General features: G+C 42.8%; 34 protein-coding genes and 1 pseudogene (1 of these 35 running past the window's edge). 24 read left to right on the top strand and 11 right to left on the bottom strand.

What is annotated here, in order from left to right:
- The 10 genes from BLW31_RS00170 to BLW31_RS00125 all read left to right on the top strand — a co-directional run.
- On the top strand, nt 1–367 hold the final stretch of the coding sequence (locus BLW31_RS00170; protein WP_010536760.1) for a fasciclin domain-containing protein. The gene continues 1,886 nt to the left of window position 1, outside the view; the window shows 367 of its 2,253 coding nt (coding positions 1,887–2,253); the start codon falls outside the window, past its left edge; its stop codon occupies nt 365–367.
- 18 nt (nt 368–385) lie between these two features.
- Nucleotides 386–3,652, top strand: a complete 3,267-nt coding sequence (locus BLW31_RS00165; RefSeq protein ID WP_010536761.1) for a SusC/RagA family TonB-linked outer membrane protein — start codon at nt 386–388, stop codon at nt 3,650–3,652.
- 12 nt (nt 3,653–3,664) lie between these two features.
- Entirely contained in the window at nt 3,665–5,251 is a 1,587-nt protein-coding gene (locus tag BLW31_RS00160; RefSeq protein WP_010536762.1) for a RagB/SusD family nutrient uptake outer membrane protein, read from the top strand.
- An 8-nt stretch (nt 5,252–5,259) separates the two neighbouring features.
- Nucleotides 5,260–7,005 (top strand): DUF5108 domain-containing protein, encoded by a 1,746-nt coding sequence (locus BLW31_RS00155; protein WP_074759411.1) that lies wholly within the window; start codon nt 5,260–5,262, stop codon nt 7,003–7,005.
- Nucleotides 7,006–7,010: 5 nt separating this feature from the next.
- Complete coding sequence (locus tag BLW31_RS00150; RefSeq protein WP_010536764.1) at nt 7,011–8,756, top strand: hypothetical protein; 1,746 nt, start codon at nt 7,011–7,013, stop codon at nt 8,754–8,756.
- Between the two features lie 16 nt (nt 8,757–8,772).
- Nucleotides 8,773–11,925: a SusC/RagA family TonB-linked outer membrane protein gene (locus tag BLW31_RS00145; RefSeq protein ID WP_010536765.1), complete on the top strand. Its 3,153-nt coding sequence runs from the start codon at nt 8,773–8,775 to the stop codon at nt 11,923–11,925.
- Between the two features lie 5 nt (nt 11,926–11,930).
- The gene (locus BLW31_RS00140; protein ID WP_029425330.1) at nt 11,931–13,682 is read left to right on the top strand and encodes a hypothetical protein; all 1,752 of its coding nucleotides are present in this window, start codon (nt 11,931–11,933) and stop codon (nt 13,680–13,682) included.
- A 31-nt stretch (nt 13,683–13,713) separates the two neighbouring features.
- The gene (locus BLW31_RS00135) at nt 13,714–15,321 is read left to right on the top strand and encodes a rhamnogalacturonan lyase (protein WP_010536767.1); all 1,608 of its coding nucleotides are present in this window, start codon (nt 13,714–13,716) and stop codon (nt 15,319–15,321) included.
- Nucleotides 15,322–15,342: 21 nt separating this feature from the next.
- Entirely contained in the window at nt 15,343–15,996 is a 654-nt protein-coding gene (locus tag BLW31_RS00130) for a hypothetical protein (protein WP_010536768.1), read from the top strand.
- A gap of 251 nt (nt 15,997–16,247) precedes the next feature.
- Nucleotides 16,248–19,568 (top strand): exo-rhamnogalacturonan lyase family protein, encoded by a 3,321-nt coding sequence (locus BLW31_RS00125; RefSeq protein WP_029425331.1) that lies wholly within the window; start codon nt 16,248–16,250, stop codon nt 19,566–19,568.
- A 129-nt stretch (nt 19,569–19,697) separates the two neighbouring features.
- Here BLW31_RS00125 and BLW31_RS00120 read toward each other — a convergent pair whose 3' ends face one another.
- Both BLW31_RS00120 and BLW31_RS00115 read right to left on the bottom strand, forming a co-directional pair.
- Nucleotides 19,698–21,332, bottom strand: coding sequence for a rhamnogalacturonan acetylesterase (locus tag BLW31_RS00120; protein WP_010536770.1), 1,635 nt, complete (start codon nt 21,330–21,332; stop codon nt 19,698–19,700).
- 20 nt (nt 21,333–21,352) lie between these two features.
- On the bottom strand, nt 21,353–22,492 hold the full coding sequence (locus tag BLW31_RS00115; RefSeq protein ID WP_010536771.1) for a glycoside hydrolase family 88/105 protein: 1,140 nt from the start codon (nt 22,490–22,492) through the stop codon (nt 21,353–21,355).
- 266 nt (nt 22,493–22,758) lie between these two features.
- On the opposite strand from BLW31_RS00115, the gene BLW31_RS00110 reads away from it, so the two are divergent.
- From BLW31_RS00110 to BLW31_RS00085, 7 genes and pseudogenes are all read left to right on the top strand, one after another.
- On the top strand, nt 22,759–24,600 hold the full coding sequence (locus BLW31_RS00110; RefSeq protein ID WP_029425332.1) for a rhamnogalacturonan lyase: 1,842 nt from the start codon (nt 22,759–22,761) through the stop codon (nt 24,598–24,600).
- 3 nt (nt 24,601–24,603) lie between these two features.
- Nucleotides 24,604–26,013 (top strand): glycoside hydrolase family 88/105 protein, encoded by a 1,410-nt coding sequence (locus BLW31_RS00105; RefSeq protein WP_029425334.1) that lies wholly within the window; start codon nt 24,604–24,606, stop codon nt 26,011–26,013.
- 18 nt (nt 26,014–26,031) lie between these two features.
- The gene (gene rhaM / locus BLW31_RS00100) at nt 26,032–26,346 is read left to right on the top strand and encodes an L-rhamnose mutarotase (protein ID WP_010536774.1); all 315 of its coding nucleotides are present in this window, start codon (nt 26,032–26,034) and stop codon (nt 26,344–26,346) included.
- 143 nt (nt 26,347–26,489) lie between these two features.
- Nucleotides 26,490–30,794, top strand: coding sequence for a hybrid sensor histidine kinase/response regulator transcription factor (locus BLW31_RS00095; RefSeq protein WP_029425335.1), 4,305 nt, complete (start codon nt 26,490–26,492; stop codon nt 30,792–30,794).
- 206 nt (nt 30,795–31,000) lie between these two features.
- Nucleotides 31,001–31,672 (top strand): annotated as a pseudogene (locus tag BLW31_RS25020) (rhamnogalacturonan acetylesterase); the annotation flags it as partial.
- A gap of 213 nt (nt 31,673–31,885) precedes the next feature.
- The gene (locus BLW31_RS25015) at nt 31,886–32,671 is read left to right on the top strand and encodes a sialate O-acetylesterase (protein ID WP_029425341.1); all 786 of its coding nucleotides are present in this window, start codon (nt 31,886–31,888) and stop codon (nt 32,669–32,671) included.
- A gap of 10 nt (nt 32,672–32,681) precedes the next feature.
- Nucleotides 32,682–33,962: a GDSL-type esterase/lipase family protein gene (locus BLW31_RS00085; protein ID WP_010536777.1), complete on the top strand. Its 1,281-nt coding sequence runs from the start codon at nt 32,682–32,684 to the stop codon at nt 33,960–33,962.
- Nucleotides 33,963–34,104: 142 nt separating this feature from the next.
- Here the strand turns inward: BLW31_RS00085 and BLW31_RS00080 are convergent, their stop codons facing one another.
- The gene (locus BLW31_RS00080; protein ID WP_010536778.1) at nt 34,105–37,074 is read right to left on the bottom strand and encodes a glycoside hydrolase family 2 protein; all 2,970 of its coding nucleotides are present in this window, start codon (nt 37,072–37,074) and stop codon (nt 34,105–34,107) included.
- An 87-nt stretch (nt 37,075–37,161) separates the two neighbouring features.
- The gene (locus tag BLW31_RS00075; RefSeq protein WP_010536779.1) at nt 37,162–41,460 is read right to left on the bottom strand and encodes a hybrid sensor histidine kinase/response regulator transcription factor; all 4,299 of its coding nucleotides are present in this window, start codon (nt 41,458–41,460) and stop codon (nt 37,162–37,164) included.
- 343 nt (nt 41,461–41,803) lie between these two features.
- Here BLW31_RS00075 and BLW31_RS00070 point away from each other — a divergent pair, with 343 nt between their 5' ends.
- Nucleotides 41,804–41,980 (top strand): hypothetical protein, encoded by a 177-nt coding sequence (locus tag BLW31_RS00070; RefSeq protein ID WP_010536780.1) that lies wholly within the window; start codon nt 41,804–41,806, stop codon nt 41,978–41,980.
- A 63-nt stretch (nt 41,981–42,043) separates the two neighbouring features.
- Here BLW31_RS00070 and BLW31_RS00065 read toward each other — a convergent pair whose 3' ends face one another.
- From BLW31_RS00065 to BLW31_RS00050, 4 genes are all read right to left on the bottom strand, one after another.
- On the bottom strand, nt 42,044–42,694 hold the full coding sequence (locus BLW31_RS00065) for an HAD family hydrolase (protein WP_010536781.1): 651 nt from the start codon (nt 42,692–42,694) through the stop codon (nt 42,044–42,046).
- Between the two features lie 245 nt (nt 42,695–42,939).
- Nucleotides 42,940–44,616 carry a glycoside hydrolase family 43 protein gene (locus BLW31_RS00060; RefSeq protein WP_010536782.1) on the bottom strand — a complete coding sequence of 559 codons (1,677 nt, stop codon included), beginning with the start codon at nt 44,614–44,616 and terminating at the stop codon, nt 42,940–42,942.
- A 165-nt stretch (nt 44,617–44,781) separates the two neighbouring features.
- Entirely contained in the window at nt 44,782–46,014 is a 1,233-nt protein-coding gene (locus BLW31_RS00055; protein WP_010536783.1) for a DUF4861 domain-containing protein, read from the bottom strand.
- A 298-nt stretch (nt 46,015–46,312) separates the two neighbouring features.
- Nucleotides 46,313–47,929, bottom strand: coding sequence for a glycoside hydrolase family 28 protein (locus tag BLW31_RS00050; RefSeq protein ID WP_029425336.1), 1,617 nt, complete (start codon nt 47,927–47,929; stop codon nt 46,313–46,315).
- Between the two features lie 353 nt (nt 47,930–48,282).
- On the opposite strand from BLW31_RS00050, the gene BLW31_RS00045 reads away from it, so the two are divergent.
- The 3 genes from BLW31_RS00045 to BLW31_RS00035 are packed head-to-tail and all read left to right on the top strand — an operon-like array spanning nt 48,283 to nt 50,911.
- Complete coding sequence (locus tag BLW31_RS00045; RefSeq protein WP_010536785.1) at nt 48,283–49,140, top strand: enoyl-ACP reductase FabI; 858 nt, start codon at nt 48,283–48,285, stop codon at nt 49,138–49,140.
- Nucleotides 49,141–49,146: 6 nt separating this feature from the next.
- Nucleotides 49,147–50,154 (top strand): gliding motility protein GldB-related protein, encoded by a 1,008-nt coding sequence (locus BLW31_RS00040; protein ID WP_010536786.1) that lies wholly within the window; start codon nt 49,147–49,149, stop codon nt 50,152–50,154.
- Between the two features lie 52 nt (nt 50,155–50,206).
- Nucleotides 50,207–50,911, top strand: coding sequence for an SAM-dependent methyltransferase (locus tag BLW31_RS00035; protein ID WP_010536787.1), 705 nt, complete (start codon nt 50,207–50,209; stop codon nt 50,909–50,911).
- On the opposite strand, the gene BLW31_RS00030 is transcribed toward BLW31_RS00035, so the two are convergent.
- The 3 genes from BLW31_RS00030 to BLW31_RS00020 are packed head-to-tail and all read right to left on the bottom strand — an operon-like array spanning nt 50,877 to nt 55,114.
- The gene (locus BLW31_RS00030) at nt 50,877–51,998 is read right to left on the bottom strand and encodes a hypothetical protein (protein ID WP_010536788.1); all 1,122 of its coding nucleotides are present in this window, start codon (nt 51,996–51,998) and stop codon (nt 50,877–50,879) included. The genes BLW31_RS00035 and BLW31_RS00030 overlap by 35 nt on opposite strands.
- 57 nt (nt 51,999–52,055) lie before the next feature.
- Entirely contained in the window at nt 52,056–52,904 is an 849-nt protein-coding gene (gene lipA, locus BLW31_RS00025) for a lipoyl synthase (RefSeq protein WP_010536789.1), read from the bottom strand.
- The gene (locus BLW31_RS00020; protein WP_010536790.1) at nt 52,904–55,114 is read right to left on the bottom strand and encodes a S9 family peptidase; all 2,211 of its coding nucleotides are present in this window, start codon (nt 55,112–55,114) and stop codon (nt 52,904–52,906) included. Before BLW31_RS00020 ends, lipA begins: the two co-directional genes overlap by 1 nt.
- A gap of 268 nt (nt 55,115–55,382) precedes the next feature.
- Here BLW31_RS00020 and BLW31_RS00015 point away from each other — a divergent pair, with 268 nt between their 5' ends.
- The 3 genes from BLW31_RS00015 (at nt 55,383) to BLW31_RS00005 (ending at nt 56,951) form a co-directional block, all read left to right on the top strand.
- Nucleotides 55,383–56,330: an SPFH domain-containing protein gene (locus BLW31_RS00015; RefSeq protein WP_010536791.1), complete on the top strand. Its 948-nt coding sequence runs from the start codon at nt 55,383–55,385 to the stop codon at nt 56,328–56,330.
- Between the two features lie 27 nt (nt 56,331–56,357).
- On the top strand, nt 56,358–56,570 hold the full coding sequence (locus BLW31_RS00010; RefSeq protein ID WP_010536792.1) for a type II toxin-antitoxin system antitoxin: 213 nt from the start codon (nt 56,358–56,360) through the stop codon (nt 56,568–56,570).
- Between the two features lie 78 nt (nt 56,571–56,648).
- Entirely contained in the window at nt 56,649–56,951 is a 303-nt protein-coding gene (locus BLW31_RS00005; protein WP_022302283.1) for a hypothetical protein, read from the top strand.
- Nucleotides 56,952–57,671 lie beyond the last annotated feature (720 nt).

Here is a 57,671-nt window from a genome sequence, read left to right as displayed (position 1 = left end):
TAATGACCGGATTCCGGGAGTGAAAGGTACGATTGATTTGAGTTTACCTTCGCCCACTCTTCAAGGTGAGGTTACAAACAAACGCTTGTTGGGAGAATATTTACTTAATTATTTCTTTACGCCTACCAATGCTCCGGTTGCATCAGGCTGTCCGTATCTTGGATCACCCGATTGGTTATCGGGAGAGTATCGTAACAGCAATAATATTCCTGTGAAGTATACTGATAATGGTGCTTCTATTACCTTGCAGTTGCAGAATCAAACCACCGGTCGGTATGGAAATGCGTGTAAGGTAGTATCATACGAGAATTTCCCATTTGCTTTTATGGACGGTGCTTTCCACCTGATAGACGCTGTTTTTAATTAACTGAATATCTAATTAATCATGAATCAGACAAATAAAGTCTTTTATACATTGGTAGCCATTTTTCTGTCCTGTTCTATAGAAATGGCAGGGCAGGTACAGAAGGTTATATCCGGTACGGTTACCGAATTGTTTGGAAAAACTGCCGAGCCACTGGTTGGTGTAAATGTCAATCTAGTAAACAACCAGAACCGTTCGTTGGGTGGTGGTATCACAAACCTGAACGGGCAGTATAATGTGAAAGTCCCTGGAGGAGAGAAAGATCTGACGATTGTTTATTCCTACATCGGAATGAAAACAAAGCGTATAAAGTATACGGGGCAAACTCTTTTGAATGTGACTTTGGAGTCAGAATCGATGGCTGTGGATGAAGTTGTCGTTTCAGCCCGTAGGTTAAATAGAAATGATTTGGGTATTTCGGACAAAGAAATGGTTTCGGCTACTCAGAAAGTCGATATGGAAAAGCTGATTGCTGCTGCGCCTGTTGTATCCATAGAGGAAGCTCTACAAGGACAGTTGGGTGGTGTGGATATTGTTTTGGGAGGAGACCCCGGTAGCCGTAGTGCTATCAGAATCCGTGGTACAAGTACGTTGAATGCATCTTCTGATCCGTTGATTGTTATCGATGGTGTGCCTTATCCGACAGAAATCAGTGATGACTTCAATTTTAGCACAGCTACGGAAGAAGACTTAGGTGCCCTTTTAAATATCTCACCTAATGATATAGCCTCAGTTGAAGTATTGAAAGATGCGTCGGCTACTGCTATTTGGGGTACTCAGGGTGCTAACGGTGTATTGGTTATTAAGACAAAACAAGGTACGGTTGGTAAAACTCGTTTTTCATTCTCCTCTAAATGGACGATGAAGGAGGATCCGAGTACTATTCCGATGCTGAACGGTAAGGAATATACTTCTCTTATGCAGGAATCTATCTGGAATTCTGCCAAATACATCGGTCTGAATAATCCGGGAAATAAATATCTGAATATGTTATCTGATGCACCGGCAATCGGTGACAATCCGGACTGGAGATACTATGATGAATATAACCAAAATACCAATTGGTTGGATTATGTACGCCAAAAGGCATTGGTTTCTGATAACAGTTTTTCAATGAACGGTGGTGGTGAAAAAGCGACTTATCGTTTTTCGTTAGGATATATGAGTGATATCGGTACTACTATCGGTACGTCTATGAACCGTTTGAATACTTCAATGGTCATTAACTATCAGTTTTCTAATAAGTTAAAGTTCGGTGCAGATTTTTCTTATTCACAGACCAATACGGATGCGAACTGGGTTAATACTATCCGTTCGGAGGCATTGAGTAAAATGCCGAACAAATCACCTTTTACAGTAAACGACCTGACAGGTGCATTGACCGATGAATACTTTACTTATCATGATCCGAATTTTGAAGGATCCTTTAATGGAAAGAGTAACTATAATCCTGTTGCCATGGCACATGAAGCTATCAACAGAACTGTACAGCGCGAAGGTAAGATTACATTCCGTGCCGATTATGAGATAATGCCGGGATTCTTTTATAAAGGTTGGGCTTCTATCAATATGCGTGCCATTAAAACACGTCGTTTCCTCCCACAAGTAGTGACAGGAGTAGAACAAGTTAACAAATATGCTAATCAGAGTGCAGACGCTTATTCCGACCAGTTGGCTTTACAGACAGAGAACAAGTTGATGTATATCAAGAACTGGAATAACAAACATAATATCATTGCGAATGTATTAGTTCGTACTGGTCAGTATGTCAATTCAGGCTATAATAGCGAAGTATATGGTAATGCCTCTTCTGATCTTTCCGATCCGGTAGTGGGAACTACTATCAGCGACATGAATTCAAGCGAATCGGAAACACGTAATGTCTCTTTTGTAGGAGTATTGAACTATACTTTGTTTGATCGTTATGTGGTACACGGATCTCTCAATGCCGAAGGTAACTCTGCTATGGGACGTAATGAAAGAATGGGTTACTTCCCTGCTGTGGGTCTTGCATGGAACTTCCAGAATGAGCCTTTTATGAAAACGGCAAGAGATAAATGGTTGGACGAAGCGAAATTCCGTTTCAGTATCGGACAGAGTGGACGTGCTCCCAGCGGTGCTTCTGTTTATCTGGGTGCTTATGTGAAGGGAACAGACTATATGAATATGTCGGCCACCAAGCAAGCTCGTATGCAGTTGGATAATTTGAAATGGGAGACTTCTACCGAATATAACTATGGTTTGGATGCTTCTGTATTAAAAGGTCGTTTGAGATTTACATTCGATTATTATTATAAGACGGTGGAAGACTTGTTGCAAAAGAACTACAAACTACCTTCAACGACTAGTTTCGGATCGATTAGTTATTTCAATTCGGGTAAAATGGAGAACAAAGGTTGGGAGTTCCGTACAGATGTTGTTTTATTTGAGAACAAAGACTGGCGCATCAACGGTTATGTGAACTTTAGCCGTAATGAGAATAAGATTACTGAACTGCCTGCCAATATGGTACAGGAGAATTACTCGCCAAAGAATGGAGAATACGCTGCCCGTGCAGAGGTTGGACGTCCTATCGGTTCGTTCTATGGATACCGTTACAAGGGAGTATATCAGAACACGGATGCCACATACGCACGTGATGCGGAAGGAAAAGTAATGAATGATGCCAAAGGTAGACCAATCGTGATGAAGAACTTGACAGCAACCTGTCAACCGGGAGATGCGATGTATGAAGACATCAATCATGACGGTGTGATTAACCAGTATGATATCGTCTATCTGGGAAATGCCAACCCGACATTGACCGGTGGTGCCGGATTGACTATTAAGTACAAACAATTCTCTGTCAACACCTTCTTCCACGGACGTTTCGGACAGTCAGTCGTGAATACGGCCCGTATGAATAATGAGTCTATGAACGGTAATGCCAATCAGAGTACGGCTGTGTTGAGAAGATGGAAAAACGAAGGTGATATTACAGATATACCGCGTGCATTGTATGGCGAAGGATTCAACTTTTTAGGTTCTGACCGTTTTGTGGAAGATACTTCCTTCCTTCGTCTGAAACAGTTGACACTGAATTATGCATTCCCAAAAAGCATTTGCAACAAGATGGGTATCACTTCACTGACATGTTTCGTTACAGGATACAATCTGTTTACCTGGTCTTCTTATACTGGTCAGGACCCGGAAGTAAACCTTCCGTCAAGACCGACAGATCTTGCAATTGATGGTGCAACGACGCCTGTATCCAGACGATATACTTTTGGTTTTAACTTAAGTTTCTAATACGATATCAACATGAAGAAATTATTAATATACATAGTAATAGCCGGAACAACTTTACTGACTTCCAGTTGTAATGATTGGCTGGACGTGTTGCCGAAGAACGAACAGGTATCTCCGGAATACTGGAAAACAAAGGAACAGGTGGAAGAGGTGCTTGCACAAGGATACCACAATATGCGTCTGACAGTTCCTACGTTAATTTATTGGGGCGAACTTCGCGGGGCATCCATTTATGCATATTCGGGTAAGTCAAAACAGGAATTACAGAATTTCCAGTTGACCTCTTCATCAAACGAATGTAAATGGGCGAGTTTCTATTCCATACTGAATGTGGCGAACTCCATTATTAAATATGCACCGGAAGTAAAGAGGCAGGATGAGACCTATCATGAATCAGTAATGAACTCAAACATGGCTGAAGCCTACTTTATGCGGGCTTGGACATATTTTACGCTAGTGCGCAACTTTAAAGAAGTTCCCCTGATTGTGGAACCCTACATGACGGACGAATATGCGGTCGATGTGCCCAAATCTTCGGAAGAAGCGATTATTGCGCAGATCAAACTGGACATTGAGGATGCACTTTCTACAGGAGCCGCTAAAGAAATGTATGACGATGAAGACTGGACCGGCATGAGTAAAGGACGTGTCACTGTGTGGGCATTGTATGCATTGATGGCAGACGTGTGTTTGTGGAGCGAAGATTATGATGGCTGTGTGAGATATGCCGATATGCTGATTAATTCGACCTCCCCTTTCCGTCCGGCATTTGTAGAAGACCCGGAACAATGGTACAGCATCTTCTTCCCGGGCAACAGCAACGGTTCTATATTTGAACTGAATTTTGATCAGTCGCGCAATCAATCTCCTGATGATGATGCTACAGCGAGTACATATCCATCTCCATCGAATATTTACTCTTGGACACAATCTACTGTCGCCGCTCTTCAGTTCTCGAATGCAATGTGTAAACGTTTGTTTGATGAACAAACCGATACATGGGTGACTTCCAATACCGTTCGTGGTTATGGCAATACATTTATTCTTTCTTCGGGAACTGTTATTGGTAACTCCAATACGGAAGGTTATCTTCCCTTCAAGTTCAGAATCGGCGGTAAGGACGGATTGTCTACAACACGTTCTTATAAAGATGCCAACTGGATACTCTACCGCATGGCAGATGTATTGTTGATGAAAGCTGAAGCATTGATCTGGAAAGGTGGAGAAGCGAATTTTGCACAGGCTTTAGAACTTATCAATAAGATACGTACCCGTGCCAACGTTACCACGCTAAGTGTTCAGACGAATGCCGTATCACAAGAAAATATGCTTGGATACTTGTTGCAGGAGCGTGATCTTGAATTTGCTGCGGAAGGCAAACGCTGGTATGACCTTTTACGCTTCGGCAGATCGCAGAATTTTAAATATAAAGATCAGTTTATCAATATGATCATTGAGAATAACTCTACGGTGAGTGCCAGTTGGATACGTTCGGTTCTGAAGAATACCGATGCATGGTATTTGCCTATTAATCAGGGTGAGATTGACACTAACCCGATGTTAATACAGAATCCTTATTATGATGTAACTGCAAATTAATATATACTATGAAGAATATTGTAAGATTTTGCTTAATGATTTTGTGCATCACTTGTTATTCCTGTGATGATCCGTACAAGGATACGGTATTTAAGGTATATGATGTACAACCTGCTGCAACCTATCTCCAGAGTCGTCCGGACGATTTCTCCGAATGGGTGAAAGTTTTGAAATATGGAGATTTGTTCAATGCTGTGAACCGCGCAGAGGATGCTTTCACAGTATTGGCACCTACTAATGATGCAGTTCTTCGCTTTTACGAAAAGAAGGGAGTCACTTCTATCGAAGATTTGGGATATGAATATGCCCGTACTCTTGCTACATATCATGTTATTAACGACTCTATTGACAGGGAGGATTTTGTAAAAAGCGGTGAACTGCCGGGTAGAACACTCTCGGGAGATGCGTTGAAAGTTTCTTTTGGTAGTGAAGGTGGTGATAAATCTATCTATATTAATAAGGAAGCTCATGTCAGCGAGTTAGCTATTCGTACAGCCAATGGTCGTGTATATGTACTCGATGATGTATTGAGTCCTGCCGTAGAAACTATCTATGCAAAACTTGTAGAGAAAGGGAATTATAAAATTTTCTGTGAAGCGCTGGAGAAAACAACATGGAGCGATTCGTTAAGTGTAGTCAATTCTGTACTCGAAGGTCCGTTGGGAATGAGAGTTGAACTGCGGAAATACTTCACCGTATTTGCCGTATCCGATGCTATATTTGCTAAGGAAGGAATCAACAGTTTTAGTGATTTGACTGCTAAGGTGGGGGCTTTGACCAACGATTACGAGCTTCCCAATAACGAACTGAACCGGTTTATGGCCTATCATATTATGAACGGTGAACGCACCCTTGAATCTCTTCGTACATTTCCCAAACCTTTCGACAGAGAAACGTGGGAATATAGAAAGATGCTGAACACCAAAGCTACAAACGATTTGATCCTGATTTCCGAAAGCGGACTGAACGACGGCGTTAAGTTTATTGAGGAACAAGCTGACGAGATCGTGAAGAACGGATATATCCAACCGATTGACGGATATCTGCCCGTGAAAACCGAATTTGAGCCGATACCTGTAATCTTCGATTTCTGCGATTACCCCGAAGTGTCTTCTTACATTGCGGCAAAGGGAAAAGGGCAGCTTTATCAGCAAGTTTCGCGAGATGACGCGGATACGTATACAGCACTCACCAAGTTCATTGGCCGACAAGAAATTGTTCCGCAAGTTTCGTCCTATAAGATCGAAATGGGACCTGGTGGCACGTTGGCAAGCGACTGGAGTTATCTGTCGTATTGCACAAAGGGAGCCAGCACTTCAGGCAACTGGACTAAGTTGATGAACAACGATGCCTTGGTAGTTAATATCGGCTACAACGGTACATTGGACCTGACTATTCCACCTATTTTAGCCGGAAAGTATAGAATTACTTTATACTATGCATACGATCCGTCAATGAAATTTATCGGTGCGAGAGAAGAGGGCAGCCAAGCCGGTTTGACCAATTTCAGATTAGATTCGAAACGACTTAAAGGTGGCGATAACAAACGTATTTATGATGGAAAGACAGGGGATGTGCAAGATTGTTTCAATACACCGTTGACATCGGACCTGAGTGGAGTAGAAACATTGTTTGAATTTACAACGACGACTTCTCATACATTGAACGTAGTTGTGGTAGATCCCGCAGCCAGTTCGCACAATAAATTCCGTATGTATTTTGATTATATATTGTTTGAACCTGTAATAGAATAATAACCATGAAGAAAATTAGATATATCATAGCATCCGCTTTGGTTTCAATTGGACTCTGTGCCTGTACGGATACTTGGGATTCGCACTATTCCAAGTGGGATACGGTGATTGAAAATACAGAGATTGAAGCTGTAGATGAGCCGGCAGCTGATTTCCTGAAGACAGCTCAGGATTATAGTAACATGTATGCACTGTTCGACAAGACAGGTGTGATTAAAACATGGCAGGAGAAAAACCTGATGTACACCATCATGGTGGTAGGTAATGAATCTATTGCCAATACCGATCAATCGGTAACTACTAAAGCCGAAGGCAGTGAAGGACAGGCAACCGCTGAAGAAATATTTAAGGCGGAAGCACATATAACAGATGCTCTTCTTTCCCCCAGTAATCTGGAAGACGGACAACGCCTGTTGATGTGGAACGGCAAGTATGTGACCGTAAGAATCTACAATGAACCGATGGATGGTATGGAACCGGGAATTTATTTCAATGGTTCGAAAGTGAAGAAGGTGATTAAAACTAATAATGCCTACATTTATGACTTGGAAAATTATATTAATACTCCTAAAGCATTGATAGAGTATTTGAAGGATTTGCCGGACGAAGATTACTCTGTTTTTAAAGAAATGGTGTTGAGCCGTACGCAAAGAGTATTTGATAAAGCCGCAAGTACACCTATAGGAATTGATAAGACAGGAAATACGGTATATGACTCTGTATTCACAGAAAAGAGTCAGTATTTTGCAGATAAGAAGTTAGACCTTTATTCAGAGAACATTACTGCTACATTGCTGGTACCTTCTAATGACTTGATAGAGAATGCACTGAGAGAAGCGAAAGAGAAGTTGAAATCGTGGAATATGGAACGTGAAGATTCTATTCTGAACAACTGGATATTCCAGACTGCTTTTTTTAGTAAAAAGTATGTAAAACAAGATTTTATTTATAACGAGAGTGATCCGGCTTCAACGCAGGACTTTTATTCTGTTTTTGATCAACAATGGCGTACAACAGTAAATAAGGTAGATCTTGATAATCCGGTAGAGTTGAGTAACGGTGTTGCTTATAAGATAACTTCACTGAAAATACCGACCAACAAGATATTGATTTGGAGAATCAAGGAACGTTTTGAAACGTTTGACCAATTGACGGATGAAGATAAAAAGTACTATTATCCCGGATATAATTACATCAGTACTTATCTGAAAGATATTGGTGAGAATGTACAAATGAATCGTGTGAAACAATATGTGGGTGCAAATCAGCCAAAGCCATGGCTGCCGGCTATTTACTGTAGATCTATGATGCTGTGGGTCGTTGACACTGATCAACCTGGTATTTTTAAATTCAAATGCTATCGATTAGTAGAAGACAAAGCTTCGACTACCGGTTATACTGCAGTGCCTTACAAAATACCTGCAGGGTCATATAATTTCTATATGGGATTTAATGGTTCTCGTTCGCAAGTGAATGCAACATTCTACTTGAATGGGAAGAAGATTCCCAAATGTGAAAGTGGTCCTATTCCATCTTCTACAATGAAAGGCTCTAATCATGACCGTGGCGGTGGTGGATATAGTGAGCTTTATAGAGATAGCAGGTATGACCGTGATGGTTCTACGGATCTTGGAGTTGTCATATTTGATAAAACCGAAGAACTTGAAGTTACGATTGAATTTACGAAAGGGGCAAGAGGTGAAATGGAGCCGACTACATGGTGTTTCCGCCCAACAGTAGATTTGTATTAACCTTGATAAACAGGATATGAAAAAGATAAAAAAAATACTTAATATTTCTGTGCTACTCGTATGTGGAGTGGCAAATACATGGGGACAAGGAGGCCAGAAATTGACTGGTAAGATTTTGTCAGCGACGAATCAACCGGTAGAAGGTGCCATTGTCACAGTGTTAGACACGATGAATGTTACTACAAACAAAGAAGGTACATTCCAGTTTGAAGTGAAAGATCTTTCAAAAGCCAAGGAAATTTCCGTATGGGCTCCGGGGTATTTCTCAGTGAAGCAGCTTGTAAAAGAAAGACCGAATATTGTAATTACATTGATTCCGGAAAATCAATATAAATACAATGAAACGATGGTTCTTCCCTTCCGTCGGGAAGGGGAAATGCAGCTGGAAGATTATACAGCAGCTACCAATATCACAAAAAAAGATTTTATGTTGGGTACGACAAAGATCGATCGTGCATTGACAGGACAAATTGCTGGGTTGCAAATGAAACGCAGTAGTGGTATGCCGGGAGAAGGCAGTTATTATAACTTGCGCGGTATCCGCACATTGACTGGTGATAACGCTCCTTTGATTGTGATAAACGGAGTACCTCATATGCCTGATAAAACACCTTCGGAACTGATTGGCGGCTTTACCCGTGATATCTTTCAGTTCTATCATTTGCAGGATATACAGAATATCACTGTATTGAAAGGTGCGGAAGCAGCTATGTATGGTTCAATGGGCTCCAATGGTGTAATCTTGATTGAAACAGACGGTACCGCATCTAATGACTTGGAGACTAGGGTGAGTTACTATGGATCATACGGAATCAACTGGAACGATAAGCGGATGCCGGTGATGGGACTGGATGATTACAAGCAGTATCTGGCAGATATGGGTATGACGATTTCTAAGGATCCGCAGAACTTCTATACAAATTTCCCCTTCATGCAGAATCCTAACGATCCACGTTACAACTATTTGTATAACAATAATACAGACTGGCAGGATTTGATTTACAAGAACACAGCGTCCACCGATCATCTTTTCAGAGTAGAAGGTGGTGACAATATTGCTAAGTACGACCTGTCGTTAGGGTATTATCGCGAGAATGGTCTGATGGATAATACAAGTATGGAACGTTTTCATACATTACTGAATGCTAATGTATTGGTCAATAAACAACTGAACATTTTTGCAACGGTAGGTTTAGCTTATATGAACGGACATTATCAGACGCAGGGTATGGATATTACGACGAATCCTATATTGGCAGCTTACGCAAGATCTCCTTTCCTAAGTCCATACGAAAAAGACCGCGAGGGAAATACACTGAAAACTTACGCATCTCATTTCTACGGACGGAGCAAGAGCCGAGATTACAGCGTCAGCAATCCTTTAGCTATCATTAATACGTTGGATTCTCGTAATCGCCAATATGATCTGAATATGAAAGCCGGTATCGCATACAATCCTTTTCGAGAACTGACACTAACTGGAACAGTAGGTTTGTATTATAATTACGATAACGAACATCTCTTTATCCCTGGAGCAAGTGAAGCTACTATAGTACCGCTAAGTGATAAATACGGTGTGCGGAATAATGCAGTAAGCGACGGAGTAGCTGTAACGACTAATTTCTTTGCTAACTTGAATGCCAGTTATAAGAAAACGTTTAATTATGTTCACCAGTTGAACGCAATAGCCGGATGGCAGTTGATGACTACTAAGAATGAATATGATGCGGGAGAAGGACGTAACACCGGTAATGACTTCTACCAGACATTGGGTAGCACGACTGACGGAAGACGTTTCTTGGGTTATATCAATAGCTGGAACTGGACAAACTTCTACGGACATGCCAACTATACTTACAATAGTATGGTACAGGCATCTGTGAATATAGCTGTTGATGCAGCTTCTTCTACCGGTACGGATGTTGCCCGTTTCTATACATATCCGTCAGTAGGAGTAACCTTGCTAGGGAAAGGATGGAAACCGCTTCTCGATGCTACATGGCTCAATAAGCTGAATGTACGTGCCGAATACGGACTGACAGGTAACTCACGTTTCTCTTCACAGATGGGTGGATACTATTACTCCACAGTACCTTACATGCAGTTGTCAACCATCGTTCGCTCTAATATCCCGAACGTATCATTGAAACCGGAGAAGAATGCTTCCTTGAATCTCGGACTGGACTTGTCTGTACTGAACAATCGTTTGAACCTAACTTTTGATTATTACAATAATCAAATCAGCGATATGATATCTGCTATGCCTCTTTCATCTGTTTATGGATCGGTTCCTTATTATGCGAATGTCGGTAAGTTAGAGAATACAGGTATAGAGTTGTCAGTGCAGGCTTCATTGGTACGCACTCGTAACTTTGAGTGGGTCGTAGGTGGAAACATCACTCGCTCCAGAGATAAGATCAAGTCATTGGGTGGTGAGGAACAAATCGTGTTGAGTTACGATAATGGTGTGCAGATGGTCAACCGTGTGGGAGAATCTTCTTACCAATTTTACGGTTATCAGGCAAATGGAGTATACTCCACACAAGCTGAAGCTGACGCTGCAAATCTCAGCAACCGTACCGGACGTCGTTACAATGCCGGAGATGTACGTTTTGTAGATCAGAATGGCGATAACCGCATCGACGATAAAGACCGTGTTCTTCTTGGCAGTGCTGCTCCCTCTTATTTTGGAGGTTTCTATACACAACTGAAATACAAAGGATTCGCACTTTCTGCAGAGTTCTCATATTCAAAAGACAACATCGCATACAATGCTGTCAGACAACAACTGGAGGCTATGTCTACCACTAACAATCAGAGTATTGCAGCCGTAAACCGTTGGACAGTAGAAGGACAGAAGACCGATATGCCGAAGGCAACATGGAAAGATCCTGTGGGTAATAGCTATTTCTCTTCTCGCTGGATGGAAGATGCATCTTATCTGAGAATGAAGAATGTGACATTAAGCTACACTTTCTCTAAAACACTTTGGAATTTCTTCCGTTCGGGAACAATATATGTGACGGGCGAAAACCTGTTGACCTTTACAGATTATCTGGGAATGGACCCTGAATTCTCTTATTCTTATGCTGAGAATATGCAAGGTTTTGATAATGCAAAGCTAATGCAACCCAAAACAGTGAAAATGGGCGTTAATTTAAAATTCTAATGAAAATGAAAAAGTTTAAGATAGAAATAATACTTATGGGGGTGCTGGCGATGATGTTCGCTTCGTGTAGTGACTTCTTCGAGCCGAATAATGATACGACCTTGAATGGTGATAGATATATCAAGGAAGGCAGCGAGCTTTATTCCGGTTTTCTGGGTATTATCACAAAGATACAAGCTATTGGAGACAAAGCTATTTATCTGACCGATATGCGTGGAGAACTGTTGGAACCTACCGAAAATACACCGGCTGACCTTTACAGCATTTATAATTATGATGATGATTTGAGCGGTAACACATATGCCGACCCTGCCAAGTATTATGATGTAATCATTGCTTGCAATGATTATTTGCAGAAAGCAAAAGAATACCGAGATACACATGTCACTACCGTAGATGACGATGATTATAGAGGTCTGATTAGTAGCACGGTGAGGTTGAAAACATGGACTTATCTCATGTTGGCAAAGATATATGGACAAGCTATATGGTTCGATGATCCGATGCAAAGCATGAAAGATATCGTCAGCCGGACTCCTAAGAACTTGAGTGAGCTTGTCGATGAATGCGACAAACTGTTGAATACAGGCTTTGATGGAATAAACGGTACATACAATATGTCATGGAATGAGTGGCTCGATCCTGCTAACGGGGCTACTTCTACAAACGATGAATATAAAAGATGGAATATGATGGTTCCCGGATATTTCGTACTGCAAGCAGAAATCGCACTTTGGAAAGGAGATTATCAGAAGGCGGCTACAACAATTCTTGGAGAAATGAGCAGGACCTTTGCTTTGGCTGAGTATCAGGGAAATGTTGCTAATATCAAGTATATGCGTTCGGGAAGTTACGGGAGTAATTACGGTCAGCAATATGACTCCGAGATGCCGATGCTGACAGCAACCGAATCTGTTATTATGTATGATTATAAATATAATCAACAGAATTCGTTATTGAATCATTTCGACCGTAGCGGAAGCTATATGATGCGTGCTTCCGTGCCAGGATCAAAACGTTTTGAAGATACTACTTTCAATCCGTCTGCTGATGCAACGGCAATTAAAACATCTGATGCACGTTTCAGAGCTATTCAGGAAATCGAAAAGGATGTGGAATATGCGATACGCAAATACCGTGGCTTTAGAAAGAGCGGACATACTGTTGCTCATGACGATACATATATAATGATTTATCACACTTCTGATCTTTATTTTATGGCGATTGAAGCACTGAATAATATGGGACGTTTTGAGCCGGTATCCGTGCTGATGAATACTGGTGTCGACCCTTTCTACGGAGCCGGTGTAGTATTGGGCGAACAATGGCAGGGATTGAATTGCAACTGGGGATTGTGGACAACACTTTATGCGGGATTCCGCCGTACGTATGCTGATAATGGTGTTCGCGGTATTTTAGGACTGGGCAAGCGCGATATGTGGCAGACTCCGGAAGACATCAAAGAGGAGATTATAGCAGAACAAAGATTGGAAGGGTTGAGTGATGAAGACAAGATCAAAAAGCATAATGATATCGAATTGGTGAAAGAAGCCTTCTTGGAATTCCCTTGTGAAGGAAAGACTTATCCGCTTATGATTCGTGTGGCAAAGCGTTGGAATGACTATTCATTCATAGCAGATTTTGTCGGACAGAAGTATGAATCCGATCTTGCTAAGCAAGCGGAAGTAAAGGCCAAGATCATGGGTGGTGCTTACTTCGTACCTTGGGACTTGCAAGGTAAGTCTTCTTCTCATTAATAGCATGTTTTTCAATCAAAAAAAGAAAATTATGAAGGATATAACAAAAATAGCTTGTTTACTTTTGGGACTGATATTATCAGTCCCAATGAGTGCACAAAAGACATATTATATGGACCCCGAGGGAAGTGATTCTAATCCGGGAACGTCTGATAAACCTTTTGCAACTTTAGTAAAAGTGCAGGAAGTGGTAGCTGCGGGAGATGTGGTTTATATCAATCCGGGAACCTATGTGGTTCCTGCCGACCAACTACCGATGACTACTACTAATAGCGGACTTTATCATTGTGTGTTCCACTTGAATAAAAATGGTGAGGCAGGCAAGCCTATTTCTTATCTGGCCAATCCGAATAGACAGGGGAGACCTGTCTTCGATCTTTCGCAAGTAAAACCGAAAGATCAGCGTATTACAGTGTTTTATGTAACCGGTTCTAATCTTTATCTTAAAGGATTCGATGTTATTGGTACACAAGTCACTATTACCGGCCATACGCAATCAGAATGTTTCCGTATTGTTAAAGGAGCCAATAATAACAAGTTTGAAGATTTGAGAACGCATGACGGTATGGCAATCGGTTTCTACTTGCTTGGCGGAAGCAATAATCACATCTTAAACTGTGATGCTTACAACAATTATGATTCGGTTTCAGAAGGTGGCAAAGGTGGTAATGTCGATGGTTTCGGCGGTCACATTAACTCATCTTCTGCCGGCGAAGGTAAAGGTACGGGAAATGTATTCGAAGGATGTCGTGCATGGTACAATAGCGATGATGGTTTCGACCTCATCAATTGTTTTGAGGCAGTGAAGATAATCAATTGCTGGTCGTTCTTAAACGGATACAAGCCCGGCACAAAAGAGGCGGCCGGTGACGGTACCGGTTTTAAAGCCGGTGGTTACGGAATGTCTGCCGATAAACTTCCAGCCACACCTGGCATAATACCTCAACATGAGGTACGCAATAGTTTGGCTTATTACAATAGATTGAGAGGTTTTTATGCCAATCATCATCTGGGCGGAATCATATTCGAGAGCAATACGGCTGTCAATAGCGGAGAAAACTATAATATGACAAACCGTGAGTTGCCCTTGGCACTTCCTCCGACTGATGTGAGCGGATATGATCATATTATTAAGAACAACCTATCCTTTGTTTCAAGATCGGGAAGTAAGCATATCGTAACAGTGAACAGGGCGAAGAGTGAAGTATCCAACAACTCTTTTGATGGTAGTGAGGAAGTGGTGGAAGCTGACTTTATCAGTCTGGAAGAAGCGGAATTGATGAGAGATCGTAAGCCCAATGGAGATCTGCCTGATGTTAATTTTGGAAAACTGACTACTGATGCGGAATTACGTTTTTGGGGAATGGGATGCTTTGCTACAGGTGAACCTACTGATCTTGATTTTGGCTGGTTGAAAAAGCCGACAATTGTTGTAGTTGGCAGTAAAGCCAGTGTAGTGGGCCCCGAAGCGGCATTGTTCACGAAGATGTATGTGATTGTAGACGGTGAAGAAACGGTGGAGTTTGATAAGAACTCAATAGACTTGTCAGACTTTAGTGGTGTGCTTGAAGTGAAAGCAGTCATTGAAGATGCAAACGGAAACGTTACAAAATCCATTGCGTTTAAATTTAAAAGATAAAACAGATAAACTTAGAATAATATGAAACAGTTTATTAATATTTATATAATATCTTTTGTCTTGATATTATCTCAGCTCAGTCTCTTTTCGTCTTGTAAAGACGAAGATACGGTTGTTGAACTGAAACTTGATCGTACAGCCATTCAAATCAAAGAAGGAAGTGAAGGCATACTAAAGATTGAAGGCGGAAACGGTGGATATCAGTTTTCTTTTTCTGAAGAAGGCTATGCTACCGCCAAGTATCGTGAAAATTTAATATACATTCAAGGAGTGAAATACGGTAAAGTGGTCTTGACTGTAACCGACTTGGAAGGGCACAGTGTATCACTTGATGTAGTAGTGGTATCGAGTGTGCTGAGCACCGATAATCAGCGTTTTGTATGGGGAAACATGATTGAATTGAATAAAGCCAATAATTGGAGCTTGTTCATCGATACCAATAGTGTTGCTATTACCAACGTATTGGAAGGAAGGCAATATGTTTTATCCTGCGATGGTGATTTGTCCGTTGGTGTAAAGGCGAATGCCACGTTAGAGATCTTGAGTAGTAAAACAGGAGCTGAACCGGAGATCGTGCAACTGGCTGGAATGGAAGTGTTGCAAATAAAAGATGGCCTTTGCTCTATTGTTTTTAGTACGGCAGACCGTATGGGTGAGCTTGTGTTTCAGAAATAGATATACACTGAAGATAAATAAATCGATCTGATATCAAGTAAAGCTTGGCTATCAGGTCGATTTTGTTATATTGGGCACTTTCAATACAATCAATGATATCGCTGTTTGCTGGAAGAAGACCGTTTATTGAACAAATATCCATTTAAATGAATGATATTCTATTTATCATTCGGGTGGTATTTTCTAATTTTGTGATGTGAAACCAGTGATAACGTTCCTTATAATGGAACTCCTTATACTAAATTTGTCACATGAAAAACATATCTGTTCTTTTGTTCTTGCTCATTACTTTGGCATTGAACGCACAAAACAATAAAACTTCCGGACTCAACGCCCGCCAGTTTCATAAATACTGGAAAGTAGAATCTGAATCTCCGGATTATAAAGTAACTTTTTTAGGGGATACGGTTGAAATTCTTTCTCCTAAAGGGCTTACTCTTTGGAGGAAAGAGAAGATGAGTGGTAAAGTAACCATTGAGTATGACGCATGTGTGGTTGTTGAGGTTGAGGGCGATCGTTTGAGTGACTTGAATTGTTTTTGGATGGCTTCGGACCCTCAGTATCCCGATAATATATGGAAACGTGAGAAATGGCGTAGTGGGATTTTTCTAAACTGTTACTCTTTGCAACTCTACTATATGGGATATGGTGGAAATCATAATTCTACTACACGTTTTCGCCGTTATGACGGCAATGAGGCGGCTATTACAAATGCAAAAGCCCGTCCTGCAATCTTAAAAGAATATACGGATGCGGACCATTTGCTGGAAGCTAACAAGTGGTATCATATCAAGATAACGAATGAAAATAATAGGGTTAGTTATTATATAAATGGAGTGCGACTGGTGGATTTCCGCGATGCCGACCCCCTGACAGAGGGCTGGTTCGGTTTTCGCACCACCTTATCCCGGACTCGTATCGCTAATTTTCATTATGAATGTTCTCCACAGGAAATCTCAGAAATTCCATTGCACTGGATTGGTGATACTCCTCAGCAAGATAGAACGGTAAGTTTGGGTGTTCCTTTCAGTGAAGGGGAATTATATCCGGAAAATACTTTGCAGTTGATTACTGATAGAGGTGAGACTTTTCCGATAGATACTTGGGTATTGGCTTACTGGCCCGATGGCTCTGTGAAATGGAATGGGATAGCCGGAGTTATTCCGGGAAATACTGATAAACTATTACTCAAAAAGGTCGGGAAAAGATCAAAAGGAAGAGCTAATGCAAAGATTGGCGATGATGGTAGCGGTAAATCATCAATCGCGATTGTTGAAACGCCACAGAATATTCGTATTGAGACAGGTCTTATTTCCGCCTGCATCCCTCGTCAGGGAGAATTTCTGATAGATAGTATATTTCATAAAGGAGTGAAAGTAGGAGAAAATGCACGCCTTGTCTGTAATACTCAAAGTGAACCGATCTTGGAGAATACCTCACAAATAGCTTTTACCAACTATACCGGAAGATTAAAATCGGCTACAGTAGAACGTACCGGTAATGTACGGGCGCTTGTCAAACTGGAGGGTATTCACAGAAGTGATGCCGGACGGGAGTGGCTTCCGTTTGTAGTCCGTCTTTACTTTTATGCCGGAAGCGAGCAAATCAAGATAGTACATAGCTTTGTGTACGACGGAGATCAAAATAAGGATTTTATTCGTGCTTTGGGTATTCGTTTGGAAGCCCCTATGCGGGAAGAACTTTATAACCGGCATATTGCTTTCTCCTGTGCTGATGGAGGTGTTTGGAGTGAACCGGTGCAACCGCTGGTGGGACGGCGCAAACTGACACTTGACACGGATGATGAGCTTTCTCTTCAACAGCAACAGATGGAAGGCAGACGTATTCCACCGTATGAGACTTTTGACAAGAAGAATCGTGACTTAATAGATAACTGGGCTTCATGGAACGACTATCGTCTGTCTCAGCTCTCTGCAGATGCATTCTCTATCCGCAAACGTGCCAATGAGAATAATCCCTGGATAGGAACTTTTTCGGGAACCCGTAGTGAAGGATATGCTTTTGTCGGTGATATTACGGGTGGTTTAGGACTTTGCCTGCATGATTTTTGGCAGTCTTATCCTTCTTCTATAGAAATATCGGGTGCTAAAACTTCGTCTGCAACAATCACTGCATGGTTATGGAGCCCTGAAGGAGAACCGATGGACTTACGTCACTACGATAATGTAGCTCATGATTTAAATGCCAGTTACGAAGATGTTCAGGACGGAATGAGTACTCCCTATGGTATCGCCCGTACTACTACGCTGACACTTATTCCACAAGGAGGTTATGCTGGAAAAAAGGCTTTTGCCGATACTGCTAAATCGCTTTCTGAGCCCGGGATATTGTTGCCCACGCCGGATTATCTTCATGCGCAACAAGCTTTTGGTGTATGGAGTCTTCCAGATCGGAGTACTTCTTTCCGTTCCCGGGTAGAAGATCGTCTGGATGCATATATCAATTTTTATAGTACGGCCATAGAGCAGAACAAGTGGTATGGATTCTGGAATTATGGAGATGTAATGCATGCTTATGACCCCGTCCGTCATACGTGGCGTTATGACATCGGCGGATTTGCCTGGGATAATACGGAACTTGCTTCTAATATGTGGTTGTGGTATAACTTCTTGCGTACAGGTCGTGAAGATATCTGGCGTATGGCAGAAGCAATGACCCGTCATACAGCCGAAGTGGATGCTTACCATATCGGACCGAATGCAGGGTTAGGTAGCCGGCATAACGTCAGCCATTGGGGTTGTGGTGCCAAAGAAGCTCGAATCAGTCAGGCTGCGTGGAACCGTTTCTATTACTATCTCACCACCGATGATCGTTGTGGTGATCTGATGACTGAAGTAAAGGATGCCGATCAAAAACTATATGAACTAGATCCCATGCGTCTGGCACAACCTCGTAGTGAATATCCTTGTACAGCACCTGCCCGACTGCGTATCGGTCCGGATTGGCTGGCCTATGCCGGCAACTGGATGACGGAGTGGGAACGTACTGGTAATACAGCTTATCGGGATAAGATCGTAACCGGGATGAAAAGTATAGCGACTCTGCCCAATCGTATTTTTACCGGACCTAAAGCGTTGGGCTTTGATCCGTCAACGGGAATTATTACTACTGAATGCGATTCTAAGCTGGAATCCTCAAACCATTTAATGACCATTATGGGTGGTTTTGAAGTGATGAATGAAATGATACGTATGATCGACCTTCCTGAATGGAAAGATGCGTGGCTGGACCATGCAGCACGTTATAAGCAGAAGGCGTGGGAATTGAATCATAGCCGTTTCCGGATTTCCCGTCTGATGGCATACGCTGCTTATCACAAGCGGGATGCAATGATGGCTAGAGAGGCATGGGATGACTTATTTACCCGATTGGAACATACACCGGCACCTCCTTTCCAAATTACTACGCTATTTCCTCCCGAAGTTCCGGCCCCTTTGGATGAATGCGTCAGCATCAGTACAAATGACGCGGCGCTTTGGAGCCTTGATGCTATCTATATGCAAGAGGTTATTCCGATGGATGATTCTAGTGTTTTGTATATGGAGAACTAAATATTGGTAAGGAAAACTTAAGTTATCCTTATTGGGACTATAAGGTTGAGGCGTGACAAAAAGAAAGCGGTTAATGCACTGTCTGTGAAATGCATTAACCGCTTTATGAATCTCAGATGAGTCTGTCTCTTATTTCAAGTACTGTTTCAACGGACAATCAGTTCGTTTCAATCCATCTGCGATACTTTTGGCATTCATGTGTGCTCCTTTTAAGGAAGTATGTGTATGGTCGTTATTATAATAGTCTGCTGCTTTCTTGATACCTTTCTTTTCGAGCTTGTCAGCACTTATTTTATTCAGGTCGATAAAATAAGCTCCGGTAGCTTCGGCTGCTTCACGTGTCCATTTACCAAAGGATGCCGTGTTACGTTCTATCTTTCCGTCTTTCCACTTGTTACGTGGAGTATGGCTTAAAACGATAGGTATGGCGCCTTTTTCCTGAACATCCATGATAAATTTACGGAGATACCAGCCGAAAGTGTAAACGACTTGATATTTTCCTGTTTTCTCCATTAAAAAGACCTTGCTCTCTCCTCCGGAACCGGGCAATTCGGCACGGGCTTTTCCGGTATTTATCGCTCCTGTATCATTGTGCCCGAATTGGATCAGAACAAAGTCTCCAGGTTGGAGTGCATTGTATACCTTATCCCAACGACCTTCATCCAGAAAAGTGCGGGCGCTACGACCTGCCATGGCACAATTCTCTACGGATATCTTATTCAGATTGAATTCATCTGCTATTACGCTGCCCCATCCCCACATGCCGTTTTTATCGTTATCTTTATTTTTAACGGTACTGTCGCCAATGGTAAATAATACCGGACGTCCTTCTTTGCGGCTCGATCCGGTATCCTTATCCTTCTCAACCGGTTTCAGATAGTCGGCTAATTCCAGACCTTCATAAGCACGTATTCCGTCAGCAGCAGACTCTGCATTTATTTTAGCTCCGAAAGCGCTGGTATGAATGCGGTCGATATAGAACATATATTGCACTTTGTTCTTACCGAATTTTTCAAATTTGCGGGCACTGATATCGTTTAAATCAATAAAAGGAACATTCTGTTCTTCTGCTACCTGCTTTGCCCACAAACCGAATGTCTTATTGACACGAGTAATGATGGTACTGTCTTTATCTTCCCAGGCGTTACGGGGAGTCAGGGAGAATAAGATAGGATGTGCTCCTTTCGCCTTTACATCGTTGATAAAACGACGCATATATTCTCCGTAAGTATATACGGTCTCCTTTACTCCGGTTTCTTTGATAGTAACATTCAGGCTGTCCTTACCAATTCCCGGAATGGAGGCGCGGGCACGTCCGCTGTCATAAGGGCCATTATCGTTGTGTCCCAGTTCGATGATAACCCAGTCGCCGGGTTGTACACCTTTGATTACATCCGGCCAAAGGCGGTTGTAGAAGGTACGGCTGCTGGTTCCTCCCAAGGCATGATTTTCGACGGTGATCCGATTGGAATCGAAATAATCAGCTGCGTAATATCCCCAGCCCCATTGTCCGTTATTGCCATTCCCTAAGGTTCCGGTACGCATGGTAGAATTGCCGACCAGAAATAAAACCGGATGGTTGCCTTTACGGCTTGCTCCGGCAATGGGGCGTGCCGTACGTGCTTTGTTCAGGCTGTCCAATGTGTTGTCTGCCACCTGATTCACATCTTTCATAGGGGAAGCAACATTGTTTTGTGCCTGCATCTGCAGGCTGCATGTGATGGCTGTGAGCCAGCATAAACAGTGAAGTACTTTGTTTTTCATTTACTTGATAAATAATGCTCTTATTTTAATTTGTAAACCTCGGTACCTGCCAGTAGAAAACAACCTACACCATAATCTTCAAAGTCGGGAACACTTTTGTAAGTTACAGGTTGTCCGTCTTTCGGCTCTTTTCCTGTTCCTTGCACATAACCAAGGAAACCGTTCGGATGAACTGCTTCCTTTACCATTGCGTTCCATGCTTTCAGTACGATAGGCAGATATTCTTTACGGTCGAGTAATCCGTTGCGGATTCCCCAAGCCATTCCGTATACAAACAGTGCTGTGCCTGAAGTTTCTTTTCCTCCGAAATTGCTTTCGTCGTGGAGGCTTACATTCCAGAATCCATCTGTACGCTGGCATTGCTTTAAGGCTTTACTCATGGTCAGGAAATCATTGATATAATCTTGGCGATGTGTTTCATCGGCAGGGATTTCATCCAATACACGTACAAGGGCTGCATATACCCAACCATTGCCTCTGGACCAGTAGCAGTTTTTGCCGTTTGGTTCTTTATAAGGAGGATCGAAATCCTGATCACGCCACCATAATCCTTCTTTGGCATTGTACATACCGGCTTCTCCATGAGTATTACGGGTGTAAGTATACAGGTCCCACATCTTGTTATAGTACTTTTGGTCTCCGGTCATCTTTCCGAATTTGGCGTAAATCGGCATTGCCATTTGTATGGCGTCTATCCACCACCAGTCATTCACCTGCGGAGTGTTTACTACCATGTCGATACTGGCTTTTATATTCCGGATCATGTTCGGGTCGGAAGGACACATGTTGTATAAGTCAATATAAACTTGCCCGCAGCATTGATCATCCGCATTGCGGGTCGTGTTTCCGTTACGCATTCTCCATTTGTGGAAGTTAGCCCAGTCGTAAGTATAGCTATAATAATCTTCGCGCGGATAAATACTGTATAAAGCCATCAGTCCCTCATAATAAACTCCGCGAGTCCAGATATTACTGGGACGAACTCTTCCAAAAAACGAGGGTAAGGTATAATCGGCATACTTTTTCATAAAGTAGTCGTTTACCTTTACGATGGTTGCTAAAGTCTCCTTTTGTGCAGGCAACTCTTGTGCAATGACTGAACTGCAAGGTATGCTACTCAGAAGGGTTGCTGTAATGAATGAGAGGAGTAATTTCTTCATGGTATAAAAACTGTTTATAAATAAAATTAGCTACTATGATTAATTTCACAGGCAAAGATAGAGGATTCTTTTTTCCTCTTCAATGGAATATTGTCCACAAGTATTTAAATTTGTCCATAATGCCTTCAGAAAGCAGTTGTAGTGATTAAAAAGGCAATTTATACATAGATTTGTACGATATTCTATTTTATTCATAAACCATATCGCTTACTTTTGCATGATGTAATTCTAAAAATGACAAGAACACTTTGATTAATGATAAGACTATGAAATGTACAAGTATCTTTTTTAGTTTGTTGGTAATAGCGACTTCTATAGCAGCCCAGCCAAACTATGATTTCACAAAACTGAAACGCGAGCATTTAGGACGCGGCGTAATTGCCATTCGTGAGAATCCCTCAACTGTCGCTGTCTCTTGGCGTTATTTATCTTCAGATCCAATGGATGAATCATTTGATATATATCGGGATGGTAAAAAGGTGAATAAACATCCGCTGAAAAACGCCACTTTCTTTCAGGATTCTTATCAGGGGACAGCCCCCGCACTTTATACAGTAAAAGCTATAAAAGGTAAAACAGAAAGCAATTATCAGTTGCCGGCTGATGCTCCGGTAGGGTATCTGAATATTCCGTTGGTACGTCCCGAAGGAGGGACTACTCTGTCGGGACAGGCATATACTTATGCTCCGAATGATGCCAGCATTGGGGATGTGGATGGAGATGGTGAGTATGAGATTATTCTGAAATGGGACCCTTCCAATGCACATGATAATTCCCATGATGGTTATACCGGTCCTGTGATTTTCGACTGTTACAAGTTGAATGGACAGCAACTGTGGCGTATTAATCTGGGACGTAATGTACGTGCAGGCGCACATTATACTCAATTCATGGTATTTGATCTGGATGGTGACGGTCGTGCGGAAGTAGTGATGAAAACAGGTGATGGAGCTGTGGATGGCACAGGAAAAGTGGTCGGAGATGCAAATGCGGATTATCGGAACGAGCGGGGACGTATTCTGACCGGACCGGAATATCTGACCATTTTTAATGGACTGACCGGAGAAGCGATGCAGACAATTGATTATGTGCCCGAACGTGGCAATCTGATGGATTGGGGAGACGGGCGTGCCAATCGTAGTGATCGTTTTCTGGCTTGCATTGCCTATCTGGACGGAGTACATCCGAGTGTGGTGATGTGTCGCGGTTATTATACGCGTACGGTATTGGCCGCTTATGACTGGGATGGTAAAAATCTGAAGAACCGTTGGGTATTTGACAGTAATAATCCCGGGTGCGGAGATTACGCCGGACAAGGTAATCACAATCTTCGGGTAGCTGATGTAGATGGTGATGGCTGTGATGAAATTGTATATGGACAATGTACGATAAACAATGACGGGACAGGACTTTATTCTACTCGTATGGGACATGGTGATGCTATGCATCTGACTCACTTTGATCCGTCCCGTCCGGGATTGCAGGTCTGGAGTTGCCATGAGAACAGAAGGGATGGCTCTACTTTTCGGGATGCAGCTACAGGAGAAGTCATATTCCAGATAAAAAGTAATACGGATGTAGGTCGTTGTATGGCTGCCGATATTGATCCGACTCATCCCGGAGTTGAAATGTGGTCTTTGGATTCTAAAGGCATCAGAAATGTAAAAGGAGAAGTGGTTGCTTCCAGAGTCAGAGGATTATCAACTAATATGGCTGTCTGGTGGGATGGTGATTTGTTGCGTGAATTGTTGGATAGAAATGTAGTCAGCAAATATAATTGGGAAAAAGGGATTTGTGAACGTATCGCTGTTTTTGAAGGCGCACTTTCTAACAATGGTACGAAGTCAACCCCATGTCTGCAAGGAGATATTGTAGGAGACTGGCGTGAAGAAGTCTTATTGCGTACAGCCGATAATACAGCTCTGAGACTGTATGTTTCTACTATTCCCACTGATTACCGGTTTCATACTTTTCTGGAAGATCCTGTTTACCGTATCAGTATTGCGACTCAGAATGTTGCTTATAATCAGCCTACCCAGCCTGGATTCTACTTTGGTCCGGAACTGCGGGGAACTGTATTCAGAGGATGTAAAATACCTAAAAAGTAAATGATGAATTATCGTATTATTACCGTTGCCGTATTATTGGTAGCACTGCCTGCCGTTGCACAGAAAAAGAAAACAGTTGTCAATGATTCAAATACACCCTTGCATTTATTGCAACCTGCTTATCAGGGTACTTATGGAGATTTGTCGCCCGAGCAAGTTAAGAAGGACATAGATCGTGTATTTAATTATATAGATAAAGAAACACCCGCCCGTGTGGTTGATAAGAATACCGGTAAAGTGATTACGGATTATACAACAATGGGGGATGAGGCACAGCTGGAGCGGGGAGCTTTCCGTCTGGCAAGTTACGAATGGGGTGTCACTTACTCCGCTTTGATAGCAGCTGCCGAAACGACGGGAGATCAGCATTATGCTGATTATGTTCAAAACCGTTTTCGCTTTTTGGCGGAAGTTGCTCCACATTTCAAACGTGTCTATACAGAAAAAGGGAAGACAGATTCACAGCTGCTGCAAATTCTGACTCCTCATGCATTAGATGATGCGGGAGCCGTATGTGCTGCCATGATCAAACTACGGTTGAAAGACCAGACACTTCCTGTTGACGGATTAATTCAGAATTACTTTGATTTTATTATCAATAAAGAATATCGTCTGGCGGACGGGACATTTGCACGTAATCGTCCTCAGCGGAATACTCTTTGGCTGGATGACATGTTTATGGGGATTCCGGCAGTAGCACAGATGAGTTGTTATGATAAAGAGTCAAAGAACCGATATCTGGCTGAAGCGGTAAAGCAATTCCTGCAATTTGCCGATCGCATGTTTATTCCTGAAAAAGGATTGTACAGACATGGATGGGTAGAGAGCAGTACGGATCATCCGGCTTTTTGTTGGGCACGTGCGAATGGATGGGCGATGCTGACAGCTTGTGAATTGCTGGATGTATTACCGGAAGATTATCCTCAGCGTCCGAAAGTGATGGATTATTTCCGTGCCCATGTACGTGGAGTGACGGCTTTGCAAAGCGGAGAAGGGCTTTGGCACCAGTTGCTCGACCGGAATGATTCTTATTTGGAAACTTCTGCCACTGCGATTTATGTATATTGTCTGGCACATGCTATCAATAAAGGTTGGATTGACGCAATTGCTTATGGTCCTGTTGCCCAGTTGGGATGGCATGCCGTAGCCGGAAAGATAAACGAAGAAGGACAGGTAGAAGGTACTTGTGTGGGGACTGGCATGGCTTTTGATCCGGCTTTCTATTATTATCGTCCGGTCAATGTATATGCGGCGCACGGATATGGACCGGTACTTTGGGCCGGTGCGGAAATGATTCGTTTGCTGAACACTCAGCATCCTCAGATGAATGATAGTGCCGTGCAGTATTATCAGGAAAAGCAAAAGACAACAGCTCCTATTTTTGCCGTAGATAAGGAAGACACGAAAGAATAACTTTAAACTATAAGAACCATGAAACGAGAAGCTTTTAAAATGTATTTGAAACCGGGTTATGAAGCAGAATACGAAAAAAGACATGCCGCTATCTGGCCTGAACTAAAAGCCCTGCTTTCAAAAAATGGAGTATCAGATTATTCTATATATTGGGATAGAGAAACCAACATCCTTTTTGCTTTCCAGAAAACGGAAGGTGAGGGAGGCTCGCAGGACTTGGGAACTACAGAGATTGTACAGAAATGGTGGGACTATATGGCAGATATCATGGAAGTGAATCCGGATAATTCACCCGTTTCGATTCCTCTGCCGGAAGTATTTCATATGGATTAAAACTCTCTAAGCAGATTCAGACTTAGGAGGATGTTTGATAAAAAACAGGCATCCTCCTAATACTATTTTATGATTGTTTCTTTATTATTTCAACTATCTTGATTACTTTTGTCTGGCATTTATCATTAATCTTGGAATCTATTATGACACAAAAGCGCTTATTACTTGTCGCACTTTTCATAACTCTTATCTTCAATACGGTTTATGGGGGTATTGAGCTCCGTTCTAAACAAATGAGAACGAGTGACGGTATACCGAATAATTCGGTTCGGTACATGTATCAGGACAGTAAAGGCTTTCTGTGGTTAGCTACCTTGAACGGATTAAGTCGCTATGATGGCAATTCTTTCCTGACCTTCCGTCCGGAGTCCGGCGAGAAAGTCTCACTGGCAGATAACCGGATTTATGACCTGACTGAAGATAAAAATGGTTTTCTGTGGATTTCTACTACTCCGGAACTATTCAGTTGTTATGATTTGCAGCGTGCTTGCTTTGTTGATTATACAGGAACCGGTGCGTTGGAGCAGAATTACTCAGCTGTATTTATTGCTGCCAATGGGGATGTATGGCTTCGGCATTCGGCCAATGGATGTCGTAGAATCGTCCACCAGGAAGACAGGAAAATGGTATCTACTGAATTTAAGACGGAACGTGGTAATTTGCCGGATAACCGGGTACAATTTATTAATGAAGATGCCGGGGGGCGAATTTGGATTGGAACGCAACGTGGATTGGTATCTGTATCTGACGGTCAGTATAAAGTGGAAGATCGTTTGCTTCATTTTACTTCTTCTCTGGCATTTAAAGATAATATGTATTTTCTAACGGCAGACGGCGATGTCTATTGCCACCAGGCTGCCAGTCAGAAAATAACAAAGGTAGCTGCTCTTTCGACTATTGCAGGTAAAACGGCTCCTACAGGCAATTTTCTTTTAAAGAATAAGTGGGTAATACTGACTAATACGGGAGTTTACAACTATGATCTTAATTCGCATCGGATCAGCGTGGATGCAGACCTCAATGTTAAAAATGGTGAAGTCATTCGTGATAATCACGGAGACTTTTGGATATATAATCATACCGGTCATGTCACTTACATTCTTGCCAAGAATGGGGCAAAAAAAGAATTTCAATTGATTCCTGAGGATAAACTGGGGTATATTGATTATGAACGTTATCACATGGTTCATGATTCCCGGGGAATTATCTGGATTTCTACTTATGGTAACGGACTTTTTGCTTATGATACAACAGAGGATAAACTAGAACATTTTCTGGCAAATATAAATGATCAAAGTCACATAAGTTCTGATTTTCTATTGTATGTAATGGAAGATCGTGCCGGTGGCATTTGGGTAAGTTCCGAATATTCCGGCTTGTCCCGCATTTCTGTATTGAATGAGGGTACTTCACGCATATACCCGGAGTCCCGTGAGTTGTTTGACCGTTCGAATACAATTCGTATGCTGACAAAAATGCCGGATGGAGATATTTGGGTTGGAACGCGTAAAGGCGGATTGTACACATTTGATTCGAATCTTCATTCTAAAATGACCAATCAATATTTCCATTCCAATATTTATGCGATCGCAGAAGATAATAGGGGTAAGATGTGGGTAGGAACCCGTGGAAACGGATTGAAAATAGGAGAAGAATGGTACCGCAATGACATTTCAAATCCAGCTTCATTAGCAGATAATAATGTATTCTCTCTTTATAAGGATCGAAAAGACAGGATGTGGATCGGTACATTTGGAGGCGGGCTTGAACTGGCCGAACCGATGCAGGATGGTAAATATAACTTCCGTCATTTTTTACAGCAGAAATTTGGTCTGCGTATGATACGGGTGATAGAAGAAGACGATAATGGCATGATCTGGGTGGGTACCAGTGAGGGCGTTTGCATCTTTCATCCGGATTCATTGATAGCTAATAGTGATGATTATCATCTGTTCAATTATACCAACGGAACTTTTTGCAGCAATGAAATCAGATGTATTTACCGGGATACAAAAGGACGTATGTGGGTGGGAACTTCCGGCTCCGGCTTGAATCTCTGTGAGCCTCAAGATAATTACCGTTCATTGAAATATGAGCATTACGGAACTTCTGAAGGGTTGGTCAATGATGTGATTCAGTCTATTTTAGGAGATAATAACGGAAACTTATGGGTTGCCACTGAATATGGTATTTCTAAGTTCAACCCAAACAATCACTCCTTTGAGAATTATTTCTTTTCTTCCTATACATTAGGTAATGTTTATAGTGAGAACAGTGCTTGTGTGGGGGTAGACGGTAAATTACTTTTCGGTACTAATTATGGGCTGCTTGTCATTGATCCGGATAAGATACAGGACAGTGAAACTTTTTCTCCTGTTGTTTTTACAGACCTGCATGTGAATGGTACTCAGGTAAATCCTACTATGGAGGACTCTCCTTTGAAACAATCTCTGGCTTATTCGGATAAAATCACTTTGAAGTATTTTCAAAATTCATTCTTAATAGATTTCTCTACTTTTGACTATTCGGATAGTGGACGTACCAAGTATATGTACTGGCTGGAAAATTATGATAAAGGTTGGAGTACTCCTTCACCATTGAATTTTGCTTCTTTTAAATACCTGAATCCCGGTACTTACATACTTCACGTGAAGTCATGTAATGGAGCAGGAGTCTGGAACGAAAGCGAAACGACCTTGAAGATTGTCATAGTGCCTCCTTTTTGGAAAACGAACTGGGCAATGTTGGGGTATGTATTGCTGCTGATTGTAACTTTGTATTTTGCTTTCCGTATTGTGCGTAATTTCAATGGTTTACGTAACCGTATTAATGTGGAGAAACAGCTGACAGAGTATAAGCTGGTTTTCTTCACCAATATCTCTCATGAGTTCCGCACTCCGTTGACTTTGATACAGGGGGCATTGGAAAAGATTCAGCGGGTATCTGATATTCCCCGTGATCTGATACATCCGCTCAAAACGATGGATAAAAGCACTCAACGCATGTTGAGGCTGATTAACCAGTTATTGGAGTTCCGGAAGATGCAGAATAACAAACTGGCACTTTCTTTGGAAGAGACGGATGTGATTGCTTTTCTTTATGAAATCTTCCTGAGTTTCGGCGATGTTGCGGAGCAAAAGAACATGAATTTCCGTTTTATTCCGTCTATACCATCTTACAAAATGTTTCTTGATAAGGGCAATCTGGATAAAGTGACTTATAACTTATTGTCTAATGCCTTTAAATATACTCCTTCAAACGGTACGATTATACTTTCTGTCACTGTGGATGAAGTGAACAAGATGTTGCAGATTCAAGTGTCCGATACTGGAGTGGGTATTCCTAAAGAGAAACAAAATGAGTTATTCAAGAGATTCATGCAGAGTAGTTTCTCCGGAGATAGTATCGGGGTTGGTTTGCATTTGAGTCATGAACTGGTGCAAGTTCATAAAGGTACAATTGAATACAAAGACAATGAAGGTGGAGGCTCTGTCTTTACAGTTTGTATCCCGACAGATAAAACAATTTATTCGGAAAAAGATTTCCTCATCCCCGGCAATGTCTTGTTGAAAGAGGCAGGCGGACAGGCGCATCATTTGCTGGAACTTTCGGAAGAACTGCCGGAGCCGGAGAAAATAGCGGAGCCTTTGAATAAACGTAAAGTTCTGATTATAGAAGATGACAATGATATCCGTGAATTCTTAAAAGAAGAGGTTGGCGTATATTTTGAAGTAGAAGTAGCTGCTGACGGAACAGCCGGATTTGAAAAGGCTCGTACTTATGATGCTGATTTGATTATTTGTGACGTACTGATGCCGGGAATGACCGGGTTTGAGGTTACAAAGAAATTAAAATCAGATTTTGCTACCAGTCATATTCCTATTATCCTGCTGACAGCATTAAATTCTCCGGAGAAACATCTGGAAGGTATTGAATCCGGTGCTGATGCTTATATTGCGAAACCTTTCAGTATAAAGCTTTTGCTGGCACGTGTCTTCCGGCTGATAGAACAGCGTGACAAGTTGCGGGAGAAGTTCTCCAGTGAGCCGGGGATTGTACGTGCTGCCGTATGCTCTACCGATCGTGATAAGGAGTTTGCCGACCGATTGGCTGCCGTACTGGAACAGAATCTTTCCCGTCCGGAATTTTCAATAGATGAATTTGCGCAGTTGATGAAGCTAGGACGAACGGTGTTTTATAGGAAACTGCGTGGTGTGACCGGTTATTCTCCAAATGAATATTTGCGGGTGGTACGAATGAAAAAGGCGGCTGAACTATTATTGTCCGGCGAGAATCTGACTGTTGCGGAAGTTTCTTACAAGGTTGGTATCAGTGATCCGTTCTATTTTAGCAAGTGCTTTAAGACTCAGTTTGGGGTAGCACCGTCCGTATATCAACGCGGTGAAATGAAAGAACAAGGAGATAATGAGGCAGCAGAAGAAAGATGAGTAACTGATTATTCTATATTTTGCTTTAAATCTTCTTTTCGGTGTTCGATGTGAATGATCTATCCTGTATTTGTGTACAATTGTCTATGGTCTGATAGCGAAAGTATGCTTATTTTTGCATTGAAATACGAATGAACATGTGCCCAAGACAAGCCCCTTTCCTGGTTATCTTTGCTATGTCATTTTAAGTGTAATCTGATAATATAATGGTAATGAAAACAAAACTACTGTTGATTGCAATTATTCTATTTTCCACTTCTTCGTTTATAAGTAATAGACCTGTCACTGTCTTTATGATTGGTGATTCGACAATGGCCAACAGATCTATTCAAAATAAGAACAATAAAGAACGGGGTTGGGGAATGATGCTTGCCGGTTGCCTGACAGACAGAGTGATTGTCGATAATCATGCGGCTAGTGGTCGAAGTACGAAAAGTTTTATCAATGAGAAACGATGGGAGAGAGTCTTGGACCGGATTCAGCCGGGTGATTATGTCTTTATCCAGTTCGGACATAATGATGAGAAAGAAGATCCGAAACTTCATACGGAACCGGGTACTACTTTTGATGATAATTTAAGGAAATTTGTTGCCGAGACGCGTTCAAAAGGAGGAATCCCTGTGCTTTTTAATTCGATGGTTCGCCGTAAATTTTATTGCAACGAAAATGGACTATATACGGATTCTTTAATAGATACCCATGGAGATTATCTGCTTTCTCCGAAACGGATAGCTGAAGAGAAGGGAGTAGTCTTTATAGATATGAATAAGATTACTCACGATTTGGTAAAGCAGATGGGACCGGAAAAATCCAAAGAGCTTTTTATGTGGGTTGGAAAACGCAAAGATGATACTCATCTGAACATAAAAGGAGCGAGAATAGTGGCTTCATTGGCAATTGAAGAAGTCGGCAAAAAGATTCCGGCTTTGGGCAAAGAGATCAGGCGTTATGATTATGTTGTTGCTACCGATGGAAGCGGAGATTTTTTCACATTAGAGGAAGCTTTGGAAATGATTCCGTTAAAAGGAAAATGTACAGTCTTGGTACGTTCCGGTCAGTATGGTCCGAAACCGCCTTTTGTGAATAAGAAAATTAAGATTACGGAAGAAAAAGGGGTATCATGGGGAAGTTCGGCAGCACATGCTGAAAAACCGTTGAAGAATCTTGATTTGTATCTTTGCGTTGGACAGTCGAATATGGCAGGGAGAGGAAAATTATCACCGGAAGTAATGGACACCTTACGAAATGTATATCTGCTGAATGCGGAAGATAAATTCGAACCAGCAGTGAATCCTTTGAATCGCTATTCTACGATAGGAAAAGGATTTGGCTGGCAACAATTAGGACCTGCATATGGTTTCGCCAAGGAGATGGCTACTAAAAAACATCCGATAGGGCTGATAGTCAATGCTCGCGGAGGGTCCTCTATCCGTTCCTGGGTTAAAAATGCCAAACAGTCCGGCGGATACTATGATGAAGCAGTACGACGTACCAAAGAGGCAATGAAATATGGTACGTTGAAAGCGATTATCTGGCATCAGGGAGAAGCGGATTGTCACCATTCCGAAGCATACAGAGAGAAAATCACTCAGTTGATGACGGATTTGCGTAATGATTTGGGAATGCCTGATTTGCCTGTTGTAGTAGGGCAGATTGCGCAATGGAACTGGACCAGGAAACCTCATATCCCCGAGGGAACAAAACCTTTTAATGATATGATAAAAGAGATTTCCGCCTTTTTGCCTCATAGTGCCTGTGTTTCTTCCGAAGGGCTTACTCCTTTGAAGGACGAGACTGATCCTCATTTTGATGCGGCAAGCCAGATAATTTTAGGCAGACGCTATGCCAAAGAAGTAAAGAAACTAATAAATAAATAGAATAACAAAAATGAAGAGATTGACATTATTAATCAGTGCTATTTTGATGACAGGTAGTATCCTGATGCAAGCGCAAGTTTATAAATTCGACTTTTCTATTGATAAAAAGGTAAAAGACGGTTATATAAAAGTGACTTCTGAAACTTTGTTCAATAATGAACGGGGCTATGGATATGATTTATTACCGTCATGGGATGGGAAGAGTAATCAACCTTTTTTTTTCTCACTGAATGTACCGGATGGAAACTATAAAGTAACCGTCACCTTGGGGAGTAAAAAAGAGGCTGCCAGTACAACAGTTCGTGGTGAATCGCGCAGGCTGTTTATTGAGAACCTTTCGACTAAAAAAGGAGAGATGATAACAGAAACGTTTACCATTAATAAACGTAACCCTGTGATTTCGGGAAAAGAAAGAGTCAGCATAAAAGAGAAGGAAAAGAAGAAATTGAACTGGGATGATAAGTTGACGTTGGAGTTTAATGGTGATCTGCCCCGTGTGAATTCTTTGGTGATAGAACGGGTTGAAAACATACCTACAGTCTATCTTTGTGGGAATAGCACAGTAGTTGATCAGGATAATGAACCGTGGGCAAGTTGGGGGCAAATGATTCCCCGCTTCTTTACAGATCAGGTTTGTATAGCCAATCATGCGGAGTCAGGACTGTCTGCAAATACATTCATCGGTGGAAAGCGTCTTGCAAAGATACTGAGTCAGATTAAAGAAGGTGATTATTTGTTGGTTGAATTTGGACATAATGACCAAAAGCAGAAAGGACCCGGTAAAGGAGCGTTTTACTCTTTTGCATATAATCTGAAAATCTTTATAGACGAGGCCCGTGCTAAAGGTGCTCATCCGATATTGGTGACTCCTACAAGCCGTCGTCGTTTTGACGAGAATGGAAAGTCGGTAAATACTCATGGTGATTATCCTGATGCAGTCCGTTGGGTAGCTGCAAAAGAGAACGTTCCTCTGATAGAATTAAATGGTATGACTGCTATTCTTTTCAATGCTTTAGGTGTGGATAATTCTACAAAAGCATTCGTACACTATCCGGCAGGAACTTTTCCCGGTCAGACTAGAACTCTTAAAGACAATACTCACTTTAGTACTTACGGAGCTTATGAAGTTTCAAAATGCGTAATTGAAGGAATGAAAAAGGCTGATCTGGAGATTGTGAAATACCTGCGACCGGATTATAGCGGTTTTGATCCGGCACAACCGGACAGCTTTGAGTCTTTCAAATGGAATTTGGGTTCATTTACGGAGAATGAAAAGCCGGATGGAAATTAATGAACTGAAAAATATAAAAGGGGATGTGGCAAAACTCCCCTCTCAGCAAAATCACCCTCGCTACAACTATCTGTGGCGAGGGTGATTTTTAATTTATAAGGGTCTTTACAACCCTCTTTTTTATAAATGAGAATGTTTTATTCTATTTGATTGTTTCCAGAAACTCTATTTCAATAATTCTCAGATTAGCATTATTTTTGTTCGCTTTCGCTTCGAGTTCCATATCATTTGCTGCTTTTGCCGCTACCTCAGTAATCTGTCCGAAAGCATCCTGATCGCTGGTATTACCTTTCAGACGGATGGTAATTTGATTGGAACGTACCGGCTTCTCCACATTTAAATGAACGTATCCCAGGCTTTTATTCGTATCTCCACTCCAGATCATGGTATTACCGGCAAATACTTCCAAAGGATAACTGCGTGAACGCCATCCATTCAATTTGATACAGATATCATCTATTGCAGCTTCTTTCTCGAGCGTATATGTAATCCATGCGGTACTAAGTTTGCCGTCATTCATCCATTCGCTTCTTTCATTATCATCGAAGCTTTGGTCTACAGTCTCATTGTTGGCTCCGGCTTTGGCGGATACAATTCGTATATCCCGTTTCGTATCCTTGTAAGATGGGGTAAGGGGAGTCTTACCTTTATCCAGATTACCTTTCAGAGTCATCTGAGGCAAATAAGTACTCAGTCCGTTGCTAACTTTGACGGGAAGGGTTTCTAGTGTAATTGTAGCGCTGGGAAGTCCTTCTGCTTTGGCAGTCAGAGTGATTTTGCCGGCTTGGGTAGTGCTGCGGATCAGAGCACGGTTAATACCACATTCCACTGGGAGACTGGTATTAAGAATATAATTGTCTTTTCCTTGTGCGATACCTCCACGCCATTCAGCATTTCCCTTCAGGTCGAATTGGATGATGCGATTATCGAGCGGACAACGTTTTCCGTCTTTGTCTACCACTTCTACTTGTATGAGCGCCAGGTCGGCTCCATCCGCATGGAATCCTTCCGGGTTTTGTATAGTAGTCAGTTTCAGTCTGGTAGGTTCACCAACGGTGCTTACTGCATAGCGACTTATTTCCTTACCGGCCTTGTTGTAGCTGACAGCTTCCAGTTTACCGGCTTTAAAAGCAACATTATCAAAGGTGAACAGGAAATTATATTCGCGTTTGCCTTTACCTAGCGACTGACCATTCAGGAAAAGTTCTACTCCTTCCCCGGTAGATACTACATAGACAGGTTTCACAGTATTTGCCGGATAGTTCCAATGGCCGATGATATAGGTATTATCCTCTTCCGTATCTACCCATCCGTTCCACATGACCTGATGTGCAAAGAAAGCATCCTTTTCGATACGCATAGGGTCTGTTACTCCACTTCTTCGATAGTTTTCTTCACCACGGTGGTGTGTGTTGGTATCCGAGAATATAATTTTGGCACCTCCGGAACTGACTCTGCGACCTGTTCCCGGACGTTCGCGCCAATAATCATACCAAGTGCGGATCATTGCTATAGCCAGCATATCCTGATTGTGGTTATAGTCTGTTGCAGGTTGATTACGATGTAGCGGACCATCTCCTTCTTTGTGGAAAGGATAGCTGTATTCATCCCAATATTTTCTCAGACCCTCGTCGCGGCAATATTCTGTGGCCCACATCGGATGGTGTACGCTCTTGTTGATATAAAGCATTTCTCCGCCATATTCTGCTTCACGGATGTCCAGCATCTCACGAGAGCCGATAGCACGTCCGCCAAAAGGATCGTATTTATCGCGGATAGCTTTCATCTCTATCATATGTTCCTTGCTGATACCTTTGTTTCCACATTCGTAGAATAAGATACTCGGATTATTACGGTTGTAGATGATCGCGTCACGCATCAGTTCTGTGCGCTGGTCCCATTGGCGTCCTGTACGGTCCTTCTCGGAGTCTCCTGCCGGCATTGCCTGAATCAAACCTACGCGGTCGCAGGATTCCACGTCTTGTTTCCATGGGGTAACATGCATCCAGCGTACCAGATTGCCATTGCCTTTTACTACCAGGCCATTAGAGTAGTCACTTAGCCACGCCGGAACAGAGAGACCCACCGCCGGCCATTCATTACTGGTGCGTTGTGCATACCCTTTCATCTGGATCACACGGTCGTTCAGCCAGATTTTGCCTTCTGCAAATTGTGTCTTGCGGAAACCTGTACGCGTACTTACTTCATCAAAGACTTGATTCTTATTGTCTTTTAAAATCGTTTGAACAGTATAAAGATACCCATATCCCCAACTCCAGAAATGGAGGTTATCTACTTTGGAAGCAGCTTTCACTATTTTAGTTTCGCCACCTTGTAAGGTTACTTTCTCACCTTCGAAGCTTTTCACCTGTTTGCCGTCAGCATCCAGCAAGATTACCTGGTAGCTGAGTTGGCGTGGTTCACGACTGTCGTTTTTTACTTCCGATTCTGCATGGATGGTGGCAGTGCGTCCTTTTACATCGATATCTTTAGCATAAATATAAACTCCGGTAGTTTTCAGATTACTATATAAAGGAAGAGTCTGATACACTTCATCTGTAACGTACAAGAATACATTCTTGGGCAGGCCGCCGTAGTTTGCGTTGAAGTTACGGTCGTTCCACTGGAATTTGGAGTTGGTACTTTTTTCGCGATACATCCAGTCATTATCTGTACGTACTGCCAGCACATTGTCCCCTTCTTTGATATAGGGAGTCAGGTCGAAGCCTACCGCCATTACTCCGTTTTCATGTTTGCCCAGATATTGCCCGTTCAAATAGAAGTCACCGGCTTGGCGCACTCCTTCAAACTCGATGAATACTTTTTGTTTTTTACCGGAAGCCGGAATTCGAAAATGTTTCCGGTACCATACCACTGTGTCCGTCAGCTGTTCGATAGATACTTTGAAGGCTTCGTCTTCATTAAAGGCATGCGGTAAAGTGACTGCTTTCCACCGGCTATCGTCGAATTGAGATTGTTTAGCTTCGGGAAAGTCTCCGATTTGCAGACGCCATTCACTGTTGAAATTGTATTTTTTGCGTTCGAAAGCGTGACTATCAACAATAGCCAGCATTGCAAACAGAAATACAAATAAAAAGAGTTTGTTTCTCATGATTTGTTAATGATTAATTTTTCATTGGCAAAGAAAGCACATCAGTCCAATAAACACCCTTTAAATTAGTACGGAAAACATGTAAGATCATACGTCGGCATCATTTGTCGGTGCATTTTCACCCTCCGGCAGCTTTTTCCGATAGGCGGAAGGAGATACTCCGAACTGGCTTTTGAAACATTTGCTGAAGTAGAACGGATCATTGATACCTACGCTGTAGGCGACTTCGGCTATAGTGAGATCTTCTGTCAATAACATTTCAGCAGCCTTTTTCAATCGTATGACACGTAAATATTCATAAGGAGAATAACCGGTTACTCCCCGCACTTTTTTATAGAACACAGTACGCCCTAATCCCATTATTCCGGCAAAGTCATTGACCGAGAATTCAGTGTCGGTCATGTGCTCATTCAATACCTCATTTAGTTTCGCCGAGAACTTCTGATCCTTGTCATTGGTACAAATAATGGAATGAGCCAATCCCGGTTCGTTAGAATATTTTTGGCGCAGTTTATCCCGTAGCTCGATTAACTTGAAGATTCTTGCCAGTAGTAAAGAGACATTGAATGGCTTTGTGATATACGCATCAGCTCCGGATTCAATTCCTTCCTGGTATTTCTCTTCTATATCGAGAGCAGTCAGTAATATGATGGGGATATGACTGGTCGTAAATTCATTTTTAAGCTTGCGTGTCACTTCAAATCCGCTCATTCCCGGCATCAGGACATCACAAATAATTAAATCTGCATCATACGTGCTTGCCTTTTCAAACCCGGATGTTCCGTCGGCAGCTACTTCTACTTCAAAGTAAACTCCCACTTCTTCTTTTAAGAATTCGCGGATATCAGTATCATCCTCTATAATCAGGACTTTGCGTTTGTTCAACGGATCGACAGGAGGCTGGAAGGTCTCTTCCGGCTTTTCTTCCCGGATAAACTCTTTGGCATGTTGTTGCTCCTCTTCTTCGATTAATAGCTGGTTGGGGACCAGGAAATCTTTCTCTTGATAGATTTCTGAATTAGTTGGCAGTATGACGGTAAAGACGGAGCCTCTCCCTTCATTATCCTCATAGCTGATGCTGCCTTTGTGTACATTGACCAGTTCATGCGTCAAGTGGAGCCCTACTCCGACACTGCTGTGGGAGAAGCTGCTTTGCATAAAACGCTTGAACAGTTCGGAACGCTTTTCTTTGGGTATGCCAATTCCGTTATCTATTACTTGGATGCGGAGTTGTTGCTTGTCTTCCAGAATGTCTACTTTGAATATAATCTTTCCGTTAGAAGGCGTGTACTTGAAAGCGTTGGACAGCAGATTATAGGTAACCTTGTCTAAGTTGCCTTTATCAATATACATTTTATAGGAAGGTTGTGACGGTTCGAAGCTGAAATCCATGTGTTTGGATTCGCTTGTATCCTTGAAACTCAGGAATATTTCATAAAGGAAAGCAATGACATCCGTCTCTTCCAGAGATAAAGCCAGTTTGCTTTTCTGCATCTTTCTGAACTCCAGCAGCTGATTGATGAGACGTAGCATTCTCCGCGTACTTTTATCCATCGTTCTTAAAGGACGCTGCATTTCTTTCGGAGGATTCTCTATATTGACCAGCTTGTTGAGAGCACCTTGAATTAAAGTAAGCGGAGTACGGAATTCGTGAGATATGTTGGTGAAGAACTCCAGTTTATATTCAGTCAATTGCTTCTCAATAGCGATGCGGTTACGCAGCCGGTTGAAATTGCGTATGATGTGGAAACTGAAATAGCCGGCAATTCCAATCAGTACCAGATAAATCAGATAGGCCCAGGTTGTCTGCCAGAAAGGAGGGGCTATTACAATCTCCAGGGTACTTTCTTTTCCCCACATTCCGGCTACGTTACAAGCCTTCACCTGTAGCTGATATTTGCCGGGAGGAAGATTGCGGTACGTTGCCAGATTCTGTGCCGAGGGAATACTCCATTCCGAATCATAAGGAGGCATCCGATAAGAATATTTGGATGCTCCGCTTAAGAAATTGAAGGTTGAAAAAGCGATGACAAATGAATTCTGGTAGTGTTTCAGTTTTAATTCACGTGTATAAGACATTGTTTCGTCAAGAGGTGAATCTTCCATGCCGGGCAGCATGTGTGTGCCATTGATATGGAGTCCCGTGAATACAGTCGATACAGGCTTTTCCATGTTTTCTACTTTATGGGTGTCGAGAGCTACCAGACCGTAGTTCGTTCCGAAAAGGAGTCTTCCGTCGGTGTTTATGCAGGCTGTATTCTCAGAGTACACATTTCCCAGTGTATGCGAAGAGAAATAATAGTTCTCTATTTGCTTGGTGGCGGGAGTGAAACGGGAAATGCCATATTCGGTTGCAATCCACATTTTATGGTCTTGGTCTTCCACAATGGATTGTATAACCCCGTTGGGCAATCCGTCTTTCATACTGTAACAATCGAAAGTCAGATGCTGGTAGTCATCTCCCGGATTACAGATAGCAAAGCCTGTTCCCGTTGTGCCGATCCACATGTTTCCTTCGTGATCATTTACCAGACAACGGATTTCATTGCTGGGGAATGTTTCGTTAACGTGGTTGTAAAGTATATAGTTCTTGGGTGCGTGGATCAGTGAATCCGGATGGAAGATATAAATACCGTTGTTGGTACCTACCCACATCATGCCGTTGCGGTCTTCCTGGATGACACGTACCCGTTTTTCCCCATAACTGTCTTGAAAGAAATGCTTGAATTGATAGCCGTTGTCTGTTTTGACAGCCAGATTCAGTCCTCCGCCAAATGTCCCTATCCACATCCGGCCTTTGCGGTCACGGTAGATTAAATACACATTGTCGTTTGATAACGAGCCTGGGTCTTTGCTGTTGTGCCGGTACCATTGGTCAGGGCCGATACGCAGCCCTATACCACGCATGCCTAACCAGAGTTGTCCTTCGTTATCTTCGCACATACTGTATACGTTATGTGTGAACTTCTCTTTGCGAAGTATGTTTTTTAGTCCGGCATCATACTCATATAAGGTACCCATGCGGTTTGCCATAAATACATTCCCGTTTTTACCCCGTAAGAGCATACGGATGGTGTTGGAACGGTCGGAAGCATTTTCACCGTTCGGATAGATACGCAACGTACCTTTATTCAGAATTTCGAGATGGGATAATCCGGAAAATTCGGAACTGACCCAGATACCCCCTGAACGGTCTTCAATGATATATTGCAGATAGTTGGAATTGATGTGGCTGGAGTGACTGACTTCAAAAGTGAAGTGTTGCAGACCACCGGTGTTCAGGTCGTAGGCAAAGAGCCCGTTTCCGTAAGTCGTAATCCAGATGATATCCCGCGAGTCATGGATAATAGAGTAACGTTCCACATCGATGTATCCCAAATGCTCGGATGAAAGAAACTGAAAGGGCTTGATATCCCCTGTGCTGGTATTGACATACCATACATTGCCGGTATAGTTGTGTACCCATGCATTCCCTTTATTGTCTCTGGTGACATTACCGTTTTTTATATTCAGGCGGGAGAACCGGCGCAGTTTTCCCGTAACGGGATCCAGGATGTAACTGCCGGTGGCGGTAAACATCACCCATTGATGTTGCAGGCGGAGGCTTCCGGTGATAACACCTGTATCTCCGAGTTCGGTTAACGAAGCGATTTTCTCCAGTCGGTTATTGGAAAGAGAGTGGCGGTAGATTTCTTTTTTTCCGGTAATGATGCAGGTATATTGGTCATAAGAAAAGATATGTTCCCAGCTTTCCCCCTGTGTATCCATTGCTTCCAGTTTGCCTTCATGGTATTTCCATAATCCTTGCCTGGTTCCTATCCACACATGTCCGGGACTGTCATTGCTTTCGTAGACAAACAATACCTCATCAGAAGATAGATTGCCTGATTCTTTTTTGTATGTCTGCGACGAGAACTGGCCATCCTGATAGACGACACGACGACATCCGTTATTGTTATCCCACAACCAGATAGACTGGTCGGATGCTATGATTTTTTTCGAATAGCTCTGTTTGTATTCTCCGCAACCGGTGAAATCGACGAAACGCCCATGTTTTAAATCGTAACAGCTATACAAAGAAGAGAGAGTGGCGATCCATAAAAAACCGTTAGAATCTTCTTCCATATTCCGGATGCGCGGGTCGGCCAATGAAACCGGCAGATTAGGGTCCGGGTAGATACTGACAAAAGAGTTACCGTCATAATAGCTTAATCCGTTGACGGTTCCCATCCACATAAATCCCTTGCTGTCCTGAAACATATATCGGATGGAATTATTCGCCAGTCCGTCACCGGTGGTCAGTTTGTTCGAACGTATCTCGACAGATGCATGTACTGAACTGAGATAGAAAGATAAGAATGCGAATATCAGCAGTGCATTTTTCATATTTGATTTCTACGATTCTACATTATTATTAATGGTTACAAAGTTAATTTTCTTTTTAGAATAGAGGATGTAATAGCGTACGGAAAAACAAGGAAACGATGTATTATCGTTCATTCTTGATGTAAATCTCAGGTGAAATACGATTTTCTAGGCTTTGTGTACGCATGTACATTATAAACTATAAAGAAAGCTGTAATTTAGCGGTATGAAAACGGTAACTGGAAAGAAACTCCCGTTACGGTGTATTTGTTTAATAGTAGAAGAGAGGAGTCAGGTTACACAGAAGCACACAATTAACAGTAAAATGGAAATTAGTTATCAATAGGTTTTAAAATACAGGCAAATGAAGAAGCATATAGGTATTAGTCTTTTTTTTATGGGGTGTTTCCTGTCTCTTTCGGCTACGAATTATTTGGTAGCTACCAACGGTGATGATTCAAATGCGGGCACGCTTGACAAGCCTTTTGTCACCTTACAAGAAGCGCAGTCAAAAGCCCTTCCCGGAGATATTGAGGAATGACCGTAGGGTGTATCTATGCCAATATGACTTGCATAGAGATACCGTACGGTCATTCTTCTTATACTATAGAATAAGGTTTTTGATTTCTCCGGCAGTATCTGCAATATACGAAGGATTGAATTCCTCCAGTTCCGTACGCGGACGAAAACCCCATGTCACTCCACAAGCAGTCACTCCTGCATTAGCAGCCGTTTGCATATCCACGCCGGAATCACCTACGTACAGCGCTTCTTCTTTGGCTACTTTGGCAATTTCCAGAATATCGGATACAATAATCGGATCGGGTTTAACTTTGACTCCTTCCCGTTGTCCGAGTACAGCTGTAAAATGAATTTCCGGGAAATAGTGGTCGACTAATTTTTGAGTGGCTGCCTGATACTTGTTGGAAGCTACGGCAATCTGAACACCTGCATCCTGTAAGTATGAGAGCAATTCCGGAATACCGGGATAAGGGCGGCTGTCATCGGCATTATGAATGTCATAGTAAGGGACGAATTCCTTGCGTACGCGCAGTACATTCTCTTTGGACTTTTCTTCTTCCGGCAAGGCACGCTCAAAAAGTTTGTCGATGCCATTTCCTACCATGAAATTATATTTCTCGATCTCATGTGTGGGATATCCTAACTTATTCAAGGCATAATTTGTACTATGTGCAAGGTCGGCAATGGTATTTAGTAATGTACCATCCAAATCGAAAATGACTAGTTTCTTCATTGAACTTCTTGTTTTAAATGTTAATCCTGTTTTCCTTTCTTTCTGCTTACAAAGATAGGAATAAAAAACGGATTACTGATAACTGTAGAATGCTCCAGTCAAGGCATCTGGAGAAGAGGCCGTGCCACCGCATTGGCACAACTGTGCCAGTACGGTGGCACGGGCGTGCCAATGCGATGGCACAGTTGTGCCAACCTATTGTCACTGCTTGCGCAATGCCTTCTTACTGAATCCGGACCAATAGGTTATTTCTTTGTAATCCGGAACCAGTCTACATCTGTCCATCCTCCATCGTTGGTAACTATAGCCGGACGGGTGCAGAACATGCCGACTTTGGTGCCAATCCATTGTCCTTCTTTAGCTTGGAAAGGGTTGCCTAATGGAGAGAACTTCTTTCCGTCAAGACTATAGCTGAAGTTGCACATCACAATGAGGTCGTTTCCTCCTTCGCTGGCTTTGATCTTTTTATCGTCACAGCTGAAGCGTACCTTTAGATAAACTGTGTTTTGAGTAAGATCGATTGAAGAGTTTGTCTGTTCCGGTTGTCCCTTATCTGCCTTTTTACATTCGATTTGGGACAGAACGAGACCTTTGTCCGTGTTTTCCAGAATCAGTCCGGCGTAGTCTCTGCCCATTACTACCAAACCTGTACGTTCACCTTTCAGTTTGGGGTTAGGCGTAAAGGTCAGTTTCATTGTGGCGGTGAAATTGTCGGAAGGAGTTTTTTGTAACAACAGGTTAGCTACATCCCACAGATTCTTATAATCCTGTGGCACCGGATAAGAATACAGTCTGACATAACTTTGGTCTCCGGCATAGTATGCCCATTTTTCATTGATGTTTGCATGCCACTGCCATTGCGGAGAGAGCGTATATCCGTCGAATTCGTCACTTTCTTGCGGTGTACAGATGGGATATGTCTTTCCTATATTCGGTTTTTGGTAGGTCAGTACCGGTTCGCCGCAGCCGTCACCATCCTTGTCGATACCTATTACAGGCCAGTCATTCACCCATTTCATAGGTTGCAGGTGGACAAGGCGACCGTAAGCGCCTACATCCTGGAAGTGGAAGAACCAGTCTTCTCCGGAAGGAGTATCTACCCAGGCTCCCTGATGAGGTCCATTGACGGGAGAATCACCCTGCGCCAGTACAGTCTTCCATTTATAAGGACCATACACATTCTTAGAACGGAGCACTACCTGCCAACCGGTTGGCACACCGCCTGCCGGATGGAAGATATAATAATAACCGTTTCTTTTGTAGAACTTCGGGCCTTCACACGTCTGGTGTGCTTCGTGACCGTCGAAGATAATGCGTGAGGGCGTAATGGCTTTGGTCGCCTCCTTATTCAATTCACAGATGGTGATTACACTTTTCAGTCCGGCACGGCTTCCCGCATAGGCATGTACCAGATATACTTTTCCGTCTTCATCCCACAGCGGACAGGTATCGATGATTCCTTTTCCCGGTTTTACCAGAACAGGTTCCGTCCACGGACCTTTCGGGTCTTTGGCTTTTACCATGAAAGCGCCTTGATCCGGATCTCCCCAGAAGATATAGAACTCTCCGTTGTGATGGCGGATACTGGGTGCCCAGACACGGTTGCCGTGTTCCGGACGTTCCGGTGTTTCAATAGGAGTGAGGGCGTAGGGAACCGCGGCTCCGATGATCGTCCAGTTCACTAAATCCTTGGAATGTAGAATCTGCAATCCCGGCAGACAGTTGAAGCTGGAAGAAGTCATATAGAAATCATCTCCTACGCGGCAAGCGTCCGGATCGGAATAATCGGCATAGAGCACCGGATTCTTGTATTTACCGTTTCCGAGATCGGAAACCCATACTTCGGATACATAGTTTTTCTGTGCCACTGCTGTAAAAACAGTCAGCAGGCAGAAAGCTAAAGTCTGTGTCAATCGTTTCATGATATAGGTATAATAGTTTAATGTTTAAAGATTCAATCAGCGTTTCTCCATGGGGCAAAGGTAAAAAAAAGACTCCGCACAAAGGAGTAATAATTGTGCGGAGTCGGTATAAAAACTGGTAAACACTCCGGTATTTGATTGTTTAGTTGTATTTGTACGCTCTGTTTAATGAATATCTTTTATTTTCACCGTTACCGGATGTGCCAGTTCTTCTTTCCATTCACGGAGGTAAGCAAACCATGCTTCCGGTGTTTTATATCCGAAAGTTTCTTTCATAGAAGTGAAAGTGGTGTGATACTGTAAGTATTTGTTTCCCGGAGATGTGATGGTGTAAAGGTAGTTGTCTTTGTCTTTCTCTTCCGATTTTACATATCGTTGGGGAATGCAGGTGCCAAGTCCTACCGTTTCTTTGGCATATTTTACGGTATCGTTTACCGGCCAGTCTGTTCCCCAGCTGCCGACAAGTCCTTTATGATCCGAGTAAGACTCCGCAGTACCGACAATATCCTGAACGCCTGTACAGAACACTTCGTTTTTGATAGGTTCGTCGAAGAATGCCTCAATGCGAAGATCACGGTGTCCGGCATAGAGTGTGTAACGGGTCATCATGTCCAGCTCCGCATTTTGATATTTCCAGCCTGTCACTTCGATTTCTGCAATGACACGCACCGGACCGTAAGAGATAATACGCTCCGTGCGGGTATCTACAGGAGTTATATGAGTTGCTTTTTTTCCGTTCCATCCTTTGAAAGCCCCCGGACCACAACTGTCGAATACCCGGAGGACATCGTCACCGAATCCTCTTGCCAACTGTTCATCAGTAGGGTAGAACTGAGATTCTTTGATCTCCAGTCCTTTATTGAACTTACCGTAGATATCCGGAGTCTGCTTTTCGTTAAAGTAAAGACGATAACCTACCAGTTCCGATTCCAGTACCGGACCATGAGGGCGAACCATACTGTATATGTTGCTGGTGCCGGGCACAGTAATCGCTTGCACCGATTGATGCTTTCCTTTTCTCGGGTCGGCAATAAACATTTCGGCATAAACCCGGGCCGGATAAGTCTTCGTACTCTTTTCGGAAGACAGTGTGACCTGAAAGGATTTTCTACCGTGAGCAGGGAGGCTGGTGACGAATGCAAGTTCGTCCATCTTGCGGTCTCTGTTCAGGTCGTCCAGCTGAGAAGGGATTTCAGTACTTCCTTCCATGACTACGGCGGACTTTACTTTAAATCCGGTATGCAGATCATGTAAATTGATTACTACCGGTTCATCCGTCTTTGCCCGGTTCCAGTTATTATTTACTTCTACAGTAATGGTTTTCTCCTGTTTTTGAGCCCAGGCAGATAAAGAGCAACATCCGGTAAGGAGTGCTATGATAAAAATATTCTTCTTCATGATTTTAATACATGATGTGATACGTCGTATTTCTCTTTGCAAAAGTAGTTGAAAAAATAGCAGACCGGCTTATCTTTGGAGGATAAATTAGTCTGCTATTTGAGCTTTTTACTCTATATAATGATTTTGTGGTTTTCTGCGATTAACCACAGACGCCATAGATTAATGCTGATTATTCTCTTAAAAACGTAGGTTCAAACAGCTCTCTGCAAAATGAAATAGGATTAGTCTACGTTCCTTAAAGCTTTCCCTCTCTCTAAAACCAGCATTTATAACTATGTATCTGTGGTGGAATCTCTTATTTGAAATTCAATATCTGTCCTTTTGCGTCAATCTCTTCATAAGTTTCGCCGTCGACTTTCAGGTTTCTGGCACTCTTGACGTTCAGAATATTCTTTCCTTTGGTGGATTCTACATAAATATTTTCCAGTGTGACACCGTCTGCCTGACTGATAACAACCCCGTCGGTAGCTTCTGTCATTACCACGTTCTTCACTGTTACGTTGCGGATAGGCATTTCCGGAAGTCCGTTGAAGAACATTGCCCGGCCCGAACCTCTGCAAATAATATTGGAAATATGGATATCACGGAAGGCGGGAGTCTCTTCGGTAACAGGAGGAATCGCTGTTTTCATACGGCTCAGCAGATCTTCTTCCGATTCTTCTCCGGCTCCTTTGCCACCATAGAACAGGTCGAACAGTAACGGTTCGTTCGGTATATTGATCATGTTGATGTTGTTGATATAGATATTTTCTACAACACCACCCCGTCCGCGTGTACTCTTGAAGCGCAGACCTACGTCAGTGCCCAGAAAGGTACAATCTTCTACATAGATGTTCTTCACACCACCGGACATTTCGCTGCCTACCACGAATCCGCCGTGTCCATGCAACACTGTATTGTTCTTTACAATTACATTCTGACAAGGTTCTCCGCGACGACGACCGTTCTCGTCTTTACCGGATTTGATACAGATCGCATCATCTCCCGCATCGAATACACTGTTGATAATCAGCGCGTTCTTGCAAGATTCCAAGTCGAGTGCGTCTCCGTTCTGAGAATACCAGGGGTTGATCACCTGAATATTATTTACCGTAATATCTTCGCAAGATAGCGGATGTAAACACCAACTCGGTGAGTTCTTGAAAGTGACACCTTCCAACAGTACCTTTTTACTTTTTACGAAACTGAGCAATACCGGACGCAGCCATGCACGGATTTCATTCCATTCTTCGTCTGTATTGATGCCTTCGGGTACATTAAAGTCTTTACAAGCCATTGCACCTTTCAGCGAACCTGCCGTAGGGTACCAGATTCTTTCCTGCGCATCGAGCACACCACCCGATTTTACCAGTTTGTTCCATTGCGAAGCAGTTAGCTTTTCCTTCTTCACCGGGCGCCAGCAATCTCCGTTGCCGTCAAATATTCCATATCCTGTGATGGCTATATTCTCGGCGTCGCGTGCTGAAATCGGTGATTGGCAACGGCGGGTGTCCAGTCCTTCGAAAGAAGTCGGGATAATAGGATATGCTTCGAAGTCCCCCGTAAAGAGTACCAGTGCATTCCGTTCCGTATAAAGATTCACGTTGCTGAGCAGTTCGATAGGGCCGGTCAACCAGGTACCTTCCGGGATAATCACCTTACCTCCGCCACGCTGGTTTACTTCTTTTATAGCATCATTGATGGCTTTCGTATTCAGGGTCATTCCGTCCCCTTTGGCTCCGAATTTAGAGATATTTACCTCATAAGCGGGAAAAACCGGCTGTTGCACTTTCGGCATATCGAAAGGTAAATTCTGGTAAATGGTGTCGTCTATTGCGTTCTCGCTTATTGCGCACTCACTTTGTTTGCATCCCGAGATAAACGGCAAACAACATACGACCATCCAGAGGAGTCTTCTTGTCATTGTGTTCATTTAGTAACTATTTCTATAGGGTTATACATTTATTGTTTTTCTGGTATTTCTCTTTTCTGATTGCTAAGATGGTTTTCTCATAACGCTTATCTCCCTCGGCAGGCGACCTCTCGCAGGCGGCCTGCCGGAAAGGAATAAGACCAATTCATGTTAACCTAATTCTAACCTTAAATAAATATTATGAAAAAACCTCTTAATTATCATTGGCAAAGATAGGGGGGAAACTGCAGGCGGATGTGGAGTTATTGATAGAATACGTGTATTTTTTGTCATTTATGTCTAATATTTGCACACTTCTCGTGTTTTTATGCAGAAAGATACTATCTTTGCACAAAATTTAACTATTAGAAGATATGAGTAACAACTTGTTGAAAGGAAAAAGAGGAATTATCTTCGGTGCCCTGAACGACCAGTCTATCGCCTGGAAAGTAGCAGAGCGTGCCGTAGAAGAAGGTGCGATCATTACATTATCAAATACTCCGATGGCTATCCGTATGGGAGAAGTCAATGCATTAGCTGAAAAACTGAACTGTCAGGTAGTGCCGGCAGATGCTACCAGTGTGGAAGATTTGTCGAACGTATTCAAGACATCTATGGATGTACTGGGTGGACAAATTGATTTTGTATTGCACTCTATCGGTATGTCTCCTAACGTGCGCAAGAAACGTACTTATGATGACCTTGACTATGGAATGCTGGATAAAACATTGGATATTTCAGCTGTTTCATTCCATAAAATGATCCAGTCTGCCAAGAAGCTGAATGCTATTGCAGACTATGGTTCTATTGTAGCTTTGAGTTATGTAGCTGCACAGCGTACTTTCTACGGTTACAATGACATGGCAGATGCCAAAGCATTGCTGGAATCTATCGCACGCAGCTTCGGTTATATCTACGGACGTGAGCATAGTGTACGTGTGAATACGATTTCACAGTCGCCTACATTCACTACAGCCGGTTCGGGAGTGAAAGGTATGGATAAACTGTACGACTTTGCTAACCGTATGTCTCCGCTCGGAAACGCAACGGCTGACGAATGTGCCGATTATTGTATCGTCATGTTCTCCGATCTCACCCGTAAGGTGACTATGCAGAACTTATTCCATGACGGTGGTTTCTCCAGCGTAGGTATGAGTCTTCGTGCAATGGCTACTTACGAGAAAGGACTGGATGAGTACATGGACGAAAATGGTAATATCATTTACGGATAAAAAGTTATGAAACTACGGATCTCTCTTCTTACTATATTAATAGGTATGCTTTTCGCCTCCTGCGGCTTAAGCACAGGAAAGGTTGCGGAGCAGAAAGATGAAGGGATTTCTGTTCTGAGATACGATAAGCTGTTGAGCGAATATGTTCGCTCCAACAGCTTTTCTGCTATGCAGAAGTTGACTATGGACTATCGGCAGCCGACAAAGATTCTGATAGAAGATGTGCTTTCTATCGGTACGGTGAAGGACGACACCATTTCACAACGACTGCAAAAGTTCTATTCGGACAGTACATTGCTTCGTTTGTTGAGCGATGTCGAAGCGAAATATCCTAATCTTGACGGAGTAGAAAAAGGACTCACCAAAGGATTCCGGAAACTGAAGAAGGAGGTTCCCGACACGAAAGTACCATTTATTTATTCGCAGATATCCGCATTCAATGAATCGATTATTCTGGTGGATACCTTGCTGGGGATCAGCCTCGATAAGTATATGGGAGAAGACTATCCTCTTTATAAACGTTTCTATTACGATTATCAATGTGCTTCGATGCGCCCGGAACGGATTGTACCGGATTGTTTCTCATTCTATCTTCTCAGCCGTTACGGACTGAACTATCACGAAGGTACTTGCCTGGTCGATCTGATGATGCATTCCGGCAAAATCAATTACGTCGTGCAGCATCTGCTCGGTTATGAAGATATCGGTCAGGTGATGGGGTATTCGGAGCAGGAAAACGACTGGTGCAAGAAAAATGAGAAGGACATCTGGGAGTATATCTGTGCAAACGATCACTTGCATGCACGAGACCCGATGGTGATCCGTTACTATATGAAACCGGCGCCGACTGTTGACATGCTGGGAGGACAAGCGCCTGCATTGATCGGTTCGTGGGTGGGTGCGCGGATTATCGCATCGTATATGAAAAAGCATAAGGACCTTAAAATAAAGGATCTGTTAGAGCTTACCGATTATCAGAATATGTTTGAGGAATCGGGCTACCTGAAACTCTGATCCGCCAAATTTATTATTCTTAATTCTTCATTCTTAATTCTTCATTTTCAAAGTGGAAACTGCTCTTTATCTGTTGCCTGTCACATTGGGCGATACACCTCTTGAACAGGTGTTGCCTTCTTATAATACGGAGATTATTCGTGGTATCCGGCATTTTATTGTCGAGGATGTTCGTTCTGCCCGTCGCTTTCTGAAGAAGGTTGATCGGGAGATTGACATTGATTCGCTGACATTCTATCCGCTGAATAAGCATACTTCTCCCGAAGACATTTCCGGTTATCTGAAACCTTTGGCGGATGGAGCCTCAATGGGGGTGATTTCAGAGGCAGGTTGTCCTGCCGTTGCCGATCCGGGAGCAGATGTAGTTGCCATTGCCCAGCGCAAGAAGTTGAAAGTGGTTCCCCTGGTAGGCCCGTCATCTATCATTCTTTCTGTGATGGCTTCGGGATTTAACGGACAGAGCTTTGCCTTTCACGGCTATCTGCCGATAGAACCGGGCGAACGGGCCAGGAAACTGAAGACACTGGAACAACGCGTCTACGCCGAAAGCCAGACACAGCTATTCATCGAAACTCCTTACCGGAATCATAAGATGATAGAGGATATATTGCAGAACTGCCGTCCGCAGACAAAACTATGCATTGCTGCCAATATCACTTGTGAAGGTGAGTTGATACAAACTCGTACAGTGAAAGACTGGAAAGGACATGTTCCCGAATTATCTAAGATTCCTTGTATTTTTCTCTTATACAAATAACATCTTTCAAGTGTTCGTATTCATCTTCGAAGCAACTGCTGAAAAAGCCTTTGCCCATATTCTCTTCTATCTGCTTGAAATTCCATAGCTTACTGTTCTTAAAGCGGGGAGTACAAAGGATAGAATCATCTTTAATGTCGACGATGAAGAGATAGATGAGCCGGTTGGTTATGTCATTCTCAAAGTGATAGACGATGTTGAACTGTGGCTTGATATCTTCTGCTGCCTGTGGGAGCGCATTGTGTACCAGACGGTTGACTCCTTCGGTGAGCGATTCACCATAGCGGAGATAACATTCCATTGGTATGTCCGTTTTCCCCTTGTCCAGAATAGCGTTCATCGGTCTGTCGCAAAGAAACAGCATCCCGTGAGTGGATACGGCTATTCTTATGACCGGATTGATATATGTATTTTTATAGTTGAGCGCTTCTATGGCAAGACTTCTCCCGATTACGTCTCCTTTGGTGTTGACTATAGGTACATATTCCGTGTGCGACATCAGATGGTTGAAATACCGGATAGCGATCTGATTGAACAGGATAGCCATCACAAATACGACAGGTGGAAATACTTTGTAAAGTACCATCAGACTTGTCTGGCTTAAAGGGTCCTGACAGGCTACCACAATGCTGATAATGATAAAATGCAATATGCCGAAGATCAATGCAAAGCGTGCTGAGACAACGGCAGCCTCTGCTCCTTGCGCGTACAAGCGTTTGTTGCAGGAGCCTATCTGTCTCAGAAAGTGATTGATAAATCTTTTTTTATGCATGTAGAGTATCAGCATCGGAATGAGGATACTGACTTCCAGTGTAAGGGGCAGGGCGCCGGGCGGAACATAGTCGCCGGGAATCAAGGCTGCGAGCGAGAGCAGTGCCAGCATTCCGGTAGCTATATAAAGAATAAAATTAGGGATCAGCGTTCCTTTGCGGTGTAGTAATAGGTATATCCCTACGATACCTATACTAGTACCGATGTAAATAGCCGTGTCTTGCGTTATAAATTCACACAATAAAATGGAAATAATAACGGGGATAAAACCCAATGACATGTTAAACGCGGAAGAAAGTGTTCCTTTATGATCCATCTTTATGTTTATTTGCCGGTTTTACCTATAAAACAAATAGGGAATGTGTTTTGTTTTCTATCGTATGTGTTTCTCTGCATGATAGGACGAGCGGACAAGAGGAGCGCTTTCTACAATGCTGAATCCTTTCTCTAATCCGATTGTTTTATAAGCGGCAAATTGCTGTGGCGTCACATACTCGGCAACCGGATAATGCCGGTGCGTAGGCTGCAAATATTGTCCTATCGTAAGAATCTGGCAGCCGACTGCCAGCAGATCGTCCATGATTGTTTCTACTTCCCGGGGAGTTTCTCCCAGCCCGACCATAATACCGCTTTTCGATTTGATTCCGCTTCCGGCAACATGACCGATTACTTGCAGGCTGGTATCGTAGTTGGCAGCACTGCGGACCAGCGGGCTGATACGTCTTACCGTCTCCATATTGTGAGAGATAATGTCGGGATTCTCTTCTATGACCAGATCGACCAGGTCCATTCTACCCTGGAAATCGGGTATCAGCACCTCGATAGTGGTTTGCGGATTCAGTCGTTTGATTTCACGGATCGTATGTGCCCAATGTCCGGCTCCCAAGTCAGGCAGATCGTCACGGTCTACTGAGGTAACTACCGCATGATCTAGTTTCATGAGGGCGATAGACTCTGCCACATGCGTGGGTTCGTTGGTATCCAGCGGATGCGGGCGTCCGGTTTGCGTATTACAGAATTTGCAGCTACGGGTACAGATGTCCCCCCCGATCATAAATGTGGCGGTTCCTTTTCCCCAGCATTCTCCCATATTGGGACAACGCCCACTGCTGCATATTGTATGCAGGCAGTGGGAGTCGACTATTCTTTTAGTTTCGGTGTAACGGTTGTTGGCGCCGATATTTATTTTCAGCCACTCGGGCTTACGCACTCTGTCAGCCATTACAAGTTATTCAGGAAGAAGTTGGTTAATCGTGTATATAGATGCTGACGGGTGTTGCCGCCGTATATGCCATGGTTGCGATTGGTATATACTTGCATATCAAACTGCTTGCCCAACTGTACCAGATGTTCGGCATATTCTGCACAGTTCTGGAAGTGAACATTATCATCTGCCATGCCGTGTACCAGCAACAGATTGCCATGCAGTTTATCAGCACGTGTGAAAGCAGATGACTCTTTGTATCCTTCCGCATTCTCTTTCGGAGTACGCATAAAGCGTTCCGTGTATATGGTGTCGTAGAAACGCCAGTCGGTAGGTGCGGCAACAGCTACACCGGCTTTGAACACCGGAGTTCCTTCGCTCATGCTCATTAATGTCATGTATCCGCCATAGCTCCATCCCCAGATTCCGATACGGTCTTTGTCCACATAAGGCTGTTTACCCAGATAGAGAGCCGTTTCAACCTGATCTTTGGCTTCTTTCACACCGATTTTGAGATATGTGCATTTCTCGAACGCTTCTCCGCGACCTCCTGTGCCACGACCATCTACGCATACAACAATGTAACCGAGGCTTGCCATGTAAGTTTCCCAACTGATTCCCCAAGTATCCAGTACTTGTTGTGAACCCGGTCCGCTATATTGGTACATCAGTACCGGATATTTCTTGGATGCGGAGAAATTGGCCGGCTTCATCATCCATCCGTTCAGAGTCACTCCGTCCGTCGTCTGGAAAGTAAAGAACTCTTTTTGCGGAATCGCATAACCGGATAACGTTTGCTTCAGTTGGTCGTTGTTGATGAGCGTCTTTAAGGTTTTGCCTGTATTGTCGTTCAGCGTAACGAGCATAGGAGTATCCAGATTCGAGAATTTGTTCATGTAATACTTCATCGACTGGCTGAAAAGCGGTGTGTTGGTGCCTTCACGTTGAGACAGTTTCAGTTTTTTGCCTTTCTTGTCGATCTTATAGACAGCTTTGCGCAAAGGACTTTCCTCATTGCTGGTATAATAGAACGAACCGTCTGCTTCATCATAACCCAGAAAATCTTTCACTTCATATTTGCCGTTGGTCACTTTCTTGATGAGGTTGCCACCCATGCTGTACCAGTACAGATGACTGAAACCGTCACGCTCACTAAGCAGACTGAAAGTTTCGGGATAGAACTTGATATTGTCGAAGACATTCTCCTTAATATAATAAGGTGATTCATCACGCAACACTAATTTGCAGAGAGTTGAACGCGGATCGGCAAAATAAAGATCGAAACGGTCTTGGTGACGGTTCAGTGTCATGACAGCAAGTTTGCTGGCATCTTTCGTGAAGCGGATACGGGGAATATATCCGTCTGCATCTATCGGGAGCTTCATCGTACGGGTCACGTGTGATTTGATATCGTACGTACGTACTTCTACCTTCGAATTCGGATATCCTGCTTTCGGATACTTATACGTATATTCGCCCGGATAATCTTTCAAAGGAGTAATCTGCGGTGCTTCACCTGCGAACATCGGGAAGGAATAGGAAGGAACTTCCGATTCGTCGAAGCGGATGAAAGCAATCATGGTATTGTCGGCGCTGAACTCCAGAGCACGGTTGAAACCGAATTCTTCTTCGTATACCCAGTCGGGGATACCATTGAGAACGCTGTTTTGCTTGCCGTCTTCGGTAACCTGACTTTCGCTGTTGCCGTAGAGCAACTTCACGAGGAATATATTATTGTCACGCACAAAAGCGATCATCGTCCCATCCGGAGAAAAGACGGGGACCTGTTGAGGTCCGCCGTCGGACAGCCGTTCAATAATGTTGTTTGTCGTAACTCCCTTATCATTTCGTTTCAAAGGGTATATATAATGTACAGCTGTGTAAGAATGCCGGTAGATCGGGGTTGTTCGGGTAGCAATCAGCAGTTTGTCACCGTCGGGTGAGAACTGGTAGCTGTCGAAATTCTTAAAGTCACATTCACGTGCCTGGTTTACGTCGAAAATCACTTCTACCTTTTCTCCTGTACGGAATGAGTATTTGATGATTTGCGTACCGTCGGCGCTCATTTGTGTGTAGTGCTCCCCATCGGGCATAGGGATGACTCCCTGAATGTTTTCCGGGCGGAAACGTCCGGAGGTAATATCTTTTAAATCAAGTGCCTTTTGTCCTTGTGCCATTCCGGCGAGGCAGAGAAGGCAGAGGAGCAGGGCTAAACTTACTTTTCTCATTTTATAGGTCGTTTTATATTTTACTTGTCTAAGGTATTAAGTTCATACCCTGCAAAAATAACAATAAACTTAAATACCTCAAAGTACATGTCCGTTTTAGTTTGAGATAACCCCTTATTTTCTTCACCTTTTAAATTTGTTTAGTATCGGATGACTGCTGTTTAGTTAAAAATGATGTATAACCGAGAAAAAAGAGTCTTTCTTCTTGCATTGTAAAATTAAAAAGTGATATATTTGTGATATCAAAATAATATCAAAATATAATGCTATGGATGCAAAAGAATTTCAGTACAATGACGTGGTTATTAATGGGTTTGTAGCCTTGTTTATTAATTTGGCGATACTCCCCCTTTTGGTTGTGATGAGTTTTCTCCTTTTTAAAGGGAGTATTGTTTTGTTCTTGCTGCTGATCCTCTTTATTGCAGCGGCTGTTATGATGATTCCGGGATATTTTTCTCAGGAACCGAATGAAGCCCGGGCAATGGTATTCTTCGGAAAGTACAAGGGTACGTTTACGGAAACCGGTTTCTTCTGGGTGAATCCTTTCATGAATAAGAAGAAACTTTCTTTGCGCGCCCGTAATCTGGATATAGAACCTATAAAGGTGAATGACAAAATCGGTAATCCTATCTTGATAGGGCTGGTGCTTGTCTGGAAACTGAAAGATACGTATAAGGCAATGTTCGAAATCGATGCGCAGACGATGGCGGATAACAAAGGAACCGGACAGATGAGCGTAACCGTTGCCGGACGAATGAATGCTTTTGAAGATTTTGTTCGTGTGCAGAGTGATGCTGCTCTTCGTCAGGTGGCGGGGTTGTATGCTTACGATGATAATGAGGCGAATGCGGATGAGTTGACCTTACGCAGCGGAGGGGATGAAATCAACGACCAGCTGGAGCATCAGCTTAACGAGCGTCTGGCAATGGCTGGAATGGAAATTGTGGAGGCTCGTATCAACTATCTGGCTTATGCTCCTGAGATTGCGGCGGTTATGTTGCGTCGTCAGCAGGCTTCGGCTATTATCAGTGCCCGTGAGAAGATTGTGGAGGGTGCCGTATCTATGGTACGTATGGCTTTGCATAAACTTTCTGAAGAGGAAATTGTGGAATTGGACGAGGACAAGAAGGCAGCGATGGTCAGCAATCTGCTTGTAGTTCTTTGTGCGGATGAAGCTGCGCAGCCGGTAGTCAATACAGGTACGTTGAATCATTAATCAATAAAAAAAGAAGGTAAGAAAGTAGTGGCTAAAAAAGAATCTTCAATCAAGAGTTTTGTTTTGCGTGTAGATGCCGAGACGATGGATGCCATTGAAAAATGGGCCGCCGATGAATTTCGCAGTACAAACGGACAACTTCAGTGGATTATTGCCGAGGCGCTGAAAAAGAGTGGCCGGCTGAAAAAGAAATCCGCCAGAGCGGGGAGCGGTCCGTCCGAACCTTCTGATCAGACATAATCTTTTTTAGATGGAATTGATAAGGATTATTGGAAGAGATTCGATATCTTTGTGAAAAGTACTTTAAATATGACCGCTATGAATTCGAAGAGAAAAGATTTGCAGTATGCTTCTGTCTTCCTGTTGGCCGTAGCATTGACCTTCCTGATGGGAAAGGGTGATAACTTGTGGTTGGTATCGTGGGGTGACTTGATACCGAGTCTGTTTGTGCTGTTCATTGCGGGCGATTGCTTGTATAGCTCCCTGCTGCGTATCAAGCGCGGGGAGGACGAAGGGGATTATCGCTGGAGTACCGCTATCGCTTTTCTGATATTCAGTGTTGTCTTCATGGGTGATTTATTTTTCATCGGTCATTTTATCATTGATAAGTTACTGGGATAGAAATATCCCTCCACATGAATTAAACATAGGTTTTGCTCTCATGCTCTAACTATTGGTCTGTATCCCTTTATCCATCGGCCTTACAGCGATTGTAGCAAGTGTGGTGGCAGTATGAGAGCAAGCGGTTGCTCTCACTTTGTATGTATGCCATAATACATCTTTTTTTCTACTTACTCCTTGCATTCAGGATGTTAACGCCTGTTGTGTCAGTTATTAATGATTGATGTGTCAGTTGTTAATAGTTGGACAATCAGGCGTTAATAGCTGATAACTCATGCATTGTCGGCTGAAAAACGATTTAGTACTTCCTGAAAGAACAGGTTAAGCGAAACAGTAGCTACAGTCAAGTTAATCAAGTAGATAGGTGCTCCAAAGAACTTCAACAGGTGTTTCAAATAGTTTCAAACGCTTGAAACACTTTGTTTCACCGTACGAAACACTTTGTTTCATTGCTTGAAACACTTTGTTCCAAGGCATGAAACACTTTGTTTCACCGGTTGAAACTGATCTTGGAACTACATGAGATTAATCTTGGAACTACATGAACACTAACATATCTACTTTCTATTTGCATGAGAGATAAGACAAAATAGTATGATAGATAGGCGATATCAGAGCAATTTCAGTAAGCGTCTCGGCGATGCCGTCTTTTCTTTAATTCTACTTCTTCATATCTTTGCTTTCATATTAATCAATTCCTACTTATATGACTGCACATGC

The sequence above is a fragment of the Bacteroides faecis MAJ27 genome, from assembly GCF_900106755.1.
Lineage (GTDB): Bacteria > Bacteroidota > Bacteroidia > Bacteroidales > Bacteroidaceae > Bacteroides > Bacteroides faecis.
This window is presented reverse-complemented; position numbering and strand designations above follow the sequence as displayed.

What these genes read in the sequence shown, in the direction of transcription:
- BLW31_RS00075 (WP_010536779.1), bottom strand. Translation starts at nt 41,460, where the DNA reads ATGAAAAATGCACTGCTGATATTCGCATTCTTATCTTTCTATCTCAGT.
- BLW31_RS00080 (WP_010536778.1), bottom strand. Translation starts at nt 37,074, where the DNA reads ATGAGAAACAAACTCTTTTTATTTGTATTTCTGTTTGCAATGCTGGCT.
- BLW31_RS00145 (WP_010536765.1), top strand. Translation starts at nt 8,773, where the DNA reads ATGAAAAAGATAAAAAAAATACTTAATATTTCTGTGCTACTCGTATGT.
- BLW31_RS00115 (WP_010536771.1), bottom strand. Translation starts at nt 22,492, where the DNA reads ATGAAGAAATTACTCCTCTCATTCATTACAGCAACCCTTCTGAGTAGC.
- BLW31_RS00095 (WP_029425335.1), top strand. Translation starts at nt 26,490, where the DNA reads ATGACACAAAAGCGCTTATTACTTGTCGCACTTTTCATAACTCTTATC.
- BLW31_RS00135 (WP_010536767.1), top strand. Translation starts at nt 13,714, where the DNA reads ATGAAGGATATAACAAAAATAGCTTGTTTACTTTTGGGACTGATATTA.
- BLW31_RS00110 (WP_029425332.1), top strand. Translation starts at nt 22,759, where the DNA reads ATGAAATGTACAAGTATCTTTTTTAGTTTGTTGGTAATAGCGACTTCT.
- BLW31_RS00130 (WP_010536768.1), top strand. Translation starts at nt 15,343, where the DNA reads ATGAAACAGTTTATTAATATTTATATAATATCTTTTGTCTTGATATTA.
- rhaM (WP_010536774.1), top strand. Translation starts at nt 26,032, where the DNA reads ATGAAACGAGAAGCTTTTAAAATGTATTTGAAACCGGGTTATGAAGCA.
- BLW31_RS00165 (WP_010536761.1), top strand. Translation starts at nt 386, where the DNA reads ATGAATCAGACAAATAAAGTCTTTTATACATTGGTAGCCATTTTTCTG.
- BLW31_RS00160 (WP_010536762.1), top strand. Translation starts at nt 3,665, where the DNA reads ATGAAGAAATTATTAATATACATAGTAATAGCCGGAACAACTTTACTG.
- lipA (WP_010536789.1), bottom strand. Translation starts at nt 52,904, where the DNA reads ATGGCTGACAGAGTGCGTAAGCCCGAGTGGCTGAAAATAAATATCGGC.
- BLW31_RS00105 (WP_029425334.1), top strand. Translation starts at nt 24,604, where the DNA reads ATGAATTATCGTATTATTACCGTTGCCGTATTATTGGTAGCACTGCCT.
- BLW31_RS00055 (WP_010536783.1), bottom strand. Translation starts at nt 46,014, where the DNA reads ATGAAGAAGAATATTTTTATCATAGCACTCCTTACCGGATGTTGCTCT.
- BLW31_RS00085 (WP_010536777.1), top strand. Translation starts at nt 32,682, where the DNA reads ATGAAGAGATTGACATTATTAATCAGTGCTATTTTGATGACAGGTAGT.
- BLW31_RS00070 (WP_010536780.1), top strand. Translation starts at nt 41,804, where the DNA reads ATGAAGAAGCATATAGGTATTAGTCTTTTTTTTATGGGGTGTTTCCTG.
- BLW31_RS00125 (WP_029425331.1), top strand. Translation starts at nt 16,248, where the DNA reads ATGAAAAACATATCTGTTCTTTTGTTCTTGCTCATTACTTTGGCATTG.
- BLW31_RS00030 (WP_010536788.1), bottom strand. Translation starts at nt 51,998, where the DNA reads ATGGATCATAAAGGAACACTTTCTTCCGCGTTTAACATGTCATTGGGT.
- BLW31_RS00020 (WP_010536790.1), bottom strand. Translation starts at nt 55,114, where the DNA reads ATGAGAAAAGTAAGTTTAGCCCTGCTCCTCTGCCTTCTCTGCCTCGCC.
- BLW31_RS00040 (WP_010536786.1), top strand. Translation starts at nt 49,147, where the DNA reads ATGAAACTACGGATCTCTCTTCTTACTATATTAATAGGTATGCTTTTC.
- BLW31_RS00140 (WP_029425330.1), top strand. Translation starts at nt 11,931, where the DNA reads ATGAAAAAGTTTAAGATAGAAATAATACTTATGGGGGTGCTGGCGATG.
- BLW31_RS00005 (WP_022302283.1), top strand. Translation starts at nt 56,649, where the DNA reads ATGAATTCGAAGAGAAAAGATTTGCAGTATGCTTCTGTCTTCCTGTTG.
- BLW31_RS00060 (WP_010536782.1), bottom strand. Translation starts at nt 44,616, where the DNA reads ATGAAACGATTGACACAGACTTTAGCTTTCTGCCTGCTGACTGTTTTT.
- BLW31_RS00045 (WP_010536785.1), top strand. Translation starts at nt 48,283, where the DNA reads ATGAGTAACAACTTGTTGAAAGGAAAAAGAGGAATTATCTTCGGTGCC.
- BLW31_RS00120 (WP_010536770.1), bottom strand. Translation starts at nt 21,332, where the DNA reads ATGAAAAACAAAGTACTTCACTGTTTATGCTGGCTCACAGCCATCACA.
- BLW31_RS00015 (WP_010536791.1), top strand. Translation starts at nt 55,383, where the DNA reads ATGGATGCAAAAGAATTTCAGTACAATGACGTGGTTATTAATGGGTTT.
- BLW31_RS00050 (WP_029425336.1), bottom strand. Translation starts at nt 47,929, where the DNA reads ATGAACACAATGACAAGAAGACTCCTCTGGATGGTCGTATGTTGTTTG.
- BLW31_RS00150 (WP_010536764.1), top strand. Translation starts at nt 7,011, where the DNA reads ATGAAGAAAATTAGATATATCATAGCATCCGCTTTGGTTTCAATTGGA.
- BLW31_RS00065 (WP_010536781.1), bottom strand. Translation starts at nt 42,694, where the DNA reads ATGAAGAAACTAGTCATTTTCGATTTGGATGGTACATTACTAAATACC.
- BLW31_RS00155 (WP_074759411.1), top strand. Translation starts at nt 5,260, where the DNA reads ATGAAGAATATTGTAAGATTTTGCTTAATGATTTTGTGCATCACTTGT.